We start from the raw sequence: 51,341 nt of genomic DNA on the forward strand, positions 1-51,341 counted from the left end.
AAAACACTCGGCTGGCGCACTCCCGCAGAAGCCTTTATTGAGAACTGCGCCAAGCACGGAATCGTCATTGACCCCGCTGTTGCACTTGGAGCTTGAAACCGCCCTTACTTTCTTTGGGCAAGACCAAAGAAAGTGAGTCAGCCCCGGCAGGGGATGAAACAAGGGATGCACCACAAAAAACAAAAAAGCACGAATCCGCCCACAACCAACAACGAAACCCTTACCCAACCCCCACCCCTTAAGATTGCAACACACCCCATCAAGCCAACACAAAAGCCCAAAACCCCAAAAACCATGCAGATCTACCACAACCCCCGCTGCTCCAAATCCCGCACGGCCCTCGAACAAGCCCAATCGTTCGTCGCAAAAAACGGCGAACAACTCGAGGTCATCGAATACCTGACCACGCCACCCACGCTGGCCGACCTCAAACAGCTCGCAGCGCAACTCGACACTCCGCTGCGCAGCCTGGTCCGCGAAAACGAAGACGAATACGCGCAGCTCAATCTGGCCGATGCATCGGACGACGCGCTGCTCAAGGCCATCGCGGCCCACCCGAAGCTGCTGCAGCGCCCGGTGCTCGTGCGCGACGGCCGCGCCATCATCGGCCGCACGCCTGAAGCGCTCGACGCGTTCCTGAAGTAATTCACCGCGCCCCACAAAGTTGAACGGCCTGCCGATTTCCATCGGACAGGCCGTTCAGGGGTGGCCGTATCTCGCTCTGCGCGAGGGCCGGGGCTGCGTCCGTCAAGACGCGCAAGGGCACCGGTTTATTCCAGGCCCATCCATCGGGCCATTTCTGACCCGAAACCAACAGCCAGCAGGGCGGCAAGCACCACTGCCAGCGCCGCCGCGGTCGAGACCATGGCGACTTTCATGACTTCTGCGTCGTGGTGCGCGCTGCTGTGCGTGTGATGCAAGTGCTGCAGATGCTGCGCACGCATGCTCAGCGGGACCGCTTTCGCAGAGGATTTGCGATGCCAATGCAAGCGCTCCGTCATCGCTCGCAAGTGTTGCGTGTCAAACGCGTCACGGGAAAATCGCACCGCGGTACCTCCCGTTGTTGGCTGATAGCCGACGCCGGCACGCACCGGCGTCGGGGGCACGTGCGGCCCGAAAACGATACGGCAAGCAAATGGCGTATGCGAGTGGCTTTGCTTGTCGGCGCCGGGTGGCGCAGTCGTCTGGTCGCTCGCACAAGCCCAGCGTAGACGCGGGTTTGCGAGCCCGCAAGTTGCGTTGCGGCATGGTGTGCGCATCACGCGGGCAAAAGGCAAACCGCGTGCGGGTCTTCGTGAAATGCGTGACGCGTCCGGCGCTCAATCCTGAGCAGATTGCTGGGGCACTTGTGCGGCGGCGCGTTCGCCCTCGCGTTTGCGCAACTCGGCGAGCATGTTGCAGAAGAGGGCGCCTTGCTCTTTCGCGTCATCCAGCGCGATATGCGTGTGCGGCAGCGGGTCGTGCCAGTGCTCGGGAAAGGCCGCTTTGACGTTGCGCCGATACGGCATGCCAGTGAGCGCAAAGGCCAGCGTCTTGATGTCGAGCGCCGCCCAGCCAAACGGCGAGCGCCCGGCAAAACGCATCATGTACCAGAACATGAACGTGAAATCGAAGCCCGCCGGAAACGCCACGAACACCGGCTTGCCGGGCAGACTCTCGACCCACACCACGTAACGCGGCAGGGCCACCTCGGGCGCCTCAAGGTTGGCGCGGCATGCGGCCCACGCCTCGGGCTGCGTCTTCCACCATTGCATCTGGACCGGATGGCCCTCGGCGCCGGGCAGCGTTTCCAGGTTGGCTTCAAACGTGCCGACGAGCGTCTTGTCGGCCAGGTACGCCGCGCTGGCAAAGCTCAGCATCGAGTGCGGCCCGGGGATGGGGCCGTCGGCCTCGATGTCGGTGCTGACGTAGATTTCGGGCCGCGTGTCGGGCGGCTGGTTGCCGCGCTTGCGGCGTGGTTTGTCGGCGGGTGCGACAGGTGCGGCCGGCGCGGTGTCGGCGAAGGTGTCGTCGCTTTCGTTGGCGCTGTCGTTGGTGTTTGCGCTCATGCCGAGCCTTCGTTGGCAAACAGGCGATCAGCGACGTACGGGTTGCTGGCCCGCTCATCGCCAAAGGTCGAGACCGGTCCATGGCCCGGCACAAAGGTGACGTCGTCGCCCAGCGGCCACAGCTTCGTGCGGATGGCGTTGATCAGGTCGGCATGGTTGCCGCGCGGGAAATCCGTGCGGCCGATCGACCCTGCAAACAGCACATCGCCGACGATGGCGACGCGGTCTTCGGCGCTGAAGAACACCACGTGGCCGGGCGTGTGGCCCGGGCAGTGGAACACCTGCAGCGTGCGGCCGGCGGCTTCCACGGTGTCGCCGTCTTCCAGCCAACGATCCGGCACGAACGCCTTGGCCGGCGGAAATCCAAAGCGCTGGCTCTGCATCGGCAACTGGTCGATCCAGAACGCCTCGTCCTTCTGCGGCCCTTCGATGGGCACGCCAAGCTGCGTGCGCAGGGCATCGGCGGCGGCGCAGTGGTCGACGTGGCCGTGCGTGAGCAGGATCTTTTCGATGCGGGCGCCGTGCTGCTCGGCGGCGGCCAGGATGCGGTCGATATCGCCGCCCGGGTCGGTCACGGCGGCCGCGCCATCGTCGCCAATCAGCAGCGTGCAGTTCTGTTCAAACGGCGTAACGGGGACGACAACGACTTTCATGTGATCTTTGGTGCGCATTTGCACGTGGCAGGGATAACCCGATTGTATCGGGCCGAGCCCGCGCCAGCACTGGGCTCGCGGGGTGTGCTGTTACATCGGAAAGAAAATATTACAAAATTGGTGCGAGATGACAGCATGATGTGATCGTTTTAATAGGAAATGTAAATAAACGATCGAAGCATGCATGTTAGACTCGCGGCCATGCTCAAGTTGACCCATCCGATTTCCTGCCTTCCGGCCGGCCGCACGCTGCGTGCCTGGCTGACGCACGGCACCGCGCTGCTGGTGCTGGCGGGCTGTGCCGCCGTTCCCGGCGAACCGCCCGCGGGTGGGCAATCCGGCCTCCAGGCCAGCAAGCCCACCGCACCCGCGTTGAAGGTGGCCGACCCGCGCGACAACCCCGATGCCTGGGGCACGCTGTCGTTCCGCGGGGTGCCCGATTCGAGCAGCCTCAAGCTCGACGAGAACACCGATACGAGCCCCGGCCTGCGCGCCGACCTCGGCACGTTCGAGCAGCGCGGCCTCGCCTCGTGGTACGGCCGCGGCTTCCACGGCCGCCGCACTGCCAGCGGCGAGCGCTTCGATATGAATGCCTTCACGGTGGCGCATCCGTCGCTGCCGCTGCAAAGCTGGGTGCTGGTGCGCAACCTGTCCAACGACCGCGTGGTCGTGGCCAAGGTGACGGATCGCGGCCCGTACCACGGCAAACGCATCCTCGATATGTCGTTCGCAGCAGCCAAGCGGCTCGACTTCGTCAAGCGCGGTTCGACGCAGGTGGAAATCCGCCGACTGTCGCGCGCGGAAGTTGAAGCGCTGCGCCCTGAGCTGACGCAGACCGATGTCGCCAGCAACGATGGCGATGCCGATGTGGGTGCCGATGAACCCGCACCGGTCAAGAAGAAGGCGACCAAGCGTCGCGCCAAGCGCCGTTGATCTGCTGATCCGGCCGCCTTCCTGCTGCCTCAGTCCTTCCCTTCGTTTTTCAGCGCCAGCGCGCTTTGATACAGCGCGTCCACCGAAGCGCCCGTAATCGCGCCGGCCAGCTTGGCCGCACGCTTGGCGGGCAGCTCAGCCAACAGCAGACGCAAGACCTGGTCCGCCGCCATCGCGGTCGGTGCCGCGTCTTGTGCGCCAGCGCCTTCCACCACCAGAACGAATTCGCCCTTGCCATGCGAGGCATCGGCCGCAAGCCACGCCGGTGCGTCCGCAGCGGGCAGCACGACGATCTGCTCGAACAGCTTGGTCAGTTCGCGGCCGATGAGAATGCGTCGCGCCGGCAGGTGTTCCGCCAATGCAGCGAGCGTGGCCTCGATGCGATGCGGTGCCTCGTACAGAACCCACGCCGGCCCGTGCGCGGCCCATTGGCGGATGGCCGCGTCGCGTTGTCCGGCCTTGGGCGGCAGGAAGCCGACAAAGGTGAACTGCCCACCAGACGTGTCGAGCAATTCCCCGGCGGCAGAAAGCGCCGTCACCACCGCGCTCGCGCCCGGCAGCGGGATCACGCGCTGGCCGGCCGCACGCACCGCCTCCACAATCCGCGATCCCGGGTCCGACACGCCCGGCGTGCCTGCATCGGACACATACGCGATGCGCTCGCCCTGCGCGAGCCGCGCGACGATGCGCGCCGCTGCCTCGCGCTCGTTGTGTTCGTGCGCCGCGAGCATCGGCCGCGACAGCCCGAGCCGATTGAGCAGTTGCCCGGTATTGCGCGTGTCTTCACAGGCCACCGCGTCGACGATGCCTAGCACGTAGCGCGCCCGCAGCGACACGTCGGCCGCGTTCCCGATGGGAGTAGCCACCACATATAATGCGCCGGCGGGATAGTGCTGGTCGTGCGCCAGCAGGGTCCAGTCAGGATCACTCACGAGAACTTCTCTCAGTCACTTGGTTCAAACCGCGAATGCATGCGCCGCAGCCCATCACAGCCGCCACCGGTGAGGCCGGTGAAGACCGCGCGCTGCGCTACTTGCAGGCGCGCGGGTTGGCCGTGGTCAGCCGCAATTATCGCTGCAAGGGCGGTGAAATCGATCTGGTGATGCGCGATGCGGCCGACGCGCTGGTGTTCGTTGAGGTGCGTGCCCGCGTGGCGCGTTCCACGCAGCGCTTCGGTGGCGCGGCCGCGAGTGTCACGCCCGCCAAGCAGCGTCGCCTGATTGCCGCGGCTGAAGATTTTCTCGCGCGGCAGGTTGAAGATGTGCCGGCCTGCCGCTTTGACGTCATTGCCATCGACGGTGCGCGTATCGAATGGATGCGCGACGCCTTTGGCGTTGATGCGTAAATCCGCATCAGCCTCGCTCTTCTTTCTTCTGCACTTCATTCAAGGACAGCATGAAACTCTCGTCGCCTACGTTTGCCCGTTTCCGTCGCACGGTCACGCGCACCGCCGTGCTGGCCGCCCTGGCCGGCGTTACCGCAACGCAGTTGACCGCCTGCTTCCCGCTGTTTGCGGGCGCCGTGGCCGGCGGCGTGGCACTTGCCACCGACCGTCGCCCGACCGCCACCCAGACCATCGACCGCGGCCTGCAGATGGAAGCCGAGAACACGCTGATCTCGCGCTACGACGGCCGTGCCCACGTCAACGTGACGGTCTACAACCGCAAGGTCCTGCTGACCGGCGAAGCCGGCACCGAGCAGACCAAGCAGGAGATCGGCCAATACGCGCAGAAGCTGCAAAACGCGCGCGAGGTGGTCAACGAGATCGTCGTGACGCCGGAGTCGAGCACCTTCGGCTCGCGCACCAATGACACGTACATCACCACCAAGGTGAAGAGCGTGCTGGCCGGCACGGAAGGCGTGCCCTGGAACTCCATCAAGGTGACGACCGAAGCGCAGACCGTCTTCCTGCTCGGCGTGGTGACCGAGGCCGAGGGCAACAAGGCCACCGAAGCCGTGCGCACCGTGGGCGGCGTCAACAAGGTCGTGAAGGTGTTCGACTACGTGACCGAAGACGAGCGCAAGCGCCTGGATGCGAATGCCACGTCGACCAACCCGTCGGTGGCGCCCGACGCGTCGCAAGGCACGCCAACGCGTGCGCAGGGTACGCCGACGGCCACGCAGGCACCGGCACCCGTCACTTCGGCCTCGCCGGGCGTGACCGTGTCGCCCACCACCTCGCCCGCGCTGCCGCCGGGCAAGCAGCTGCCGTAAGCGGCCTCGGCCACATCGCACCCGCAATATCGCACCGCAAGAAACGCAGCCACCGCGCTGCGTTTTTTGTTGGCTGCGCGCATCACAAGGCCCACGGTGCGCCGTGCGTGTTAGCGTATGACGCTTCCGCGACTTCGCAGCCCCCCGATGCCCGTCGTCCACCGCCTTGCCGCCGCAGCGTCGCTTGCGGCGCTGCTGACGGCCCCCGCGCCCACTGTGGCCCATGCGGCCGATCTTCCCGCCACCAATCTGCAGGCTCGCACCTGGGCTGCCACGTGCGCCAGCTGCCATCACGCCGATACCGCGCCCGGCGCCAAGCTGGCCGCGCAGACGCTGCCGCCGCTGGCCGGTCGCTCGCAGGCCGAGTTGATCGATGCAATGCAGGCCTTCCGCAGCGGCGCGCGCCCCTCCACGGTGATGGGCCAGATCGCCCGCGGTTATGACGATGCGCAGATCGCCGCCATTGCCGGCTGGCTGTCACGCCAACCCCAGGAGGCGCCATGAGCGAATGGCTGCGCAAGGATCGGCGCGCTCTCTTGCGCGCACTCGGAGCGACCGCGCTGGCCGGGCCGCTGGCCGCGTGTGCATCGCTGTCGGGCGTGCGCAATGCGCGCGTGGTGGTCGTGGGCGGCGGCTATGGCGGCGCAACGGCGGCCAAGTACGTGCGCGTGTTTTCCGGTGGCCGTGTCGATGTCACGTTGGTCGAGCCGAACGCCGCGTTCGTCTCGTGCCCGCTGTCGAACCTCGTCCTGTCGGGCGACCGTGACCTGGCGTCGATCACCGTGCCTTATGACGCGCTGGTCGAGCGCCACGGCGTGCGCTGGGTGCGCGACCGTGCCTCGGCCATCGATGCCGGCGCCAAACAGGTGCGGCTGGCCGGTGGCGGCACGCTGGATTACGACCGGCTGATCCTCTCGCCCGGCATCGACTTCGTGCCGGGGGCGATTCCCGGTCTCGCCAATGCGGCCACCGCCGCGCAAGCGCCGCACGCCTGGAAAGCCGGCACGCAGACGCTGGCGCTGCGCCATCGGCTCGAAGCCATGCCCAACGGCGGCACGGTGGCGATCAGCATTCCGCTCGCGCCATACCGCTGCCCGCCCGCGCCGTACGAGCGTGCGTGCCTGATCGCCAACTGGCTGCAGCGCGCCAAGCCCGATTCCCGCGTGCTCATCCTCGATGCCAACGACGACATCACCTCCAAGGGCGCGCTGTTCAAGCGCGTCTGGGCCGAGCGCTATCCGCAGCACATCGAATATCGCCCGCAATACAACGCCGTCGACATCGATGCCAAGGGCCGCGTGCTCAAGTTCGATGTGCAGGACGACGTGCAAGCCGATGTCGTCAACCTGATCCCGCCGCAGCGCGCCGGAGCGATTGCCGTGCAGGCCGGCCTGGCGACGGCCAATGGGCGCTGGTGCGAAGTGGATTTCCTGTCGTTCGAATCGAAGGTGGCGCCGGGCGTGCATGTGATTGGCGATGCCATCCAGACCGCGCCGCTGATGCCCAAGTCGGGCCACATGGCCAACCAGCACGGCAAGGTGGCCGCCGCCGCCGTGGTGGCGATGCTCGCCGGCCACGCGCCTGATGCGTCCCCGCTGTATACGAACACCTGCTACAGCTTTGCCACGCCCGACGAGGCGATGCACGTGGCAACCGTCCACCGCTACGACGCGGCCGAGCACACCATGGTGACGGTGCCCGGCGCCGGTGGGCTTTCCGATGCACCTTCGGCCGCCGAGGGCAAGCTGGCGCAAGGCTGGAGCCGCGCCATCTGGTCGGACATGCTGGGCTAAGCAAGGGAAGGCCGAGGCGTCCGGCACAAACAATGCGCAAGATTGTGCAAGTCGCCTAAGGTGCCGGCGCCTACAGTGCGTCATGTGGCCGCACGGGCGGCCGTCCGAACCTTCCGATCATCATGTCTCCCAAGGATCTGCTGCTGGCCCTGACCGTTGTGCTGGTGTGGGGCGTCAACTTTGTCGTCATCAAGGTGGGCCTGCACGGCGTGCCGCCCATGCTGCTGGGTGCGCTGCGCTTTGCGCTGGTCGCGTTCCCGGCCGTGCTGTTCGTGCCGCGCCCCAAGATTGCGCTCAAGTGGCTGGTGGCTTACGGCGCCACCATCAGCTTCGGGCAGTTCGCGTTCCTGTTCTCGGCCATGTACGTGGGCATGCCGGCGGGGCTGGCCTCGCTGGTGCTGCAGTCGCAGGCGTTCTTTACGTTGGCGATTGCCGCCATCGTGCTGCGCGAGCCGATCCGCTGGTTCCACCTGGCCGGCATGGCGGTGGCCGCGGGCGGGCTGGCCGTCATTGGCATGGCGGGCGGCGGCTCGGTCACGGGCATGACCACCGCCGGCTTCTTGCTGACGCTGTGCGCGGCGTTTTCGTGGGCCAGCGGCAACATCGTCACCAAGCGCGTCGGGCCGGTGAATGTGGTGAGCCTGGTGGTGTGGGGCGCCGTCATTCCGCCGGTTCCGTTCTTCCTGCTGTCGTACTGGCTGGAGGGGCCGGAGCAGATTGCGCATAGCCTGGCGAACATCAGCGCGTCGAGCATCGGCGCGATCGTCTACCTGTCCTTTGGCGCCACCATCTTCGGCTACAGCCTGTGGAGCCGGTTGCTGGCGCGCTACGCAGCCAGCCAGGTTGCGCCGCTCACGCTGCTGGTGCCGGTGGTGGGGCTGGTATCGGCGGCCGTGCTGCTGGGCGAGCGCCTGGTGGCCGCCCAATGGCTGGGCGGCGCGGTGGTGATGGCCGGGCTGCTGCTCAACGTGTTTGGCGGCCGGCTGGCCGCGCGGCGGGCGATGGCCTGATCGCCGCATCCCCAAAACAAGCGCCCGGGCCGAAAGGTACCGGGCGTTTTGCTTTGCTGGCGACATTTGCGGGCGACATAGGATTTGGCCCGTTTCGGGCACAATACCGGGTCCGATTCCCGCCATTTCGCCCGCACACGCATGCGGGCAGCCTCGTCTTCTGGAGACCACATGAAGTTCGCCCCCACGCTCGCCGCTGCGGCGGTGCTGGCCGGCCTGGCGCTGTCCGCCACGCCCGCGCTGGCCGCCGTTGATGCTGCCCGCGCCTTGTCCATCGCCAACCAGAACGCCTGCATGGGCTGCCACGCCGTCGACCGCAAGCTCGTCGGCCCGGCCTACCAGGACGTTGCCGCCAAGTACAAGGGCGATGCCGGCGCACAAGCCAAGCTCATCAAGAAGGTGCGCGAGGGCGGCATGGGCAACTGGGGCCAGATCCCGATGCCGGCCAATCCGAAGATTGCCGATGCCGATCTGAAAACCGTGATCGACTGGGTGCTTGCGGGCGCCCCGGCCAAGTGAGGAACGGACGATGAACGACGCAATCAACCTGAGCCGCCGTGACGTGCTGCGCGCCGGCGCCATGATGGCGCTGCTGGTGTCTGCCGGCATTGCCACGCCGGCTCAGGCCGCCGAGTGGAACAAGGCCGCCTTTGCCGTGAAGGGCGTGAACGACGTGCTCAAGCAACTGGGCGGCGGCGCGGTCGACAAGGGCGGCGCCGGCATCCAGCTCACCGCACCGGACATTGCCGAGAACGGCGCCGTGGTGCCCCTGGTCGTGACGAGCACGCTGCCGGGCACCGACCTCATCGCCATCCTGGTCGAAAAGAACCCGAACACGCTGGCCGCCACGTTCGCCATTCCGCCCGGCACCGACCCGTTTGTCAGCACGCGCGTGAAGATGGGCGAGACGTCAACGGTCTATGCCGCCGTCCGCGCCAACGGCAAATGGGTGCTGGCGAGCAAGGAAGTGAAGGTCACCCTCGGTGGCTGCGGCGGTTAAACCTCAGGAGAACACACCATGGCAGACCCGATGCGCATTCGCGCGATGGAAAACGGCGGCACCACCGACGTGAAGATCCTGATGAAGCACGACATGGAAACCGGCCAGCGCAAAGACGCGTCCGGCAAGGTCGTGCCCGCCTGGCACATCACCAACGTGACGGTGCAGCACAGCGGCAAGACCGTGCTCGACGCGCAGTTCGGCCCGGCCGTGTCCAAAGATCCGTTCCTCAACTTCAAGTTCAAGGGCGGCGCCAAGGGCGACAAGGTGACGGTCACGTGGGTCGACAACCACGGCGACAAGCGCACTGACGAAACGTCCATTCAGTAAACAGCAAAGGCCCGGAGGCCCACATGCGACGCAGCTTCTTTCGTGTGACCGCCGCGCTGGCGGCCTTGGGTGTGGCCGGTAAGGCCGCTGCCCAGAACGCCCCGCGCGCTGGCGGCGCCGGTGCCCGCTACAAGGTGGTCTACCAGCTGAGCGAAGGCATCGACCAGGCCGTGCGCGCCATCGGCAACCTGCGCAACCACCTGAACGGCGCACCCGGCACGAAGATCGTGGTGGTGGCGCTGGGCCACGGCATCGACTTCCTCGTTGAAGGCGCCAAGGATGCGCAGGGCCGCCCGTTTGATGCACCGGTGGCGGCACTGGCCAGCATGGGCGTGGAGTTTCGCGTGTGCCACAACTCGCTGATGGCCTTCAAGGTGCCGGAAGACAAGCTGCTGCTCGAAGCCAAGGTGGTGCCGGCCGGCGTGGTGGAAATCACCCGCTTGCAGCAGGAAGAAGGTTTCGCCTATATCAAACCGTAGGCGACCCACGGAGGGGACCGTGAAACACAAGACATGGACGATGGTGCTGGCTGCGGCGTGCGTTGCCGGCAGCGCCGTCATGGCATCCGCGCAGGACGCCAAGGACAGCACCGCCGCCGGCATCGCGCAGTACCGCGAGATGCTGGCCGACGGCAACCCGGCCGAACTCTGGGAAGCCGCCGGCGAAGAACTCTGGAAGAAGCCCGCCGGCCCCAAGCAGGCCTCGCTTGAAGCATGCGACCTGGGCCTTGGCCCCGGCGTGGTGAAGGGCGCCTACGCCAAGCTGCCGCGCTACTTCAAAGACACCGGCCGCGTGATGGACGCCGAACAGCGCCTCATGCATTGCCGCATGACGCTGCAAGGGCTGACCAAGGAAGAGGCATCGGCCCGCCCGTTCTCGTCGCCCGGCAAGGCGTCGGACATTGAACGGCTGATGGCGTACGTGGCTTCGGAATCGCGCGGCGCGGCCATCGACATTCCGCTCGCCCACCCCGAAGAAAAGCGCGTGTACGAACTCGGCCGCCGCATGTTCTTCTACCGCGGCGGCGCCTATGACTTTGCCTGCGCCACGTGCCATGCCCAGCCGGGTTTGCGCATCCGTCTGCAGGAACTGCCTGACTTGCTGACCGCCGACGGCGCGCGCTTTGCGTATTCCACATGGCCGGGTTATCGCGTCTCGCAGGGCGAGGTCCGCACGATGCAGCACCGCCTGTACGACTGCCTGCGCCAGCAGCGCTTTCCGGAACCGCTCTACGGCAGCGAGGTGATTACCGCGCTGGAGATGTTCCTCGCCCGCAATGCCAACGGCGGCAAGATGGACGCGCCGTCCATCAAACGATGACACGATGAGGCCACGCATGACCCGACTGACCCCCATCGTTCTGACGGCACTCACATTGGCCCTGGCTGCCGGCACCGCCCACGCAGCCGACGCCGCCGCCAAGGCCGTCACCCCGCCCAAGCCGGAAGCCAAGGCCGACGCGGCACTCGCCAAGGTCATCCAGGAGAGCTTTGTCTCCAAGGGCCCGGCCACCGTGGAAGGCGTGACCGACCGCGACGACGTGCAGAAGGTCTGCAGCCAGTTTGCCGACCGCAACGCCGTGCCCGCTGCGGTTGCCAAGAAGCTGGAAGACGCGCAATTCAAGACCATCCATTACCCGGCAGACAACACCTGGCTGGGCGACTGGAAGGAAGGCGAGAAGACCGCGCAGAGCGGCCGCGGCATGCAGTTCTCCGACCCGGCCGGCGGCGCGAACGGCGCCAACTGCTACGCGTGCCACCGCTTGTCGAAAGACGAACTGTCTTACGGCACCATCGGCCCCTCGCTGTACCAGTACGGCAAGCTGCGCGGCGATTCGGAAGCGATCCTGCGCTACACGTGGGGCAAGATCTACAACTCCAACGCGTATGCGGCGTGCTCCAACATGCCGCGCTTCGGGCACAAGGGCATCCTGACCGAGCAGCAGATCCGCGATGTGATGGCGCTGTTGTTCGACCCGGCCTCGCCCGTGAACCAGTGAACCAATAACGCCATGCACACGCTTCGACGGTTCGTGATGTGGACGGCAGCGGCGATGGTGTTTGCCGCCACGCAGTTTGCCAATCATGCGCAGGCCGTCGAAGTGGGCGATGTGGTGGCGCTGCCCGACGTGCAGTTGCTCGACGGCACGCGCGTGCCGGGCGATGCATGGCGCGGGCACCCCGCCATCATCGCCACGTGGGCATCGTGGTGCCCGTTCTGCGCGCTGCAGAACCCGCGCCTTCAAAAGCTCTACGACGCCACGCGCGGCACTGACCTGCGCATCCTCACCATCAGCATCGACGCCAACCCGCAGCTCGCGAAAGACTACGTCGCCAAGCGCGGCTTCACCTTCCCGGTGACGATGGAAACCGACGCCCTGTGCGCCGCCACCGGCCCGCGCAAGGGCCTGCCCGAACTGCTCGTGCTCGACGCCAAGGGCCGCGTGGTGCGCAAGGAAGTCGGCGAGATGCTGGAAGACGACGTGGCCGACTTGGCACGCTACGCACACAGCTCCAAATAATGAACCGTCGCGAATTCGTTCAAGCCCTGGCGATTGCCGCAGCCGCCGGCCTGCGCCTGACCGACGCGCACGCCGATACGTTCAGCTATGACGTGCCGCGCTTCGGCAACGTCCACCTGCTGCACTTCACCGACTGCCACGCGCAGTTGCTGCCCATTGAATACCGCGAGCCCAGCGTCAACCTGGGCGTGGCGCAATGGGCCGGGCAGCCGCCGCATCTGGTCGGGCACGCGCTGCTCAAGCGTTACGGCATTGCGCCGGGCTCGCGTGCCGCCCATGCCTTCACCGCGCTCGACTTTACCGAGGCCGCCCGCCGCTACGGCCGCATGGGCGGCTTCGCACACCTGGCCACGCTCATCAAGCGACTGCGCGCCACGCGCCCGAATGCGCTGCTGCTGGATGGCGGCGACACCTGGCAGGGCTCCGCCACCGCGTTGTGGACCAACGGCCAGGACATGGTCGACGCGGCCCTTGCGCTGGGCGTGGACGTCATGACCCCGCACTGGGAGATGACCTACGGCGCTGACCGCGTGCGCCACGTGGTCGATCACGATTTCAAGAACAAGGTCGCCTTTGTTGCGCAGAACATCCAGACCGCCGACTTTGGTGATCCGGTGTTCGACCCATATGTGCTGCGCGAGCTGAACGGCGTGCCGGTCGCCATCATCGGGCAGGCGTTTCCGTACACGCCGATCGCGCACCCGGCGGATTTCACGCCAGACTGGACGTTCGGCATTCAGGAAGAACGGCTGCAGAAGATGATTGACGAGGCGCGCGGCAAGGGCGCCAAGGTGGTCGTGCTGCTGTCGCACAACGGCATGGATGTCGACCTGAAGCTCGCCTCGCGCGTGCGCGGGCTGGACGCCATCCTGGGTGGGCATACGCACGACGCGGTGCCCGCACCCGTCAAGGTCAGCAACGCGGGCGGCGTGACGCTCGTCACCAACGCGGGCGCCAACGGCAAGTTTGTCGGCGTGCTCGATCTGGATGTGCGCGGCGGCACCGTGCGCGACATCCGCTATACGTTGCTGCCCGTGTTTGCCGACCTGCTGCCGGCCGACCCCGCCATGACGGCGCTGATTGACCGCGTGCGCGCGCCGTACAAAGACAAGCTGGGCGAAACGCTGGCCACCAATCGCGGGCTGCTGTACCGGCGCGGCAACTTCAACGGCACGTTCGATCAGCTCATCGTCGACGGCCTGATGCACGCGCAGGGCGCCGAGATTGCCTTCTCGCCCGGCTTCCGCTGGGGCACCACGCTGCTGCCCGGCGACGCCTTGACCATGGAAGCGCTGATGGCCCAGACCGCCATCACCTACCCGGCCACCACGCTCACCGAGATGACCGGCGCCACCATCAAGACCGTGCTGGAAGACGTGGCCGACAACCTGTTCAACCCAGACCCGTACTACCAGCAGGGCGGCGACATGGTACGCACCGGCGGCCTGCGCTACACCATCGACCCGATGAAGCCCATGGGCCAGCGCATTACCGACATGCGCCTGGGGCCGGGCGACGGCAAGCCCATCGACGCCGACCGCCGCTACAAGGTGGCCGGCTGGGCCGCCGTGTCGCCCGAAGCCCGCAAGGCCGGCGGCCGCCCCGTGTGGGACGTACTGGCCGACTGGCTGCGCGACCAGCGCGAAGTGACCGCCAGGCCGCTGAACACGCCGCGCATTGTCGGCATGGAAGGCAATCCGGGCATGGAAAACGCGGGTTAAACCCCCGATTGAAAGGGCCCGGGGAGTTCGGGTAGACTCATTTTCCACGGGCCGATAGCTCAGCTGGGAGAGCGCCGCGTTCGCAATGCGGAGGTCGGGAGTTCGATCCTCCTTCGGTCCACCACTATTCAGCGCCCAACCGTTCTCGGTTGGGCGTTTTCATTTGCGGATTCCGCACACCACGCGGGCTTCCGGGCCGTTCTGCGTGTGCCGCCAGTCGTCTGGCCAAGGGCGACACCGCGCCCAGTTTGCCCCTGTTCCGCCCTATCTTCTCTCGAAACCTGCGCCAACTTCTTCGCCGTGGCACACGCATGCGGTCGAGTCTGGCCGTGATTTACGCGCGTGCCGCCGCCATCGGTTGTCCAGCGAACTTGGAGCAGCAATCCATCACGCCAACGCACCCGCCGCGCAGGGCATCGAGTACAACCCTGCGCGTTGCTGCGTGACCACGAGGGCAACGTAGGCCGCGTGCTGCGCCGCAGGTTCCGGCTTGCCCTTGTCCTTCGCCTTGATCTTGAACAGGTCGCTCGGCTTGGCGCTGTCCAGGCCCGCGCGCTGCATGATCCGATCCGCTGTCGTGGCCTCGCCCTTGAACGACCACAACGCCTCGAACACCTTGGCCTGACCGTCTGTGAACCGGATCGGTGTGCTGCTGATATCAGGCAGCGTCGCCCATTTGAAGTCCGCCGAGAATGGCCCATTCACCGGCGCGGCCGGATTGGCGACTGCTGGTGTCGCGGCTGGCGTCGAGGGGATGAACGTGATCCCGCCGCCGTAGAACATGAAGCGTTCCTCCAGCACCAACCACTCGACGCCCGCACCGAAAGGCGAGCCGCGAGTCGTGCTCGGCCTCGGCGTGATCACGCGGATGTGGCCGCCCGCCACGCGCACGCGATCCAGCAGCGCGGGTTCGTGCAACACCCGCGCCAGGTCGCGGGCCAGCAGCACGGGCGACCGTCGAGCATCGCCGAGCCGCCACACCTCGCCGCCCAGATCATCGATGCCGTCGCGGCTTTCGATGCCGAGCGCGAGACGCATCTTCTGGTGCAGCCAGTCTTCGTCCAAGGCCAACGCCGCGCCGTCTGCTGCTTCGACGGCCACTGGCCCGCAGTCCGGGCAGCGGCACATCCGCCCACCACGACCATCGCCCCAGACCTGAGCTCGGTGCTGCTGGCAGTGCGGGCACAGCACGAAGGACTGATCCACAACCGTCGGCCTGACCGCCTTGCCGAGGACTGACAGGGCTGCCACCTCGCGCGGCGACAGCATGGCGCGGAGCACGGGCGTGCCGCCCGCGAAGAGACGGCAGACCAAGGCCCATGCATCGTGCGCCGCCATCGATCAGTCCTCGAACGCCGAGGAGGAACTGATCGCGTTCGCTTCCGGCGGAAGCTCCTGCGCGCTCAGGGTCTGGCCCTTCTGCAAGATGCCCACCGAGACCAGATAGCCTTCCAGCTGCGCCTGCATCTTGGCATCGAACTTGTGCAGGTTCAGCCGCCCCTTGCTGGTCACCTCGATGGTGACCACCTTGGCACGCGTGCGGCCCGGCTCGGGGGGATAGTAGAGATTGACCTGCGCCGCCGTCACCACCCACTGGCCCTCCAGCGGGCCGGGCAGCTTCTCCTTCAACAGATCATGCACCGAGCGTTGCTGGCTGGACTGCATCGCAGTGCATTCGATCTTCAGCGCAGCGTCCGGGCTGAGGAGCGTGAGCGCCTTCAGTTGTACCATCGAGAAACCGTCCTCGAACGCCTCCGGCACGTCGAAGCCGGTGCGCAGCATCGACAAATCCAGGGTCGGCGACTTGATCCGGTGCGCGCTCGCCTTGACGCCCAGCACGTGCTCGGCGAAGGCCTCGACCAGCATCTGCTGGTATTTCTGGCCGCCGCGCACCAGCGTGCGCACCACGCCGGTGGACTTGGCGTACTCCAGCACCATGTGGATGTTGGGATTGCCGACGCGACGCTTCAGGGTCGAACCCTCGAACTCCAGCCGCAGCATGGCCATGTCCTTGACGTGGACGGTGAGCAGGAACACGCCGGGGCTGCGCTCGACCAAGTGCGCCACGCTGCTGTCGCCACACTGCATCTCGCGCTTGTAGAACGCCGAGATGGCGTGGCGCAGCGCGGCCAGGTTGGTGTCCGAACCGTTCGGCTGGCGCTTGACGCCCAGATCGTATTGCTGGGTCTGCGGCCCGTGGTGCTCCCAGAAGCTGAAGTCGTAGGCGCGCTCGAACAGCGCCGGGTGGTTGACGTACAGCCAGAACGAGCGGTGGACGTCGCTGCGGCACAGCGTCAGGCCTGCCAGCGCTGCGCCGTCCGCCACCACGGCCTCGAACATCGCCTGCTTGCCCGCCGCGTCGCCCAGTTGGACGGCGGCCATGAGGTTGGCGATCATCTGGTCGCGGGCGGCGGTGTCGGGCCAGACCTTGACCGCCTCCACCAGAAACTGGCTGGTCTCCGGCGTGTCGTCCCACGCGAACCCGTCGGGTACCGGCAGGCCATGTGAGGTCAGGAAGTCGCGCAGCGTGGCGTCCACCGGCAGCTCGAGCATCACGTCGACAAAGGTTTTCTTCATCTTCTCGGTCCTTTCCGAAGAGGCGTCGGAGGTCTGCGGACCGATGGGCGGGCACGCGAGCCGGCGACAGGGTTGCTGAACGCGAATCTCGTGTAAGTAAAGCCACGAGATACATGGGCGATTCTGAACCGCGGATTTCCGCTTGTCAATCAAAGGGGCACAGCTAGACATTTTGCGTATCTCGCTGCTATACTGATAGTCTTGATTCATTCACCGGCTGTTTAGCTGCGACAGGAGCATCGCCATGGCTTCGGCGTTTGGAGCACGCCTGCGGCGCTTGCGCGAGGCGAAGAAGTTGACCCTGCAACAGGTCGCCGACGCGGTCGGCTGCACCAAGGCCTACATCTGGGAATTGGAGATGAAGGAGGGACAGCGCCCGACGGCCGAGCGCGTGCAGGCGCTGGCCAAGGTGCTGGGCGTGACCATGGAGGACATCATGGGCGAGCCCATGCCCTCTGTTCCCGACGCCAGTCCCGAAGACGTGGTCTTCTTCCGCACCTATGCCGGCATGACGGAAGACGAAAAAGACCGGGTCCGTAAAGCGCTCAAGATCATTTTCCCCGACAAGGACCTGCCGGAGTCGAAGGGATGAGTTCCCCGCAGGCCCTCACCGGTTCCATCGCCGCCAGCCATGTCATCAAATGGCTGCGAGCGTGGTACCGCGACGAGGGCATGCCCGAGGCCATCGACCTCGATGTCGTGCGGCAGATGCTGCCGGGCACGCCCTATGGCACGGGCGTGCGGGAGATCAGGCCGCCAGTGCCATTCGACGACGATGCCTTCGAAGGGATGCTGGCGCGCAATCCCGATGACCAGGAAGTCTGGGGCATCGCCTACAACGGCAAGACCAGACCCGAGCGCCAGCGCTTCACCATCGCCCACGAACTGGGCCACTTCATCCTGCATCGCGGCCAACAGCAACGCTTCAACTGCGACAAGCAAAGCGTCCATACTGGCATCGCCACGCTGCGCGACATTGAACGGCAGGCCGACGATTTCGCCAGCAACCTGCTGATGCCCGGCGATCTGCTGCGCGACTGGATTTCGAGCCAGCGCATCGACCTGCACGTCCTCAGCGCCATCGCCAAGCGGTTTCAGGTTTCGTTCGAGGCGCTGTGCATCCGCTTCATCAAGTTCACCACGCAGCGCGCGATCCTCGTCTATTGGGACAACGGCTACGTGAAGTACGAATGGCGCAGCAGCAGCGCCGTCAAGACGCGGGCGCGCATCCGGCGCAACGCCGATCCGCAGGAACCGCTGCCGGGCACGCTGGCCGCCGACGCCAGCGTCGATCAGGAATGGGATGGCACGGAGATGTCCGCCGCGATCTGGTGCCCGGAGGAGGCGCCACACATGAAGCTGCGCGAGTTCAAGCACAGCTACGGTGCCCGTGATCGCGTCCTTACCTTGCTGCTGCTCGAAAGCGCAGAGCCGCGCTCATGGGATCGGTCGTGGCGGGACAGCGAGAGCTTCGACAGTTATGACCAGTTCGTCTCGAATGGGCAATTGCCGGTACGGTAGCGGAGTCAAGTCCAAAATCTGCTGTAAATTCTCTTCGCTTCGGCTGTCGTTTTTTTCTATGAATCGCTCTTCAGGCAGCGTGAGAGAGCCGCCGCGCGGCTGACGGTTTTTTGTCCTGCTCGGCTTTCCATTCGTGGAACTGGCTCATGTCGAAGTAGCGCCGTTCTTGCCAGACCTCGTTCTGTTCGGCGAGCAACGCGCCGATCAGACGCAAGGCCGAGGCGTCGTTCGGGAAGATGCGAATCACGCGCTCGCGCCGCCGGATCTCTTCGTTCACCTGCGCCTGCAAAACCTGGTTCAAAACCGTCTCCACCAGCTTCGCCAATTCGTCCTGACCGCCCAGCGACCTTGGCGAAAATAGCCGTCAGCGCGGCAAACACAGCCGATAGCATCGCCCAATAGAACCAGCTAGTTGAAGTAACCATTTCGCCCCTCTCCATGTTTCTCAAGTCGTTACCTCCTGGGAACGATAACGGCAACACTTAAGCCGGTCTTCTGAGTTTCGTCCACGAAGTCGAGGCGGATTTCTGCACCAATGCGATGGGCAATTGCTTGGACAATGGATAGCCCCAGGCCCGAACCGATCTGCTCGCTGCCCAGCGTGCGGTAGAAGGGATCAAAAACCCGGTCCCGTTCGGCCAGCGGGATGCCAGGCCCGCTGTCCTGAACACGCAGCTCGGCTTTCCCTTCCGATACACCCACGGAAAGATCGACCCTCCCGCCCTCCGGCGTGTAGCGGATGGCGTTATCGACCAGATTCTTGACCACGGCGATCATGTCTATCTCGCTCGCCCACACTTCGGCGTCTTGCGTGCCTTCGACCCCGATGTCGATGTGCTTGGCCTCGGCCAACGGCATGAGGTCTTCCAGCACACGGCGGTAGATGCCTTGAACGGATACCGGCGACGCCGGCGTATCAGTGGTCGACTGCGCCTTGGCCAAGGTCAGAAGTTGATCCAACAGGCTTCGGCCGCGCTCGATTCCTTGGCGCAAGACCGTCAATCGTTCGCGCGCCAGGCCGGACATTTCCGCCTCCGCCAGTCGTTCGGCTTGCAGCGAAAGGGCGGTCAACGGCGAGCGCAGCTCGTGCGCGGCATCCGCAACAAAGCGTCGCTGAGAGTCCATCGACTGGCCGACGCGGGCGAGCAACCGGTTGATCGCCACGGCGAATGGGCGCACCTCGACCGGAAGGTGGCGGTCTTCGACGGGGTGCAGTTCCTGCTCTGCCCGCTGGTCGATTTCCTTGGAAAGTGCCGCAATGGGCCGGAACATCTTGCGCACCAGGTCGGCGACGATCAGCAGCAGCACTGGCACGAGGATCAGGAAGGGCATCACTGAGCGCAGCGCTCCATCGCGGGCGATTTCATTGCGGAAGCCCGCTTCCTGCGCCACGGCGATGCGTTCACCGGCGGCCGTGGTCTTGACCAGTACACGGAATGTCTCGCCGCCGACCTCCAGCGTATGCAGCCCATCAGCCAGTGTCGTCGGCAGAGAAAGCGTGCCGCCTGCATCCACGCTGGCCTCAGATGGATTGGCCTCGTCCAAGCGCTGAACGATCACGCGCGATTCTTCATCGACATCTTTGGGGTGCACATCGGTCGTCGGCGGGGCCGGTGACAAGCGCTGCCGATCCATGAGTTGCGCCACCTGGCGCAGCACATCGTCCTGTAGCTCATGGGCTTCGTCGAAGGCGGACAGGAACGAGAACCCACCTGCCACGATGGCCACCACGAGGATGGCCAGCGACAGGGTGAAGGACAGCTTGAGCTGAACCGATTCGTTCAAGCGCCTTTTGAAACCATCCATCCCACCCCCCTGACGTTCTTGATGACCTCGCTGCCCAACTTGCGCCGCAGTGCATGGATCAGAAACTCGACGGCGTTGCTTTCGACCTCTTCCCCCCAGCCGTAGATGCGATCCTCCAGTTCACTGCGCGAGAGGATGGCTCCGGGCCGAACCAGCAAGGCTTGCAGCAGCGAGAATTCCCGGTTGGATAGTTGCACCGAGGAACCACCATTGACGCTGGCCTCTTTCGTGGCTGGATCAAGCGACACCACGCCATTGCTGAGAACGGGCGCTGCGGTGCCGCCCTTGCGCCGCAGAACGGCACGCATCCGGGCCAACAGCTCCGCCATCTGAAAGGGCTTGGACACGTAGTCGTCGGCCCCGCCGTCCAAGCCGCGCAGACGATCATCCAGGCCATCACGCGCCGTGATGATGAGCAGGGGAATCGGGTTGTTCTTGGCGCGGATGTTGGTCAGCACCTCTAGCCCATCCTTGCCTGGCAGACCCAGGTCGAGCAGAACCAAGTCATAGTGCTGGCAACCCAGTGTCGTGAGGGCGGTTGGTCCGTCTTTTACCCAGTCAGTCGCGTAGGACGCATCCTTCAACGCGCCCTGAATGGCTTCACCGATCATGGGATCGTCTTCGACCAGCAATACCCGCATTCCCCCTCCTTTCAATCCTTGTTCAATGCGCCGTCCGGGCTGCCCGCTGTTTGAATAGCAGGATCGCGGTCAGCATGAAGGCCAGCAACGCGGCCGACGCCGAATAGCGGCTTAGCGCCAGCCCCCCTGCGCTCAACGGCTTGTCCAGAAAGTCACCGACCACGGCACCCAGCGGACGGGTCAGGATGAACGCCGCCCAGAAAAGCAGCGTGCGGGACACGCTGGTCCAGTAGTAGGCCGCCACGATCAAAGCAAGCAACCCGCTGAACACGACCGCCGCGCCCGTGTAGCCGAGGCCCGCCGTATCCGCCGTCCAGTCACCCAGCGCCGTGCCCAGCGTCTGGGAGAACATGATCGTCAGCCAGTAGAAGGCTTCCGCCTTGGGTGAGCTGACGGAGCTCACCGATACGGAGCCGAGGGTGCGATGCCAGACGAAGAGCGAGCCGAGCAACAAGGCCAGCAGCAAGCTCGAGCCGCCAGCGTACCCGATTCCGAGCGAACGATCCGCAAAGTCGGCCAACGTCGTGCCGACCGTGGTGGTGGCGATGATGGTGATCCAGTACAGGAAGGGGTGGAAGCCCTTGGCTTTGACCTGTGCGACGACGGCAGCCAGGAAGATCACCGCGAAGATGCCGGTGCCGACCAAGTAGCCCAAATTCATGGACATCGAGACGGCATCGCCGCCGGTCTCGCCAAGCGTGGTGGCTGCAATCTTGATGAGCCAAAAGCCCAGCGTGACTTCGGGTACCTTGGCCAGGGCGTGTTCAGTGGATGTTTTCATGGAGCACTCTCACGAATCAGGCTTTGCCTTCGAGCGCGTCGAAGGTTTTCAGCAGAGCACCCATCGCAGCCTTGCAGTCAGCTTGGCTTGGCGTATCGGCACGCAACGCAGACAACGATTTGTCGATGGCCTTATCGAGCACATGCCAGTCGTCGGCAGCGCGCGGTTTCAGTCCGGCCTCGGCCGAATCCCAGGCCACCTCCAAATCCTTGATGCGGGTCTTGGCGGCGGGCAAATCGCCTTTGTCCACAATGGCGGCTACGTCTGCGGCGATGGTGCGAAATGCAGTCAGGTCGCCCAGTTTGGAGACAGCCTTGCCCTGCGCTGCCGAGCTGGCGTTGGCAAACGGTACAGGGGCGGTGCCCGCGCTGCCTTGGTCGGCAGGCTTGGAGCAGCCAGTGGCCAGGGCCACGAGCGCCACCGCCGACACGGCGGTGACAAGGCGGGCGATAGAGTGCTGATCGGGCATGATTTCTCCTTGGGAATTGGGAATTGGGAAGAGGGTTACTCGGCGGCTTGGGCGGAGCGGCCTGCGTTCATGCCTATCTGCGCAACGGCCACCAGCATGACGATGACTGAGAGGAACAGGGCGCTGGTCCACATGGCCCCCATGCCGAGGCCACCGTAAGTCTTGGCTTGCGTCAGCAAGTCGCCGAGCGCAGCGCCGAAGGGACGGGTCAGGATGTAGCCGATCCAGAAGGTCAGCACGGCGTTGCCACCCGTGCGCCAGGCGGCATAGGTAATGCCGATCAGCGCGCCGAAGGCGACAGCCCCCCAGGTAAAGCCCAAGCCCAGCGCTTCGGTCGCCAGATCACCGGCAGCGGTGCCCAGCGCAAACGTGCAGAGGATGGCTGACCAATAGAACAGCTCCCGGCTGCGCGTCACGATGTCGTGGATGGACAAGGTGCGTTCGACCCGATACCAGACAAAGAAGATCGCGGCGAGCGCCACGGCGAACGCCGATGTGCTGATGTACAAGCTGACGCCCAAGCCATCGGTCAACAGGTCGGTGATCTGGGTACCAACCACGCTGACCAACACGACCGTTAGCCAGTAAATCCAAGGGGTGTAGCGGCGGGTGCGCAGTTGCGTGAACAGGGCTACAGCCAGCAACGCACCCATGACGGTGCGCGTCAAGCCTTGGCCAAATCCCGCGTTGACCGCCAGGAAGTCGGCCCCTGTCTCGCCCACCGTCGTGGACATGATCTTGATGATCCAGAACGACAGCGTGACTTCAGGGACTTTGTTGAGCCAGTCGCTTGCTCTGACCGTGGGCAAATTGTTCATGGTGTTCTCCTGCCGAGGTGAAAGGGATTGCCGCCAGTCTGACCAGGCAAACTTAGCCCATCCATAGGCTCACTCGCGCACCCATCCCAGCGCGATCAGCCTGCCGAACAACAAGGAATGGATACGGGTCGCCAGTCGGTAGATCGGCCCCAAATACCAGCGTGCTTCGTGCAACGTCAGCACGGCGCTGAACGCTGCGACCGCAATGGCACCAAGCATGTCCAGTGGAAAGTGAACCCCCAGGTAGATGCGTGACCAGGCGATGGGGAGGCCAAACAGCGCCAAAGCGACGCCCACACTTCGCAGTCCTCGCTGTAGCACAAAGCTGATGGCAACCGACCACCATAGCGTCAGGTGATCGCTGGGGAATGACGAGTCGGCAACATGGGGAATGAGGGTATGACCCAGCCCTACCATGAAAGGCCGGGGATGCGACCAAGCCATGCCGATGATTTGGTTGGTCAGCAACCCAAGCAGGCCGGATGCGGTAGCGACCAGCAGCACTTTGCGAGTGTTTTCGTTGCCGCGCAGCCAGCCGATGCCGATCAGAATCGGGACGGCCCAGATGAGCCATTCCGCAAAGAAGGTGGCCAGCGTCACCACCAGAGCATTCGGGTGTTCAGGCGCGTTGAGCCACAGAAAGAATGTTTTGTTGAGATGTTCCATGAAGTCTCCGGACCGGATCACGACGTCATGCGCAATCCGGCCACACTGGCAGGCGGTCAGTCTTGCTTGTCGTGGTCGTCATCGTGATCCGCCTTGTCCTCGGCAGACGAGATGACGGTGCCCTTGTCGGCATCGACCCGGACATCGAAGACTTTGGCCCCGCTGACGACTTCCACGTCATAGACCCAGCCTTGCTTCGAGTTTTCATACTCGGCGCGCGATGCCTTGCCATTGGCGTGCTGCTCGGCAACGGTGACAGCCTGGGTGAGCGGAATCTTGGCCTTGGTGATCGCCAGGGCGTCGTTTTCCATGCCACCCTTGGCGGCGTAGGCAACAGCGCCAGTCGTAGCAATGGCGATGGCCAGAAGGGAAAGTTTGGTATAGCGGTACATGATTCTTCTCCAGAAGAGTGCAGGGATTTGCACGATGGAGAAGATGCGGCCCCAGACTTAGCTGGCACTGAGCCGGATCACTTCCGGAATTAAGCTGGTAGGTAGAGTCCTTCGATCTGACTGATGGGATGACAGCCGCAGCATCCTGCTCTGCATTCATCCCTCATTTCCGCCAAAACACGTTACGCGAAGTGCCCTCGGTTTCTAGCATGAGCAGCGTTTTCCATCGGAACGCCTGCCATGACAGAACTCGAACCCATCTCCATTTCCCCGCCGTCTGACCGTCCCCGGCACGCGCATCAGGAAATCGCCGACCTGCTGGCCGGGGCGCTGTTGCGCCTGCGCGCGCGTCCGTCACGCGACACCACCGAAAACAGCAAGTGCGTTCGCCTTGGCTTCGCCGGCCAACAGCGCGTGAATGCGAACCCCGATCACCCCCACGGAGTTCGCCCATGACAGCACACGCACCATCCACCACCACCTCGGTCGCCGCCCAGGTCGCCGGGCTTCCCCATCTCTCGATGGACGATCTCTGGAAACTGTGGGACGAGCATTTCGACGAGCGGCCCGGCCACCATCATCGCGGGTGGCTCGAGAGCCGACTGGCCTACCGGATTCAGGAGCGCGCATTCGGCGGCCTGAAGCCCTCGCTGCGCAAGAAGCTCGAGGAAGTTGGCGAAACCGGCATCCTGCCCAAGCAACTGCGCGGCGACACCCAGCGCTTGCTGCCTGGAACCATCCTCACGCGCATCTACGACGACGTCGAGCATCGCGTGCTGGTGCGCGGCTCGGACGACTTCGAATATCAGGGGCGACGCTTCAAGAGCCTGTCCGCGATTGCGGGCCACATCACCGGCAGCCACTGGTCCGGCCCGGTGTTCTTCGGCCTCAAATCGCCCGCAGCGAAAAAGGTGACGGCATGAGTTCGCCGCGCGCCAACCCACTGCCGACGGTCACGCCGAAGAAGCGTTGCGCCGTCTACACCCGCAAATCCACCGACGAAGGGCTGGATCAGGAATACAACAGTCTCGAAGCGCAGCGCGACGCAGGCCTCGCCTTCATCGCCAGCCAGCGGCACGAAGGCTGGATCGCCGTCGGCGACGGCTACGACGACGGCGGCTACTCCGGCGGCAACATGGATCGTCCCGCGCTGCGCCGCCTGATGGCCGACATCGAGGCCGGGAAGATCGACACCGTCGTCGTCTACAAGATCGACCGCCTCACCCGCAGCCTGCCGGACTTCGCCAAGCTGGTCGAGGTGTTCGAGCGCAACGGCGTGTCCTTCGTTTCGGTCACCCAGCAATTCAACACCACGACCTCGATGGGGCGGCTGACGCTCAACATCCTGCTGTCCTTCGCGCAGTTCGAGCGCGAAGTGACCGGCGAGCGCATCCGCGACAAGATCGCCGCCAGCAAGGCCAAGGGCATGTGGATGGGTGGCGTCCCGCCCTTGGGCTACGACGTGGTCGAGCGCAAGCTCGTCGTCAACGAACGCGAGGCGGCTCTGGTGCGCGACATCTTCCGGCGCTACGCCGAGCATGGCTCGGCGGCGCGGCTGGTGCGCGAACTGGACATCGAAGGCCATACCACCAAGGCCTGGGTGACGCAGGCCGGGCGCGAACGCTCGGGGCGCACCATCGACCAGCAGTACCTCTTCTCGATGCTGCGCAACCGCATCTACCTGGGGGAAATCCGCAACCACGGCACCTGGTATCCCGCCCAGCACGAAGCGATCGTGTCGCCGGCTTTGTGGGACGCGGCGCACGCCTTCATCGAACGGCGCAAGCAAGCGCCGCGCGAGCACGCCGCCAAGCATCCGGCGCTGCTGGCGGGCCTGCTGTTCGCGCCCGACGGGCAGCGCATGCTGCACTCCTTCGTCAAGAAGAAGAACGGACGGCAGTACCGCTACTACGTTCCCTACCTGCACAAGCGGCGCAATGCGGGTGCGAGCCTGTCGCCGGGTGCGCCGGACGTGGGTCATCTGCCCGCCGCCGAAATCGAGAACGCGGTGCTGGCGCAAATCCAAGCGGCCCTGTCGGCTCCGCAGATGCTGATCGCGGTCTGGCGCGCCTGCCAGCGCCATCCCGCAGGGAGCTCGCTCGACGAAGCGCAGGTGGTGGTGGCGATGCAGCGCATCGGCGACGTGTGGGCGCAGTTGTTCCCCGCCGAGCAGCAGCGCATCACGCGGCTGCTGATCGAGCGGGTGCAACTGCACGGGCACGGGCTGGACATCGTCTGGCGCGAGGACGGCTGGATCGGATTCGGTGCCGACATCGGCGCGCATCCGCTGGTCGAGGAATCCAGCGAACAGGCCGAGGAAACACTGGCATGAGCACCACGACGGACCCGCGCAAGCGCGCCATCCGCGTCGAGGTCGGAACCGATGCCCGCAGCTACGTCAGCGACGGCCAGCGCGTCACGCTGGTGCCGCTGACGATCAAGCGCCGCCAGAACCGCAAACTGCTGATCCCGCCCGCGCCCGATGCCGCCACGGCGGTGGGCGGCTTCGACGTGCCGATGATCAAGACGCTCGGCAAGGCGTTCTACTGGAAGCGGCTGATCGACGAAGGCGTCTATCCGACGACCGCCGATCTGGCGCGCGCGCTGAAACTGGAGCCAGGCTGGGCGGCCGAGGTGCTGCGCATGACCCTGCTGGCCCCGGACATCGTCGAGGCGATCTTCGAGGGCCGCCAGCCGCGGCATCTGAACCTGCACACGCTGCGCGGGCGCCAAGACCTGCTGCCGCGCGACTGGGCCGAGCAGCGCAAGGCGCTGGGGTTCTCGCCACCCGAAAACTGACGTCAGCCAGTGCAACAGCCCGCCTTGCCCCGTTCTTGAACGGGCGGGCAAGGCACGGTGCCATAGGAGCAATAGACGCAGCAATCGCCGTGCTTGGGCTTGAGCACGGTGTGGCAGGCCTCGCACTCATAGAACCACTGGCAGGCGTCGGTGGGCATGAGCTCGGTCTTCGCGTGCCCGCACGCCGGACAGCGCAGGGTCGATTCCAGCACGAGGGCGTTCACTTCGCGCTCCCGGTCACGGTCGAAGGGTAGCCCGCGTCCTGGGCGGCCCGCATCAGCGCCTCGACGTTGGTCCTCGCGTCGTCGAAGGTCACCGTCGCCTCGCGCTTGTCGAGGTTCACGTCCGTCTTCGCCACGCCCGGCACTTTGCCGAGGGCTTTCTTGACCGTGATGGGACAGGCGGCGCAGTTCATGCCCGGCACTGAAAGCGTGACGGTCTTGGGGGCCGCCATCGCCGGCCCGCTCAGTGCGAGCGCGAGGCAGGCCCATGCCAGCAGACTTTTCATGACAACCTCCGTTCTTCAATAGAACCAGGGCGCGACCAGCGGAAAGCCCAGCGCCACGATCACCAGGGCGACCACGATCCCGAATAGCAGCTTGTAGCCGCGCCGTACCGACGGCACCGCGCAGGCCTGTCCGGGTTCGCACGCCGGGACCTTCGCCCAGATGCGCCGTCCGCCGAGAAACAACGCGACGAGGGCCGCGCCGATGAAGATCGGGCGGTAGGGTTCGAGGGCCGTCAGGTTGCCGATCCAAGCACCCGAGAAGCCGAGGGTCATCAGCACCAGCGGCCCGAGGCAACAGGTCGAGGCCAGGATCGCGGAGACGAACCCGGTCGCCAGCGCCATTCGACCGCTACCTGTATCGGCATGCGCGGTTGGGGAATCTGGTTTCATGGCGTAAGCTTACTTCCGTACTTAAGTACGTAGTCAAGACCATGAACGATATTTCTGATCGCGAGCCGATGACGATCGGCGCCCTGGCGCGCGCGGCCGGCGTCAATGTCGAAACCATCCGCTTCTACCAGCGCAAGGGGTTGATGCCCGAACCGGATCGCCCCCTGGGCAGCATCCGCCGCTACGGCGCCGATGAGCTGGGCCGTATCCGCTTCATCAAGTCGGCGCAGCGACTGGGCTTCAGTCTCGACGAAGTGGCCGATCTGCTCGAGCTCGAGGACGGCACACAGTGCCAACAAGCACGCGAGCAGGGGCGCAAGAAACTCGACGACGTCCGCGTCCGAATCGCCGACCTCAAACGCATCGAAGCCGCGCTCACGGACTTGGTCTCGCGGTGCTCGGCGACACGCGGCCGTGTGCGCTGCCCGCTCATCGACGCGCTCCACGACGCGTAGGCCGCCGCCCGCATCTAGTCTGATTCCCTTCGATGAGGCGAGCCACCGGCTCGCCCTTTTTGCGCCCTGTGGGCAGGGATTGGCGAACCCGAAGTTTCCGCGTGGTTCGCCATTGCGTCCCTTAAAGGTTCGCCGCCCGACGTCTGGAATGACACCTGTTCCTCAACAACGCAACAGGAGCGTTCCATGCAGACACCAGTCGGCACCATTCCCCGGTCGCCACAGCAGGCGATCAACAGCCTCTCACCCGGCGACCGCCGGGTGCTCAACGAAAACGAACTGGCCCAGCGGTGGGGCGTCAGCCCCAAGACCCTGCAGCGCTGGCGCAGCGAAGGTCGCGGCCCGCGCTACCTGAAGCTGTCCAAACGCGTCGGCTACCCCGTGGACGCGGTCATCGAGTTCGAGCGCCAGGCGCTGCACGACTCGACGTCCGAGCGCGCGGCGGTCTGAGGAGCGATGCTATGAACGACATCACCCTCTTTCCCGCCGACATCGCCGCGATGTCCGTCAGCCAGTTGGCGGCGCTGCCCGCCGCGCAGAAGGCCGAGATCGACAAGAACCTCGACGAGGCCCTCGACTGGCTCAAGAAGGCCCGCACCAAGTTCGACGCGGCGCTCGATGCCGCCTACGGCGAGCAGGCCCGCACGGCACTGCGCGATTCGGGCCGCGACTTCGGCACCGTGCACCTCGACGACGGCCAGCTGCGCATCAAGTTTGAGCTGCCCAAGAAGGTCAGTTGGGATCAGAAGCAACTGGCAGAAATCGCCGAGCGCATCGTGGCCTCGGGCGAGAAGGTCGAGGGCTACCTCGACATCAAGTTGTCCGTCTCCGAATCCCGCTTCACGAACTGGCCTCCGGCGCTCCAGCAGCAGTTCGCCGCCGCTCGCACCGTGGATTCCGGCAAGCCGTCCTTCACCCTTTCTCTCGATTCGGAGCACTGATCATGAGCACCAGCTTCATCGCTTCGCTGCGCAAGCAGCTGCCGTCCATGTACGGCGAACACCTTCCCGACGACATCCGCTATCGCGATGTCGACGGCCATGACGTGGTCGTCGCGCTCGACGCGGCCACGGTGGACGAACTGGCCTTCGCCATCCAGACCGCCAACGCCGAAGCCCTGGCGCTCGGCCGCCGCCGCACCGCGCTGGAGGAACTCCACACGGAGGTGCGCAAACGCGCCGCGCGTGGGGCCGACCGCATCGCCGACTTCGCGTGGGAGGAGTGATCATGAGCGCGATCATTCCCTTCCAGTTCGAAGCGCACGCCGTGCGCGTGCAGGTCGATGATGCTGGCCTGCCGTGGTTCAACGCCAGCGACGTCTGCGACGCATTGGAGATGGGCAACCCGTCTCAGGCGATCAAGTCGCACGTCGATGCCGATGACCTCCAGAAATTGGAGGTCATCGACAACCTCGGCCGCACGCAGCGCGCCAACCACGTCAACGAATCGGGCCTCTACGCCCTGATCCTCGGCAGCACCAAGGACGCCGCGAAACGCTTCAAACGCTGGGTGACCGGCGAGGTGCTGCCCGCGATCCGCAAGACCGGCGCGTACTCCGCCCCCGGCGCGCTGGCTTCCTTGCCCGCGCCGACCCACGACCGCGTGAGCGCGATCCTGCTGATCGGAGAGGCGGTCGCCAAGGTGCCGGGCGTCAAGACCGGCATTGCGATGGCGGCGACGCTGACCTGCATTCAGGAGAACACTGGCCTCACCACAGAGGTGCTGCGCCGCGCCCTTCCAGCCAAAAGCGCTGCCGCCAACGAGCCGATCTGTTCGCTCAATGCCACCCAGCTCGGCAAGCTGATGAACCGCTCGGCCAAGGCCACGAACCAGTTGCTGGCATCGCACGGCTTCCAGTTCCGCAACGACCGCGACGAGTGGGAACTGACCGAAGCCGGTGAAGCCTGGGCCGAGGCCATGCCGTACTCGCGCAATGGCCACAGCGGCTACCAGATCCTCTGGAACCCCGCCGTCGCCGAAGAGTTGAAGGAGGTGGCGTGATGTCCCTCCCGATCATCTCCGCGCAGCAGCGCATGGCCGAGCGCAAGGGCGTCAAGCTGCTGATGCTCGGCAAGTCCGGCATCGGCAAGACCACCCGGCTCAAAGATCTCGACCCGGCCACCACGCTGTTCCTCGACATCGAGGCGGGCGACCTGGCCGTGGCCGACTGGCCCGGCGACACCATCCGTCCGGCCTCGTGGCCGGAGTCGCGCGACTTCTTCGTGTTCCTCGCCGGGCCCGACAGGTCGCTGCCGCCGGAGGCCGCGTTCTCGCAGGCGCACTACGACCACGTCGTCGAGAAGTTCGGCGATCCGGCGCAGCTCGACCGCTACCACACCTTATTCCTCGACTCCATCACGCAGCTCTCGCGCCAGTGCTTCGCGTGGTGCAAGACGCAACCGGGGGCGGTCAGCGACCGAACCGGCAAGCCCGACATGCGCGGCGCTTACGGCCTGCTCGGTCAGGAGTTGGTCAGCGCCTTGACCCACCTGCAACACGCGCGCGGCAAGAACGTGGTGTTCGTCGCCATCCTCGACGAACGACTCGACGACTACAACCGCAAGGTGTTCGTTCCGCAGATCGAGGGCAGCAAGACCAGTCTCGAACTGCCCGGCATCGTCGACGAGGTCGTGACGCTGGCTGAAGTTCGCGCCGAGGACGGCAGCGCCTACCGCGCCTTCGTCACCCACACCGTCAACCCCTACGGCTACCCGGCCAAAGACCGCAGCGGTCGCCTCGACCTGCTCGAACCGCCGAACTTGAACGCGCTGATCGCCAAGTGCGCAGGCCTGTCGCCAGCACACATGCCCGCCAACACCACCACCCCCGCACCTATCGAATCTCAGGAGTAATCGCCATGACCAGCAACTGGAACGACTTCAACGACGCCGATGCCCAGCAATCCGGCTTCGACCTGATCCCCAAGGGCACCATCGCCCCGGTGCGCATGACCCTCAAGCCCGGTGGCTACGACGATCCGGCGCAGGGCTGGACGGGCGGCTACGCCACCGAATCCTTCGAGACCGGCGCGATCTACCTCGCCGCCGAGTTCGTCGTCACCGCCGGGGAGCACGCCAAACGCAAGATGTGGTCGAACATCGGCCTGCATTCCAAGAAAGGCCCGACCTGGGGCCAGATGGGACGCAGCTTCATCCGCGCCGCGCTCAACAGCGCGCGCAACGTCCATCCGCAGGACAACAGCCCGCAGGCCGCCGCCGCGCGCCGCATCCAGGGCTTCCACGAACTGGATGGCCTCGAATTCCTCGCCCGCGTGGACATCGAGAAGGACGCCAAGGGCCAAGACCGCAACGTCATCAAGCTCGCGGTCGAACCCGACCACCCCGAATACGCCAAGCTCATGGGCGTGCCGCCCAAGACCAAGACCGGCGGCGGCACCTCGGGCGCCCCGGCCACGGTGAGCGCATCGGCACCGTATGCCGCACCCGCCGCGCCGCAGCGTGCGCCGGTGACCGGCAAGCCCGCCTGGGCGCAGTGAGGGAGGCCGATGCAATGCTGGGTCTGCAAACGACAGGCGCGCGGCTACGGCCACACCGATGGCCGATTCAAGACCGCCGATCCGCGCCGCTACCCCATCGACTGGGTGTTCTGCTCGCGCCGCTGTCAGAACGCCTTTCACATGCTCTACGGCAACTGGATGCGCGCGAAGGAAGGCCGCATCGACAAGACGGAGGTCGCCATGATCGATCCGTCTGATATCGAACTGGCCGCGATGCGAAAGTGCCTGAAGGCCTTCGGCGAGGCTGCGGGCGAGATCGGCTTCGGCAAGCCCTTGGGCGACTACGCCGAAGCCGAAGCCATGCGCGTCATCGACGCCATCGTCACCTGCTACACGGAAGCGATGGTCGAGCACCACGAGGCAACCAAGTACCCGCCCGTGCGCGGCATGGCTGCGACCCCCGATCCGCTGGCGAACCCGTTCGCCGATCTGGAGGACGACCTGCCTTGGGATGAACCGAAGGGGAAGAAGCCATGATCGACTACAACTCCTCATCGAGCATTTCGGGCCAGATCACGGCGCTGGTCGATCTCGGCATGCAACGCGTCCGCGCGCAACAGCCCGCGCGCGACTACCTCGGTGCGTCGCGCCTGGGCGCGGCCTGCGAGCGCGCCTTGCAGTTCGAGTACGCCAAGGCTCCGGTCGATCACGGGCGCGCGACCTGCGGACGGATGCTGCGCATCTTCGAGCGCGGCCACGTCATGGAGGACTGCATGGTGGCGTGGCTGCGCGACGCGGGCTTCGACCTGCGCACGCGCAAGCCCGACGGCGGGCAGTTCGGCTTCTCCGACGCGCAGGGTCGGCTGCGCGGTCACGTCGATGGCGTGATCGTCGGCGGGCCGGAAGGCTTCCGCTATCCCGCGCTGTGGGAGAACAAAGCCTTGAGCGCGAAGTCGTGGCGCGAGCTGGAGGCGAAAGGCCTCGCGGTGGCCAAGCCGGTGTACGCGGCGCAGGTCGCGCTCTATCAGGCGCACCTGCAACTGCACGAGCACCCGGCGCTCTTCACCGCGATCAACGCCGACTCGATGGAGATCTACGTCGAGCTGGTGCCCTTCGACGCCGCGCTCGCGCAGCGCATGACCGACCGCGCGGTCAAGGTCATTTCTGCGACCGAGGCCGGTGAGCTGCTTCCGCGAAGCTTCAACGATCCCACCCATTTCGAGTGCCGCATGTGCGCGTGGCAAGACCGCTGCTGGAGGACGCCGACATGAACCATACGCCCTTGAATCAAGTGCTTGGCGAGCAACTGATCGACGTGCGCCAGGCCGCGCTGATGTTCAACCTGCCGTCGTACTGGCTCTCCCAAGCCAAAGAACGCAAGGAACGCCGCATCCCGCACTACCGCGTCGGCAAGCTCGTCCGCTTCAAGCCCAATGAACTTGAAGCGTGGATCGTCGCGCAGCAGTCCTCCGGCGAGGAGGCTGCGGATGCTTGATTTCAACGACACGCAGACCCCTGTTCCTCGTGACCTCGATGCCGAACGCGAAGCCATCCGCGCCGAACTGCGCGCGCGTCTGGAGCCGGTGCTGGCCGCGCTGTTCCCGGCAGGCAAGAAGCGTGGTGGCAAGTTCCTCGTCGGCGACGTCCTCGGTAGCCCCGGCGACAGCCTGGAGATCGTGCTTACCGGCGGCAAGGCGGGCTTGTGGACGGATCGCGCCACGGGCGACGGCGGCGACATCTTCACGTTGATCGCCGCGCACCTCGGCATCGATGCCCACGCCGATTTCCCACGCGTGCTCGACGCGGCGACCGAATTGCTCGGACGCGCTCCGGCGATACCGGCGCGCAAATCAAAGAAGGAAGCACCCGTCGACGACCTCGGCCCGGCCACCGCGAAGTGGGACTACCTCGACGCTTCCGGCAAGCTGATCGCGGTCGTCTATCGCTACGACCCGCCCGGCCGCAAAAAGGAGTTCCGCCCGTGGGACGCGCGCCGTCGCAAGATGGCCCCGCCCGATCCGCGCCCGCTCTACAACCAGCCGGGCATGACCAGCGCCACGCAGGTGGTGTTGGTCGAAGGCGAGAAATGCGCGCAGGCGCTGATCGACGCAGGCATCGTCGCCACCACGGCGATGCACGGGGCGAACGCGCCGGTCGAGAAAACCGACTGGTCGCCGCTGGCGGGAAAGGCCGTGCTGATCTGGCCCGACCGTGACAAACCGGGCTGGGAGTACGCGACGCAGGCGGCTCAGGCCATGCTGTCGGCCGGCGCGAAGACCTGCCACATCCTGTACCCGCCCGAGGAAGCGGCGGACGGCTGGGACGCGGCGGACGCCGTGATGGAGGGCTTCGACGTCGCGGCCTTCCTCACCCACGGCCCGCGTCTCCAGATGCACGACGTCGCCGACGACGCCGAGCCGGTCGTCAGCACCGACGAATCGGTTTGGGGCACGGAGGATGCGCTGGCGCTGGCCTTCACCCGGCGCTACCACCGCGACTGGCGCTACGTCGCTGCGTGGGGCCGCTGGCTGGTGTGGGACGGGCACCGCTGGCGCACCGAGGACACGCTGGCGGCCACCGACCTGATCCGCAGCGTCTGCCGTCATGCCGCCGTCCACGCCGACAACCCGAAGATCGCCGCCAAGCTGGCGAGCTCGGGCACGGTGGGCGGCGTCGAACGGCTGGCGCGTGCGGATCGCAGGCATGCGGCCACCACCGCCGAATGGGACGCCGATCCGTGGCTGCTCAACACGCCCGGCGGCGTGGTCGACCTCAAGACCGGCCGGCAGCGTCCGCACGACCGCGCTGACCGGATGACCAAGATCACCACGGCCACGCCGGGTGGCGACTGCCCGATCTGGAGGCAGTTCCTGGTGGAGATCACCGGCGGCGATGCCGAGCTGCAAGCCTACCTGCAACGGATGGCGGGCTACACGCTCACCGGATCGACGCAGGAGCACGCGCTGTTCTTCCTGTACGGCACGGGCGCGAACGGCAAGTCGGTGTTCGTCAACACGCTGGCCACGATCCTCGGCGACTACGCGACCAACGCGCCGATGGACACCTTCATGGAGACGCGCACCGACCGGCATCCGACCGACATGGCGGGCCTGCGAGGCGCGCGCTTCGTGTCTGCCATCGAAACCGAGCAAGGGCGGCGCTGGGCGGAATCGAAGGTCAAGAACCTCACCGGCGGCGACAAGATCTCCGCGCGCTTCATGCGGCAGGACTTCTTCGAGTTCTTCCCGCAGTTCAAGCTGGTCGTGGCGGGCAACCACAAGCCCGCCATCCGCAACATCGACGAAGCGATGAAGCGTCGGCTGCATCTGATCCCGTTCACGATCACCGTGCCGCCCGAGCGCCGCGACAAGCATCTCCAGCAGAAGCTCTTGGCCGAGCGCGACGGCATCCTGGCGTGGGCGGTTCAGGGCTGTCTCGAGTGGCAGCGTCTGGGTCGGCTCGATCCGCCGCAGCAGGTGCTCGAAGCGACCGAGGAGTATTTCGAGGCCGAGGACGCGCTGGGCCGCTGGCTCGACGAACGCTGCGTGCGCGAGGTCAACGCCAAGTCGCTGACCGCCGAGCTGTTCAACGACTGGAAGCAGTGGGCCGATTCCGCTGGCGAGTTCATCGGCTCGCAGAAGCGGTTCTCCGATCTGCTCATCACCCGTGGTGTCGAGAAGTGGCGCAACACGGCGGGTCTGCGCGGCTTCCGTGGTGTCGGCCTCAAGCATCCGCCCACGGCCGCTTACACCACTTACGCCGGCAACTGACCGCCATGCCGACACACCCGACTGACGGATTTGACGGACTACGTCGTAACTCCTACGCGCGCGTGCGCGTGCGCGCACCTCATGGGGAGTTTCGATGTGATCCGTCCGATCCGTCAGTCCGAACAGAAACAAGGACTGCAACCATGACCACGACCATCCTCGCCCTCGACTTGGGCGCCATCACGGGCTGGGCGCTGCGCGGCAGCGACGGCCTCATCACCAGCGGCAGCGAGACCTTCCGCCCGCAACGCTTCGAAGGCGGCGGCATGCGCTTCCTGCGCTTCAAGCGTTGGCTCACGGAACTGAAGGGCGTGACCGGCGGCATCGACGCGCTGCATTTCGAGGAGGTACGCCGCCACGTCTCGACCGACGCGGCGCACGCCTACGGCGGCTTCCTCGCCACGCTCACCGCGTGGTGCGAGCACCACCAGATTCCCTACCAGGGCGTACCGGTCGGCACGATCAAGAAGCACGCCACCGGCAAGGGCAACGCGGGCAAGGACGAGGTGATTGCCTCCGTCACCGCTCGCGGCCACGCGCCCGGCGACGACAACGAAGCCGACGCGCTGGCGCTGCTGCACTGGGCCATCGCACAGCACGATCTCGAACAGGAGGCGTGAGATGAAGATTCCGACGCCCCCCTATCGCTGCCCCTTGGGCCGCCTCCAGCCCGAGACCACCGACCTCGAGGCGATGAAGCAACGTGGCTGGCGCGACCAGCATATCCTCGTCGTCAACGCCGCCGACGAACGCTTGGACTTCATCGAGCGCGAGTTCGTCCGGCGCATCGGCGAACGTCTCTACGGACAGGGAGGCGCACGCCATGGCTGACCGCCGCGCTGCTTGGACAATCGAAGACGTGGCCGCGCGCTTCGAGGAGGCGGCCAGCACCGGACGACGCCTGCCGCCCGTGCGTGTGCGGGGCTACTTCAACACCTGGCCGATCATCGTGCGCAAGGAGTGGGAAGCCTTCGCGGCCGACGAGACGGTCTATCGACCGTTCCCGCCCAGCCCGGACGCCATCGAGCGGATGCTGGAGACGATGAAGTGGGTGCAGTGGTTGGAGGTCGAGCAGCGCCACCTCGTGTGGATGCGCGCCAAGCGTTACGGCTGGCGCGACATCACCATCCGCTTCGCCTGCGACCGCACGACGGCCTGGCGGCGCTGGCAGCGTGCCTTGCAGACGGTCGCCGACCAGCTCAATGGCGTCGTCACGGCGTAGGGTTTTGGCGTGATTTGGCGCGCATGGTCGGCAATGTACGGGCATCGGCGGCAGTGAGCGGTTTTTGACCCTGCAACAGATTCGCCGATCGGGGGGTAGTATTTCAGCTATCTTCTGGACAGCGGTGACGGCGCGGCGAGCGGCCCGAGGCAAAAGGGGTCCTTCCTTCCCGAATCGCAATGCGGGGGGCGCGAGCGCGGCGCTTTTCTAGCGTCAGAGTGCGAACCGAGGTTCGCACGGTTCGCAGGTTCGCACCCCGTCCAGTTCGCACTTCACACTCCAACCCGCCCACGGCATCGTCCGTCGGCGGGTTTCGCTTTTGGCTGCGCCGAAACGGCGCTGCGCTTGTTTTCTGGAACCGAAACCTTTGAACCCTCTGAACGTCGAGTACCGCAAGGTCGAGACGCTGATCCCCTACGCCCGCAATCCGCGCACGCACACCGAGGCGCAGATCGCCAAGATCGCAGCCAGCATCGTCGAGTTCGGCTGGACGAACCCGATCCTGGTCGATGGCAGCAACGGCGTCATTGCGGGCCACGGGCGTCTTGCCGCCGCGCACAAGCTCGGCTTGGCCGAGGTGCCGGTGATCGAACTGGCGCACCTGAGCACGGCGCAAAAGCGCGCCTACGTCATCGCCGACAACCGGCTGGCGCTGGATGCGGGCTGGGACGAGGAAATGCTGGCGCTGGAGCTGGCCGAGTTGTCCGAGGCCGGACACGAGCTGGCGCTCACCGGCTTCGAGGACGCCGAGCTGCGAGACCTGCTGGCAAGCGCCGAAGTCTCGGACGCGGGCGAACAACAGGACGACGCGGCGGACGACGCCGACGACGTGCCGGAAGCTCCGGCCACGCCGGTGTCCCGCGTGGGCGACGTCTGGGCCATCGGTGCGCATCGCCTGATCTGCGGCGACGCCGCCGATGCCGACGTGGTCGCTACGCTGATGGCGGGCGAGCAAGCAGCGCTGTGCTTCACTTCGCCGCCCTACGGCAACCAGCGCGACTACACCACCGGCGGCATCGCCGATTGGGATGCGTTGATGCGCGGCGTGTTCGCTCAGTTGCCGATGGCGGGCGACGGCCAGGTGCTGATCAACCTCGGCCTGATTCACCGCGACAACGAGTTCGTCCCGTATTGGGAAGCGTGGCTCGGTTGGATGCGGACGAAGGGTTGGCGGCGCTTCGGCTGGTATGTCTGGGATCAGGGGCCGGGAATGCCCGGCGACTGGCAGGGCCGCTTCGCGCCCAGCTTCGAGTTCGTGTTCCATTTCAATCGCGCCAGCCGCAAGCCCAACAAGATCGTGCCCTGCAAGTTCGCCGGGCAGGAAACGCACCTGCGCGCCGATGGCTCATCCACCGCGATGCGCGGCAAGGATGGCGAAGTCAACGGCTGGACGCACACGGGCCAGCCGACGCAGGACATGCGCATCCCCGATTCGGTGATCCGCGTGATGCGCCACAAGGGCAAGATCGGCGAAGGCATCGACCATCCCGCCGTGTTCCCGGTCGCACTGCCGCAGTTCGTTATCGAGGCCTACAGCGACACGGGCGATCTGGTGTTCGAGCCGTTCGGCGGCAGCGGCAGCACGATGCTGGCCGCGCAGCGCACAGGGCGCGTCTGCCGCTCGGTCGAGATCGCGCCGCAGTACGTCGATGTCGCCATCCGGCGCTTCCGGCAGAACCATCCCGAAGTCGCCGTCACGCTGCTGGCCACGGGTCAGACCTTCGACGAGGTCGAGGGCGAGCGCATCGAGGAGCTTGCGGCATGACCAGCTCGTGGCTCGCCGACAAGATCGAGCAGTGGCCGACCGCCAAGCTCGTGCCCTATGCCCGCAATGCGCGCACGCACAGCGACGCGCAGGTGGCGCAGATCGCCGCCAGCATCGCCGAGTTCGGCTTCACCAATCCTATCCTCGCGGGCAGCGACGGCGTGATCGTCGCCGGTCATGGACGGCTCGCCGCCGCGCAGAAACTCGGCCTCGAGATGGTGCCGGTGGTCGTGCTCGACCATCTGACGCCGACGCAGCGCCGCGCGCTGGTGATCGCGGACAACCGCATCGCCGAGAACGCCGGGTGGGACGACGAACTGCTACGCATTGAGCTGGAAGCCTTGCAGGACGAAGGCTTCGACTTCGATCTGACCGGCTTCGACGCCGATGCGCTGGCCGAATTGCTGGCGGGCGATGAACCGGATGGCGAAGGCGAAACCGATGACGATGCGGTGCCCGAGGTCAGCGAGACGCCGGTCTCGCGCCCGGGCGACGTCTGGCTACTCGGCGGCCATCGACTGCTGTGCGGCGACGCCACCGTGGCCGCCAGCTACCGCACCTTGCTCGACGGCGAGCCGGTGGACATGGTGTTCACCGATCCGCCGTACAACGTGAACTACGCCAACTCTGCCCGCGACAAGCTGCGCGGCAAGGATCGCGCGATCCTGAACGACAACCTGGGCGATGGCTTCTACGACTTTCTGCTGGCGGCGCTGACGCCGACCATCGCCCACTGTCGTGGCGCGATCTACGTGGCGATGTCATCCAGCGAACTGGACACGCTGCAATCGGCCTTCCGCGCGGCGGGCGGCCACTGGTCGACCTTCATCATCTGGGCGAAGAACACCTTCACGCTCGGTCGCGCCGACTACCAGCGCCAGTACGAGCCGATCCTGTACGGATGGCCCGAGGGCGGCGAACGCCACTGGTGTGGCGACCGCGACCAGGGCGACGTGTGGCAGATCAAAAAGCCGCAGAAGAACGACCTGCACCCGACGATGAAGCCGGTGGAACTGGTCGAGCGCGCGATCCGAAATTCGAGCCGCCCCGGCAACGTGGTGCTCGATCCCTTCGGCGGCTCCGGCACGACGCTGATCGCCGCCGAGAAATCGGGACGGCTGGCGCGGCTGATCGAACTCGACCCGAAGTACGTCGATGTGATCGTGCGCCGCTGGCAGGACTGGACTGGGAAACGTGCCACCCGCGAGGCGGATGGCATGGCGTTCGATCAGGCGGCCAGGGACTCGTCGGTGATCTCGCAGTGAATCACGAAGCCCGTCAGGTAGGGCAGACCGCGCGGGATGCCGTATTGCTTGCAGGTCTGGCGCCCAATCGTCCAGCCCATCCACTGCCGGGTGGCGGCGTTGATCGCGTCCGCCAAGGTCTGGCCCCGGTACAGCCCGTTCTGAACCTCGTCGGCAAAGTGGCGGCCGTGTCGGCTGTCGAGGAAGATCCGCACCGATTCGAGGGGCTGGCCGGTGGCGTCCGAAATGGCGTTCAAGGCCAAGGGCCATGCGGCGCTGGCGTGTTCGTTCATCGTGCCCCAAAAGCCCCAGGCGTCATTCTGGGTGGCGGGGATTTGCTGCTTGCGGGTCATCTTCGGCTCCGGCGGGTTGATCGTGGCGACGCGCGTAGTAACGCGCTGTTCGATTGAGAAGCCAAGCGCCGCTTGGCTTCGCTTTCGATCTTTCTGATCAGGCGATCCGGTAGATTCGCTCACCACCTTCCGGCTTGTCCGAGACGATGGCCAGGCCCAGCTTCTTCTTGAAGGCCCCGGCGAAGGTGCCGCGCACCGTGTGCGCCTGCCAGCCGGTGGTATCGCAGATCTGGCGGATGGTCGCGCCCTCGGGGCGCTTGAGCATCCGGATGACCTCGGCCTGCTTGCTGTTCTCGCGGGTGCGCGGCGTGGCCTTGGCCTCCTGCTTCCACGTGGCTTCGGCGGCGATGACGTCCTGCTCCAGTTCGGCATCGAACTCGGGCGTCGGCTGCTGGACGCCGGGCCGCGGCATGCCCAGCGCGTCGTAACCCTCGGCGGCAATGCGCCAACCCTCGCCGTCGGGCGTGATGAGGGCGCGGTTGAACATGCTCTCCAGCACTTTCTTGCGCGCGCCCCCTTTGACGTTGTCGGGGAACCAATCGATCTTGCCGTCGCCGGAGTGGATGGCCTTGGCGAGGATGGCGTGCTGGGCCGGGGTCAGTTGGATGGTGCTCATGGTCAGTTCCTTTGCAGTGGTTGATCGGGATCGTGATGAACGCGCTGTTCGCCGGTGAAGCCAAGCTCTTCCTGCTTCAACGCCTGCGCAGTGACGCGATGCCCGCTTCGGCCAGTTCAAGGGCTGCGGCATGGAACGCGGCTTCCGCGATCCAGGGTGCGTTCCGAGCGTCATCCAGCAGTTGATTGACGACCGACTTGGCTCGCGTGCGCATCGAAGCGCATGCGGCTTCGAGTTCGGCATTGCTGGCGGTGGCCACCTCGTTGCGGCAGGCGCGCACCAAGACCGTCATGGCGGCTTCGGCGAGCTTGACTGCAAGGGTGTCGGGGGCTGGGTTGTTCATCGTTTGTCCTTTCGACGTGGTTGATGGCGTGACGTGATGAACGCGCTGTTCCCGATGGAAGCCAAGCTCTTTCTCGACGAAGGACGAACACATGATTGAAGGTGCCGATGGGAATCTCGATTCGCGCCTACGCGCGTCACCGTGGCGTTTCCGACGCGGCGGTGCGCAAGGCCATCGCTGCCGGGCGCATCACGCCGGAGGCGGACGGAACCCTTGACCCGCAGCGCGCCGACGCCGAGTGGGCGCGCAACACCGAAGCGCCGCGCACCGGCACGCGCGCTCGCGCCGTCAAGGCTGCGGTGCCGCCGGAAACCGCCACCGCCGCGCCCGTCGGCGACGGCCAAGCTGCCTTGCCTACCGGCGGCGCGTCGCTGTTGCAGGCACGCACAGTCAACGAGGTGGTCAAGGCGCAGACGAACAAGGTGCGGCTGGCCCGCCTGAAGGGCGAACTGGTGGATCGGCCGCAGGCCATCGCCCACGTCTTCAAGCTGGCGCGCGCCGAGCGCGATGCGTGGCTGAACTGGCCCGCGCGCATCTCGGCGCAGATGGCGGCCAAGCTCGGTGTCGATCCGCACACGATGCACATCGCCCTTGAGGCGGCGGTGCGTGAGCACCTGCAGGAACTGGGCGAGATGCGTCCCCGGGTGGATTGACGATGGACATGGACTACGAAGGCGCGGCCGAGATCGAGCGCGCATGGCGCGAAGGGCTGACGCCCGATCCTCTGCTCACGGTGTCCGAATGGTCGGATCGCCACCGGATGCTCTCCAGCAAGGCATCCGCCGAGCCGGGGCGCTGGCGTACCAGCCGCACGCCATACCTGAAGGCGATCATGGACTGCTTGTCGCCGACCTCGCCGGTCGAACGTGTGGTGTTCATGAAGGCCGCCCAGCTCGGCGCGACCGAGATGGGATCGAACTGGATCGGCTACGTGATCCACCACGCGCCGGGGCCGATGATGGCGGTCTGGCCGACGGTGGAGATGGCCAAGCGCAACTCCAAGCAGCGGATCGACCCGCTGATCGAGGAGTCGGCGGCGCTAGCGGAACTGATCGCGCCGGCGCGTTCGCGCGACTCGGGCAACACGATCCTCGCCAAGGAGTTCCGCGGCGGCGTGCTGGTGATGACCGGCGCGAACAGCGCGGTGGGTCTGCGCTCGATGCCGGTGCGGTATCTGTTCCTCGACGAGGTCGACGGCTACCCGCTCGACGTCGAGGGTGAAGGCGATGCGATCTCGCTGGCCGAAGCCCGCACGCGCACCTTCGCGCGGCGCAAGATCTTCATCGTCTCGACGCCGACGATCTCGGGCGCGTCAGCCATCGAGCGTGAGTACGAAGCCAGCGACCAGCGTCGCTACTTCGTGCCGTGCCCGCATTGCTCGCACCGGCAGTGGCTGCGCTTCGAGCAGTTGCGCTGGGACAAGGGTGCGCCGGAGACGGCGGCCTACATCTGTGAGTCCTGCGACACCGCGATTGCCGAGCACCACAAGACGTGGATGCTCGAACACGGCGAGTGGCGCGCGATGATCAGCGACGGCTCGGGCAAGACGGCGGGGTTCCACCTGTCGTCGCTGTACAGCCCGGTGGGCTGGCGCAGTTGGCGCGACATCGCCGCTGCATGGGAGAGCGCCGTCAACAAGGAATCGGGATCGGCGGCGGCCATCAAGACCTTCAAGAACACCGAACTGGGTGAGACCTGGGTCGAGGAAGGCGAAGCACCCGACTGGCAACGGCTGGTCGAGCGCCGCGAGGACTACCGCATCGGCACCGTGCCGCAGGGCGGACTGCTTCTGGTGGGCGCGGCCGACGTGCAGAAGGATCGCATCGAGGCGTCCATCTGGGCCTTTGGGCGCGGCAAGGAGTCCTGGTTGGTCGAGCATCGCGTGCTGATGGGCGACACCGCCCGCGACGCGGTGTGGAAGCGCCTCGCCGAGTTGATTGCGGAGAACTGGACGCACGCCTCGGGCGCGGCGATGCCGCTGGCCCGGTTCGCGCTCGACACCGGCTTTGCGACGCAGGAGGCCTACGCTTTCGTGCGCGCCTGCCGCGATTCGCGCGTGATGGCCGTCAAAGGTGTGCCGCGCGGCGCGGCCTTGATCGGTACCCCGACGGCCATCGATGTCTCGCAGGGCGGCAAGAAGCTGCGCCGGGGCATCAAGGTGTACACGGTGGCGGTCGGCATCGCCAAGCTGGAGTTCTACAACAACCTGCGCAAGAGCGCGGACGTCAGCGAGGACGGCGTGACCACGGTCTACCCGACCGGCTTCGTCCACCTGCCCAAGATCGATGCGGAGTTCATCCAGCAGCTCTGCGCCGAGCAACTGATCACCCGCCGCGACCGCAATGGCTTCCCGGTGCGCGAGTGGCAAAAGATGCGCGAGCGCAATGAGGCGCTCGACTGCTACGTGTACGCCCGCGCGGCCGCGTCAAGCGCGGGACTGGATCGCTTCGAGGAGCGCCACTGGCGGGAACTGGAGCGCCAACTCGGGATGGAGCGGCCACCGGATGAGCCGCCCCCGATTCAAACATTTGACCCAGACGAGGCCACCCAACGCGGTGGCCTCGCTGTTTCTGCAACCCCATCACGCCGGCGCGTCATCCGAAGCCGATGGCTTCGCTGATCCCCGCTGGTTGTCCTGATCTGCAAAGGAGTTTTCATGAGTCTTGCCACGCGCATCGAGAGCCTGGTCATCCGGGTCGCCCAGGAGTTCAACGACGTTCGGGCGACGGCAGGCAATCTCGCCAGCCTGTCCACCACCGACAAGTCGAGTCTGGTCGCGGCGATCAACGAGTTGAAGGCGGCGGTGCTGTCCGCGACGGCCATCGACGACAACCAGATCGCCACTGCCACCACCTATTCGTCGAACAAGATCGTGTCGCTGCTCGATGCGCTCAAGGCCGACATTTTGGGTGGAGCGGATGCCGCCTACGACACCCTGGTCGAGATCCAACAGTTGCTGCAGAACGGCACCAGCGGTCTGGATGCGCTCCTGGCCGCAGTCAACCTGCGCGTGCGCTTCGACGCGGCGCAGACCCTGACGGTGGCCGAGCAGCTGCAGGCGCGCACCAACATTGGTGCGGTAGCTGCCGCCGATGTCGGCAACACCGACACCGACTTCGTCGTCATCTTCGACGGGGCGCTGGCCTGATGAGTCTCGCGTCCAGCATCGCCGCACTGGCGGCGCGCATCGGCTTCGAGGTGAAGACCAAGATCGACGCCACGCACCCCGGCCTCGCCCGGGTGTGGGTCAGCTTCGGCTACGTCAATGGTCAGGTCGTTGTCGCCAGCGCGCACAACGTCGCCAGTGTCGTGCGCACGGCGGCGGGCCGCTACCGCGTGCGTTTCGCCGTGGCGATGCCCGACGCGAATTACTGCTGGTTGGCGCTCGCCCGCAGCAGCACGAACAGCGGCCAGCAGCGCGTGGCCATCGTGCGCGCCAGTTCCGATCTGAAGACCCCTCAGTACGTCGACGTCTCCTGCGCGACGACGGCCGCGTCGTTCGACGACTCCTCCGAAATCAACCTCGTGGTGTACCGCTGATGGCCTACGCAGAAGCCCAACTCCAGGCCTTGGAGACGGCGCTCGCCAAGGGCGAACGCCGCGTCTCTTTCGGCGACAAGACGGTCGAGTACCGCTCGGTCGATGAACTGATGGCCGCGATCCGCGAGGTCAAGCGCGGACTGCTGCAGCAGGCAGCCGAAACAGGCCTGTTGCCGGGCGCGCCGCGCCAGATCCGGGTCACGACCCACAAAGGTTTTTGACGGGGGTTCTGATGGCCTGGTATTCGAAACTCCGAAGCCTGTTCGGCCAGCCTCCCGTTCACGAAGCGGCGGGCCGTGGCCGTCGCTCGCTCGCCTGGATGCCCGGCAACCCCGGCGCGGTCGCGGCGATGCTGGCGACCAACACGGAACTGCGTGGCAAGAGCCGTGACCTCGTTCGCCGCAATGCATGGGCGCAGGCCGGGATCGAAGCCTTCGTTGCCAACGCCGTCGGCACCGGCATCAAGCCGCAGAGCCTGTCGCCCGACGACTCCTTCAAGGCCGAGGTGCAGGCGCTGTGGCGCGACTGGACGGCGGAAGCCGACGCGGCCGGGCAGACCGACTTCTATGGCCTGCAGGCGCTGGCCTGCCGCGCGATGCTCGAAGGCGGCGAATGCCTGATCCGCTTGCGGCCGCGCCGCCCGGAAGACGGGCTGGTGGTGCCCCTACAGCTCCAGTTGCTGGAGCCCGAGCACCTGCCGATCCATCTGAACACCGATCTGCCCTCGGGCAACGTCGTGCGCTCCGGCATCGAGTTCGACAGCCTGGGGCGGCGCGTCGCCTACCACCTGTACCGCTCGCATCCGGAGGACGGTCGGCTGGCCCCGATGTCGGGCCAGGGCGGGATGGACACGGTGCGCATCGATGCCAGGGAGATCATTCACTTGTTCCGTGTTCTGCGTCCCGGCCAGATCCGGGGCGAACCGTGGCTGTCGCGGGCGCTGGTCAAGCTCAATGAGCTCGACCAGTACGACGACGCCGAGCTGGTGCGCAAGAAGACTGCCGCGATGTTCGCGGGCTTCGTCACGCGCCAGAACCCCGAAGACAACCTGATGGGCGAAGGGGCGGCCGATGGCGACGGCATCGCACTCGCCGGGCTGGAGCCCGGAACGCTGCAGATTCTGGAACCGGGTGAGGACATCAAGTTCTCCGATCCGGCCGACGTCGGCGGCTCGTATTCCGAGTTCCTGCGCACCCAGTTCCGCGCGGTCGCCGCCGCCATCGGCATCACCTACGAGCAACTCACCGGCGACTTGACCGGCGTGAACTACTCGTCCATCCGCGCCGGGATGCTGGAGTTCCGCCGCCGCTGCGAGATGGTGCAGCACGGCGTGCTGGTGCATCAGATGTGCCGCCCAGTGTGGGCCGCGTGGATGAAGCAGGCCGTGCTCGCCGGTGCGCTCGAAGCGCCGGGCTTCGCGCGTGGCGGGCCGGCGCGTCGCCGCCAGTACCTGCAGGTGAAGTGGATTCCGCAGGGCTGGCAGTGGGTCGATCCCGAGAAGGAATTCAAGGCGATGTTGCTCGCCATCCGCGCGGGCCTGATGAGCCGCTCGGAAGCGATCTCGGCCAACGGCTACGACGCCGAAGACGTCGACCGCGAGATCGCCGCCGACAACCAGCGCGCCGACGACCTCGGCCTGATCTTCGATTCCGACCCTCGCCATACGTCGAAGGACGGCGCGAATGTACGTGATGGGGCGGAACCCAACCGCACCGCCGTCTCACCCGACGCCACCGGCGGCGACTCCATCGCCTGACCGCTTTCCCCGAAGGATTCCCATGACCGTGCTGCCTCATCTGGCGGCGCGCCTGTTCGGCGTGCCGCTGGCGATCCATCGCCCGAAACTCGACGTCATCCTCTCCGTGCTCGGCGCACGCATCGGCCTCGCCGATCTCGCCGCGCCTGTGGGCTACACGCCAGCGGCGCGCGCGCCGGCGCCCGCCAGCGGCAAGGTCGCCGTCATCCCGATCCACGGCACGCTGGTGCGCCGCACCTCGGGTCTCGAGGCCGAATCGGGTCTCGCCAGCTACACCGGCATCGCCGCGCAACTGGAGGCCGCTCTGGCCAGCCCCGAGGTCGCTGCGATCCTGCTCGACATCGATTCACCGGGCGGCGAGTCGGGCGGCGTGTTCGATCTGGCCGACCGCATCCGCGCGGCGTCGCAGGTGAAGCCCGTCTGGGCCATGGCCAACGACATGGCGTTCTCGGCGGCCTACGCGCTGGCGTCCGCCGCCACCCGCGTGTTCGTCGCGCGTACCGGCGGTGTCGGTTCGATTGGCGTCATCGCCATGCACGTCGATCAGTCCGTCAAGGACGCCAAAGACGGCGTTCGCTACACCGCCGTGTTCGCGGGCGAGCGCAAGAACGACCTCAACCCGCACGAGCCGATCTCCGACGAGGCCCACGCCGTCCTCGAGGCCGAGGTGGATCGCGTCTATGACCTGTTCGTCGAGACGGTCGCGCGCCATCGCGGCATCGACGCGGACGCCGTTCGCGCCACCGAAGCGGGCCTCTTCTTTGGCCCGGATGCCGTCACCGCTGGTCTCGCCGACGCCGTCGGCGGTTTCGACGACGCGCTCGCCCAGCTCACGCAATCGCTTTCCCCACTCCCGACTCAGGTGGCTCCGGCCAGCCAAGCGGGCTTACGCGCCGCCGGGCCGTCCCAAGGCAAGTGCGCCCCCTCGGGGGGCAGCGAGCCGCAGGCGCAGCTTGGGGGCCATTTTTGCAACCACCAGATGGAGTCTTCCATGAATGATCGAACCGACCCCGCTGCTGCTGATCGGCCTCTTGCTGATCCTGCTGGCAGTCCTTCTCAATCGGCCACCACCACGGCAATGACCGTGGCCGACGCCATCGAAATCGCTCAGACCTGCACCTTGGCCGGGCGCACCGACCTGATCGCGGGCTTCCTCGAAGCCAACGACTCGCCCGCGAAAGTGCGCAGCCAACTGCTCGCGGCGCAGGCCGAGGCCAGTCCCGAAATCACCAGCCGCATCGCGCCCGACGCCGCGCGTCCTGCGGCCAGCAACCCGCTGATCGACGCGGCCAAGCACCTGGCCGCGCAGGCGGCCAGACCCTCTGGCTTTGCGGCGCAGTCCCCCGCCTTCAAGAAGGAGATCTGAAATGTCCGTTCTCGCCGAACCGCTGAACCTGGGCGACCTGCTGAAGTACGAAGCGCCCAACCTGTACTCGCGCGACCGCGTCACCGTGGCCGCAGGCCAGAACCTGCCGCTGGGTACGGTGCTCGGCATCGTTACCGCCACCGGCAAGTACAAGCAGCTCGATCCGTCCGCCGAGGACGGCACGCAGGTCGCCGCAGGCGTTCTGCTGCAAGCCTGCGACGCCGCATTGATCGACCGTGATGACGGCCTCGTCGTCGCACGCCACGCCATCGTCGCCCACCACGCACTCGCCTGGCCCGACGCCATCACCACTGCCGAACAATTCGCCGCCATCGCGCAACTGAAGGCGCTGGGCGTGCTCGTTCGTCAAGGAGCCTGACCATGAACAACCCCTTCAGCAATCCCGCCTTCTCGATGGCCGCGCTGACCGCCGCCATCAACATCCTTCCCAACCGCTACGGGCGTCTGGAAGAACTGAACCTGATGCCGGCGAAGCCCGTGCGTCAGCGCCAGATCGTCGTCGAGGAAATGAACGGCGTGCTCAACCTGCTGCCCACGCTGCCGCCGGGTTCGCCCGGCACGGTCGGCGTGCGTGGCAAGCGCAAGCTGCGCTCCTTCGTCGTGCCGCACATCCCGCACGACGACGTGGTGCTGCCCGAAGAGGTGCAAGGCATCCGCGCCTTCGGTTCGGAAACCGAAACCGAGACGGTCGCAGGCGTGATTGCACGCCATCTGGAGACGATGCGCAACAAACATGCGATCACGCTGGAGCACCTGCGCATGGGTGCGCTCAAGGGCGTGATCCTCGATGCGGACGGCTCGGTCCTCTACGACCTGTTCGACGCCTTCGAGATCACGCAGCAAACGGTAGCCTTCGAGCTGGGCACGGCGGGCACCAACGTCAAAGCCAAATGCACCACGGTGCTCGCGACCATCGAGGAGAACCTCAAAGGCGAGTTCATGAACGGCGTCCATTGCCTGTGCTCGCCGGAGTTCTTCGCCGCGCTCACCGGTCACGCCAAGGTCGAGAAGGCGTTCGAGAACTGGCAGAACGGGGCCATCCTCATCAACGACGTGCGTCGCGGCTTCACCTACGGCGGCATCACCTTCGAGGAGTACCGGGGCCAGGCCACCGATGCCAGTGGCACCGCGCGCCGCTTCATCGCCGCCGGCGAAGCTCACGCTTTCCCGCTGGGCACCATCGACACCTTCGGCACCTACTTCGCGCCGGCGGATTTCAACGAGACCGTCAACACGGTCGGCCAGCCGCTGTACGCCAAGCAGGAGCCGCGCAAGTTCGACCGTGGTACCGATCTGCACACGCAGTCCAACCCGCTGCCGATGTGCCACCGCCCCGGCGTGCTGGTGAAGTTGACGGTGGCGTGATGGGCATCGTCGAGCAGATCTACGCGTCGGCCGCCAACGCCGGGCTCCTGAAGGACTGCCAGTGGCGTCCTTCGGACGGCACGACAGCGCAGCGCCACCCGGTCGGCTTCGCCGCGCCGGACGACACGGTGCTCGACGGCCTGACGCTGAGCACCGAGTACGTGGTGACCTATCCCGCGTCCATCTTCGTTGGGCTCGCACAGCGCGAGCCGGTCGAAATCGATGGCGTGACCTTCGTGGTGCGTGACATCCGGGCCGTGGGCGATGGTTCCGAGATGCGCGCGACCCTGACGAGGGTCTGAGCGATGGCAGGCAATTCGATCCGCGAACAGATCCTGCTCGCGGCGCTGGCGGCTGTCCGTCCGCATGCGGAAGGCTTAGGGGCAACGCTGCACCGCTCGCCCACGGTGGCCATCAGCCGGGAGCAATGTCCGGCGCTGGCACTGTTCCCCGAATCCGAGTCCATCACCGAACGTGCCAACGACCGCGTCACGCGCGAACTGACCGTCCGCGTCGTGGCGCTGGCCCGCGCCGTTCCGCCCGCCGTCCCGGAAACCGAAGCCGACCGGCTGCTCACCGCCGCCCACGCCGCCTTGATGGCGGACGGGAATCTCGGCGGGCTGTGCTTAAGCATCCGCGAGCAGGAATGCGAGTGGGAGGTGGAGGACGCCGACGCGGTCGCCGTGGCGCTCCCGGCGCGCTACCGCATCACGTACCGGACGCTGGCCAATGACCTCTCAACCCCTGGATGACCACCCATGACCCCACAACCGACACGTCTCGTTCTGACCCGCCCGCATACCCACGCGGGCAAGTCCTACGGGATTGGCGCCCGCATCGAGGTCGACGACGACACCGCCGAATGGCTGCTGGCGCACGACATCGCCACGCGCGACACCACGACGCCAGCCAAGCCCGCCCGGACTGAAACCGACCTTCCTCCCATTCAACGCAAGGAACCCAAGCCATGAGCACCTACGCCAGTTTCCAAGGGCGCGTCTTCCTCGGCAAGCGCGACACCGACGGCCTTCCCATCGAAGTGCGCTCGCCCGGCAACGTCGCCGAGCTGAAGCTCTCCCTCAAGACCGATGTGCTGGAGCACTACGAAAGCCAGACCGGCCAGCGTTCGCTCGACCACCGGATGGTCAAACAGAAGTCGGCCACCGTGAACCTCACCATCGAGGAATTCACCAAGGAGAACCTGGCGCTGGCCCTCTACGGCAACCACGTCGTCGGCATGCCGGGCACGGTCACCGCCGAACCGGTGGGCGGTGCGACACCGACCCCGGGCGACCGCTACTTCCTGGCCCACCCGAAGGTGTCGTCCCTCGTCGTGGTGGATTCGGCGGCCACGCCTGCCACCCTGGCCCTGGGCACGAACTACACCGCCGACACCGACTTCGGTGCCCTCCAGTTTCTGGATACCACCGGCTTCACCGCGCCGTTCAAGGCCAGCTATGCCTACGGCGTCGCCACCGAGATCGGCATCTTCACGCAGGCGCTGCCCGAGCGTTACCTGCGCCTCGAGGGCATCAACACCGCGCAAGGCAACGCCAAGGTGCTGGTCGAGCTCTACCGCGTGGCCTTCGATCCGCTGAAGGAAATCTCCTTCATCTCGGACGAGTACAACAAGTTCGAGTTGGAAGGCTCGCTGCTGGCCGACACCACGAAGCCCTATGACGCGGTGCTCGGCCAGTTCGGCCGCATCGTGCAGCTCTGATGGGGGCCGCCATGAGTGACCTGGAAGCCCTGATTCCGCAAAGCATCGAACTGGTCATCGACGGCGAGCCGCTGGCCATCAAACCGTTGAAGGTCGGGCAGATGCCCGCCTTCCTGCGGGCGATCTCGCCGGTGATGCAGCAGCTCACCGCCAGCGAGATCGACTGGCTGGCGCTGTTTGGCGAACGTGGCGACGATCTGCTGTCGGCCATCGCCATCGCGGTCGGCAAGCCCCGCGCGTGGGTCGATGAGCTGGCCGCCGACGAAGCGATCCTGCTGGCGGCCAAGGTGATCGAGGTGAACGCCGATTTTTTTACCCGGACGGTGATCCCCAAGATCGACAGCCTGTTCACGGCGGCGAAGCTGCCGCCCGTGACGGCTGCTGGTTCGACACCGTCCAGCACCTGATCGAACACGGGCACCGCCTGCCCGACATCCTCGACTACACCCTGGCGCAGGTGCGCGGCTTCGTGGCCGCCACAGCACGCACCGACGCGGCCCGCGATGCGCGGCTGCTGTCGCTCGTCGCCATCGGCACGCGCGGCGACGCCCGCCATCTCGACCAGACCCTCGACCAGCTCACCCATCGGGCCACTGACCATGCGCATCTCCGTCCGCATCGATAGCAAGGCTGCGCAGGCGCAACTGCGCCGCTGGGGCGGCGAGTTCCGCGACAAGGTCAAGAAGGCGGTGGCGCGCGCCATTGCCAGCGAGGCGGTCGAACTCAAGCAGGACGTGCGTAGCCACGCCGCGAGCCA

General features: G+C 66.1%; 73 protein-coding genes and 1 tRNA gene (1 of these 74 running past the window's edge). 54 read left to right on the forward strand and 20 right to left on the reverse strand.

All coding sequences use genetic code 11. The features are described 5' to 3' along the window. Nucleotides 1-294: 294 nt before the first annotated feature. Nucleotides 295-645: an arsenate reductase (glutaredoxin) gene (gene arsC / locus R2676_RS21335; RefSeq protein ID WP_206272637.1), complete on the forward strand. Its 351-nt coding sequence runs from the start codon at nucleotides 295-297 to the stop codon at nucleotides 643-645. Nucleotides 646-770: 125 nt separating this feature from the next. Here arsC and R2676_RS21340 read toward each other — a convergent pair whose 3' ends face one another. The 3 genes from R2676_RS21340 to R2676_RS21350 all read right to left on the reverse strand — a co-directional run bounded on the left by R2676_RS21340 (nucleotide 771) and on the right by R2676_RS21350 (nucleotide 2,701). Beyond that, nucleotides 771-1,046, reverse strand: a complete 276-nt coding sequence (locus R2676_RS21340; protein ID WP_009239603.1) for a hypothetical protein — start codon at nucleotides 1,044-1,046, stop codon at nucleotides 771-773. A 273-nt stretch (nucleotides 1,047-1,319) separates the two neighbouring features. Beyond that, nucleotides 1,320-2,048, reverse strand: a complete 729-nt coding sequence (locus R2676_RS21345) for a 3'-5' exonuclease family protein (protein WP_206272635.1) — start codon at nucleotides 2,046-2,048, stop codon at nucleotides 1,320-1,322. Then, nucleotides 2,045-2,701, reverse strand: coding sequence for an MBL fold metallo-hydrolase (locus tag R2676_RS21350; RefSeq protein ID WP_206272633.1), 657 nt, complete (start codon nucleotides 2,699-2,701; stop codon nucleotides 2,045-2,047). Before R2676_RS21350 ends, R2676_RS21345 begins: the two co-directional genes overlap by 4 nt. A 201-nt stretch (nucleotides 2,702-2,902) precedes the next feature. On the opposite strand from R2676_RS21350, the gene R2676_RS21355 reads away from it, so the two are divergent. Continuing rightward, nucleotides 2,903-3,634, forward strand: coding sequence for a septal ring lytic transglycosylase RlpA family protein (locus tag R2676_RS21355; protein WP_206272673.1), 732 nt, complete (start codon nucleotides 2,903-2,905; stop codon nucleotides 3,632-3,634). Nucleotides 3,635-3,663: 29 nt separating this feature from the next. Here R2676_RS21355 and rsmI read toward each other — a convergent pair whose 3' ends face one another. Next, nucleotides 3,664-4,566, reverse strand: a complete 903-nt coding sequence (gene rsmI / locus R2676_RS21360) for a 16S rRNA (cytidine(1402)-2'-O)-methyltransferase (RefSeq protein WP_206272631.1) — start codon at nucleotides 4,564-4,566, stop codon at nucleotides 3,664-3,666. Nucleotides 4,567-4,601: 35 nt separating this feature from the next. On the opposite strand from rsmI, the gene R2676_RS21365 reads away from it, so the two are divergent. From R2676_RS21365 to R2676_RS21430, 14 genes are all read left to right on the forward strand, one after another. Beyond that, complete coding sequence (locus R2676_RS21365; protein ID WP_206272629.1) at nucleotides 4,602-4,979, forward strand: YraN family protein; 378 nt, start codon at nucleotides 4,602-4,604, stop codon at nucleotides 4,977-4,979. A 50-nt stretch (nucleotides 4,980-5,029) separates the two neighbouring features. Further along, nucleotides 5,030-5,848 (forward strand): BON domain-containing protein, encoded by an 819-nt coding sequence (locus R2676_RS21370; RefSeq protein ID WP_206272628.1) that lies wholly within the window; start codon nucleotides 5,030-5,032, stop codon nucleotides 5,846-5,848. A gap of 147 nt (nucleotides 5,849-5,995) precedes the next feature. Continuing rightward, entirely contained in the window at nucleotides 5,996-6,352 is a 357-nt protein-coding gene (locus tag R2676_RS21375; RefSeq protein WP_206272626.1) for a c-type cytochrome, read from the forward strand. Continuing rightward, complete coding sequence (locus R2676_RS21380; protein ID WP_206272624.1) at nucleotides 6,349-7,641, forward strand: NAD(P)/FAD-dependent oxidoreductase; 1,293 nt, start codon at nucleotides 6,349-6,351, stop codon at nucleotides 7,639-7,641. Before R2676_RS21375 ends, R2676_RS21380 begins: the two co-directional genes overlap by 4 nt. 122 nt (nucleotides 7,642-7,763) lie before the next feature. Beyond that, on the forward strand, nucleotides 7,764-8,651 hold the full coding sequence (locus R2676_RS21385) for an EamA family transporter (RefSeq protein ID WP_206272622.1): 888 nt from the start codon (nucleotides 7,764-7,766) through the stop codon (nucleotides 8,649-8,651). Nucleotides 8,652-8,822: 171 nt separating this feature from the next. After that, nucleotides 8,823-9,170 (forward strand): c-type cytochrome, encoded by a 348-nt coding sequence (locus R2676_RS21390; RefSeq protein WP_012436693.1) that lies wholly within the window; start codon nucleotides 8,823-8,825, stop codon nucleotides 9,168-9,170. A 10-nt stretch (nucleotides 9,171-9,180) separates the two neighbouring features. Further along, entirely contained in the window at nucleotides 9,181-9,651 is a 471-nt protein-coding gene (gene soxY, locus R2676_RS21395; protein ID WP_206272621.1) for a thiosulfate oxidation carrier protein SoxY, read from the forward strand. An 18-nt stretch (nucleotides 9,652-9,669) separates the two neighbouring features. Then, nucleotides 9,670-9,981: a thiosulfate oxidation carrier complex protein SoxZ gene (gene soxZ, locus R2676_RS21400; RefSeq protein WP_004628733.1), complete on the forward strand. Its 312-nt coding sequence runs from the start codon at nucleotides 9,670-9,672 to the stop codon at nucleotides 9,979-9,981. Nucleotides 9,982-10,004: 23 nt separating this feature from the next. Then, nucleotides 10,005-10,460, forward strand: a complete 456-nt coding sequence (locus R2676_RS21405) for a DsrE family protein (RefSeq protein WP_004628735.1) — start codon at nucleotides 10,005-10,007, stop codon at nucleotides 10,458-10,460. 40 nt (nucleotides 10,461-10,500) lie between these two features. Continuing rightward, nucleotides 10,501-11,301, forward strand: coding sequence for a sulfur oxidation c-type cytochrome SoxA (soxA, locus tag R2676_RS21410; RefSeq protein WP_206272671.1), 801 nt, complete (start codon nucleotides 10,501-10,503; stop codon nucleotides 11,299-11,301). A 16-nt stretch (nucleotides 11,302-11,317) separates the two neighbouring features. Further along, entirely contained in the window at nucleotides 11,318-11,980 is a 663-nt protein-coding gene (soxX, locus tag R2676_RS21415; RefSeq protein WP_316857524.1) for a sulfur oxidation c-type cytochrome SoxX, read from the forward strand. A gap of 12 nt (nucleotides 11,981-11,992) precedes the next feature. Next, entirely contained in the window at nucleotides 11,993-12,502 is a 510-nt protein-coding gene (locus R2676_RS21420; RefSeq protein ID WP_206272617.1) for a TlpA family protein disulfide reductase, read from the forward strand. Further along, on the forward strand, nucleotides 12,502-14,223 hold the full coding sequence (soxB, locus tag R2676_RS21425; RefSeq protein ID WP_206272616.1) for a thiosulfohydrolase SoxB: 1,722 nt from the start codon (nucleotides 12,502-12,504) through the stop codon (nucleotides 14,221-14,223). The genes R2676_RS21420 and soxB overlap by 1 nt, the downstream gene beginning before the upstream one ends. Before the next feature lie 48 nt (nucleotides 14,224-14,271). Beyond that, nucleotides 14,272-14,347: transfer RNA gene (locus R2676_RS21430), tRNA-Ala, on the forward strand. A gap of 263 nt (nucleotides 14,348-14,610) precedes the next feature. On the opposite strand, the gene R2676_RS21435 is transcribed toward R2676_RS21430, so the two are convergent. Continuing rightward, nucleotides 14,611-15,561: a hypothetical protein gene (locus R2676_RS21435; RefSeq protein WP_316887448.1), complete on the reverse strand. Its 951-nt coding sequence runs from the start codon at nucleotides 15,559-15,561 to the stop codon at nucleotides 14,611-14,613. Between the two features lie 3 nt (nucleotides 15,562-15,564). Continuing rightward, nucleotides 15,565-16,800: a hypothetical protein gene (locus tag R2676_RS21440; protein WP_316887450.1), complete on the reverse strand. Its 1,236-nt coding sequence runs from the start codon at nucleotides 16,798-16,800 to the stop codon at nucleotides 15,565-15,567. 244 nt (nucleotides 16,801-17,044) lie between these two features. Between R2676_RS21440 and R2676_RS21445 the strand changes: the two genes are divergently transcribed. Further along, a complete protein-coding gene (locus R2676_RS21445; protein WP_105793832.1) occupies nucleotides 17,045-17,392 on the forward strand; it encodes a helix-turn-helix domain-containing protein in 348 nt (115 codons plus the stop codon). Next, entirely contained in the window at nucleotides 17,389-18,321 is a 933-nt protein-coding gene (locus R2676_RS21450) for an ImmA/IrrE family metallo-endopeptidase (protein ID WP_316887453.1), read from the forward strand. Before R2676_RS21445 ends, R2676_RS21450 begins: the two co-directional genes overlap by 4 nt. 70 nt (nucleotides 18,322-18,391) lie before the next feature. Here R2676_RS21450 and R2676_RS21455 read toward each other — a convergent pair whose 3' ends face one another. From R2676_RS21455 to R2676_RS21490, 8 genes are all read right to left on the reverse strand, one after another. Next, nucleotides 18,392-18,646, reverse strand: coding sequence for a transposase (locus R2676_RS21455; protein ID WP_458646524.1), 255 nt, complete (start codon nucleotides 18,644-18,646; stop codon nucleotides 18,392-18,394). A gap of 128 nt (nucleotides 18,647-18,774) precedes the next feature. Continuing rightward, nucleotides 18,775-20,127: a sensor histidine kinase gene (locus tag R2676_RS21460; RefSeq protein ID WP_316887455.1), complete on the reverse strand. Its 1,353-nt coding sequence runs from the start codon at nucleotides 20,125-20,127 to the stop codon at nucleotides 18,775-18,777. Further along, a complete protein-coding gene (locus R2676_RS21465; protein WP_316887456.1) occupies nucleotides 20,103-20,768 on the reverse strand; it encodes a response regulator transcription factor in 666 nt (221 codons plus the stop codon). Before R2676_RS21465 ends, R2676_RS21460 begins: the two co-directional genes overlap by 25 nt. Before the next feature lie 22 nt (nucleotides 20,769-20,790). Next, the gene (locus R2676_RS21470; RefSeq protein ID WP_316887457.1) at nucleotides 20,791-21,549 is read right to left on the reverse strand and encodes a COG4705 family protein; all 759 of its coding nucleotides are present in this window, start codon (nucleotides 21,547-21,549) and stop codon (nucleotides 20,791-20,793) included. A 16-nt stretch (nucleotides 21,550-21,565) separates the two neighbouring features. Further along, nucleotides 21,566-22,018, reverse strand: coding sequence for a hypothetical protein (locus tag R2676_RS21475; RefSeq protein ID WP_316887459.1), 453 nt, complete (start codon nucleotides 22,016-22,018; stop codon nucleotides 21,566-21,568). Nucleotides 22,019-22,053: 35 nt separating this feature from the next. Next, nucleotides 22,054-22,836 (reverse strand): COG4705 family protein, encoded by a 783-nt coding sequence (locus tag R2676_RS21480; protein WP_316887461.1) that lies wholly within the window; start codon nucleotides 22,834-22,836, stop codon nucleotides 22,054-22,056. 69 nt (nucleotides 22,837-22,905) lie between these two features. After that, complete coding sequence (locus tag R2676_RS21485) at nucleotides 22,906-23,502, reverse strand: undecaprenyl-diphosphatase (RefSeq protein WP_316887462.1); 597 nt, start codon at nucleotides 23,500-23,502, stop codon at nucleotides 22,906-22,908. Between the two features lie 56 nt (nucleotides 23,503-23,558). After that, the gene (locus R2676_RS21490; RefSeq protein ID WP_074921913.1) at nucleotides 23,559-23,894 is read right to left on the reverse strand and encodes a PepSY domain-containing protein; all 336 of its coding nucleotides are present in this window, start codon (nucleotides 23,892-23,894) and stop codon (nucleotides 23,559-23,561) included. 240 nt (nucleotides 23,895-24,134) lie between these two features. Here R2676_RS21490 and R2676_RS21495 point away from each other — a divergent pair, with 240 nt between their 5' ends. From R2676_RS21495 to R2676_RS21510, 4 genes are read left to right on the forward strand one after another with little or no spacing between them, the layout of a single operon-like run. Next, nucleotides 24,135-24,350, forward strand: coding sequence for a hypothetical protein (locus tag R2676_RS21495; protein WP_316887464.1), 216 nt, complete (start codon nucleotides 24,135-24,137; stop codon nucleotides 24,348-24,350). Beyond that, nucleotides 24,347-24,817, forward strand: a complete 471-nt coding sequence (locus tag R2676_RS21500) for a DUF2924 domain-containing protein (protein ID WP_316887467.1) — start codon at nucleotides 24,347-24,349, stop codon at nucleotides 24,815-24,817. Before R2676_RS21495 ends, R2676_RS21500 begins: the two co-directional genes overlap by 4 nt. After that, complete coding sequence (locus R2676_RS21505; RefSeq protein ID WP_316887469.1) at nucleotides 24,814-26,226, forward strand: recombinase family protein; 1,413 nt, start codon at nucleotides 24,814-24,816, stop codon at nucleotides 26,224-26,226. The genes R2676_RS21500 and R2676_RS21505 overlap by 4 nt, the downstream gene beginning before the upstream one ends. Next, complete coding sequence (locus R2676_RS21510; protein ID WP_316887470.1) at nucleotides 26,223-26,693, forward strand: hypothetical protein; 471 nt, start codon at nucleotides 26,223-26,225, stop codon at nucleotides 26,691-26,693. The genes R2676_RS21505 and R2676_RS21510 overlap by 4 nt, the downstream gene beginning before the upstream one ends. Before the next feature lie 2 nt (nucleotides 26,694-26,695). Here R2676_RS21510 and R2676_RS21515 read toward each other — a convergent pair whose 3' ends face one another. The 3 genes from R2676_RS21515 to merT are packed head-to-tail and all read right to left on the reverse strand — an operon-like array spanning nucleotide 26,696 to nucleotide 27,591. Continuing rightward, nucleotides 26,696-26,917: a GDCCVxC domain-containing (seleno)protein gene (locus R2676_RS21515; protein WP_316887471.1), complete on the reverse strand. Its 222-nt coding sequence runs from the start codon at nucleotides 26,915-26,917 to the stop codon at nucleotides 26,696-26,698. Next, nucleotides 26,914-27,201 (reverse strand): mercury resistance system periplasmic binding protein MerP, encoded by a 288-nt coding sequence (merP, locus tag R2676_RS21520; RefSeq protein ID WP_316887472.1) that lies wholly within the window; start codon nucleotides 27,199-27,201, stop codon nucleotides 26,914-26,916. Before merP ends, R2676_RS21515 begins: the two co-directional genes overlap by 4 nt. Before the next feature lie 15 nt (nucleotides 27,202-27,216). Continuing rightward, on the reverse strand, nucleotides 27,217-27,591 hold the full coding sequence (merT, locus tag R2676_RS21525; protein WP_316887474.1) for a mercuric ion transporter MerT: 375 nt from the start codon (nucleotides 27,589-27,591) through the stop codon (nucleotides 27,217-27,219). Between the two features lie 41 nt (nucleotides 27,592-27,632). On the opposite strand from merT, the gene merR reads away from it, so the two are divergent. From merR to R2676_RS21605, 16 genes are all read left to right on the forward strand, one after another. Continuing rightward, nucleotides 27,633-28,046, forward strand: coding sequence for an Hg(II)-responsive transcriptional regulator (gene merR, locus R2676_RS21530; protein WP_316887476.1), 414 nt, complete (start codon nucleotides 27,633-27,635; stop codon nucleotides 28,044-28,046). 186 nt (nucleotides 28,047-28,232) lie between these two features. After that, entirely contained in the window at nucleotides 28,233-28,496 is a 264-nt protein-coding gene (locus R2676_RS21535; RefSeq protein WP_316887477.1) for a helix-turn-helix transcriptional regulator, read from the forward strand. Between the two features lie 11 nt (nucleotides 28,497-28,507). Beyond that, nucleotides 28,508-28,987 (forward strand): hypothetical protein, encoded by a 480-nt coding sequence (locus R2676_RS21540; RefSeq protein ID WP_316887478.1) that lies wholly within the window; start codon nucleotides 28,508-28,510, stop codon nucleotides 28,985-28,987. Between the two features lie 2 nt (nucleotides 28,988-28,989). After that, nucleotides 28,990-29,271, forward strand: coding sequence for a hypothetical protein (locus tag R2676_RS21545; RefSeq protein WP_316887479.1), 282 nt, complete (start codon nucleotides 28,990-28,992; stop codon nucleotides 29,269-29,271). Nucleotides 29,272-29,273: 2 nt separating this feature from the next. Next, complete coding sequence (locus R2676_RS21550; RefSeq protein ID WP_316887480.1) at nucleotides 29,274-30,047, forward strand: BRO-N domain-containing protein; 774 nt, start codon at nucleotides 29,274-29,276, stop codon at nucleotides 30,045-30,047. Next, nucleotides 30,047-30,898, forward strand: a complete 852-nt coding sequence (locus tag R2676_RS21555) for an ATP-binding protein (RefSeq protein WP_316887481.1) — start codon at nucleotides 30,047-30,049, stop codon at nucleotides 30,896-30,898. The genes R2676_RS21550 and R2676_RS21555 overlap by 1 nt, the downstream gene beginning before the upstream one ends. Before the next feature lie 5 nt (nucleotides 30,899-30,903). Beyond that, nucleotides 30,904-31,542 (forward strand): hypothetical protein, encoded by a 639-nt coding sequence (locus tag R2676_RS21560; protein ID WP_316887482.1) that lies wholly within the window; start codon nucleotides 30,904-30,906, stop codon nucleotides 31,540-31,542. Between the two features lie 9 nt (nucleotides 31,543-31,551). Further along, nucleotides 31,552-32,040: a DUF6511 domain-containing protein gene (locus tag R2676_RS21565; protein WP_316887483.1), complete on the forward strand. Its 489-nt coding sequence runs from the start codon at nucleotides 31,552-31,554 to the stop codon at nucleotides 32,038-32,040. Next, nucleotides 32,037-32,774 (forward strand): PD-(D/E)XK nuclease family protein, encoded by a 738-nt coding sequence (locus tag R2676_RS21570; RefSeq protein ID WP_316887484.1) that lies wholly within the window; start codon nucleotides 32,037-32,039, stop codon nucleotides 32,772-32,774. The genes R2676_RS21565 and R2676_RS21570 overlap by 4 nt, the downstream gene beginning before the upstream one ends. Beyond that, nucleotides 32,771-32,998 carry a helix-turn-helix domain-containing protein gene (locus R2676_RS21575; RefSeq protein ID WP_316887486.1) on the forward strand — a complete coding sequence of 76 codons (228 nt, stop codon included), beginning with the start codon at nucleotides 32,771-32,773 and terminating at the stop codon, nucleotides 32,996-32,998. The genes R2676_RS21570 and R2676_RS21575 overlap by 4 nt, the downstream gene beginning before the upstream one ends. Further along, nucleotides 32,991-35,273: a phage/plasmid primase, P4 family gene (locus R2676_RS21580; RefSeq protein WP_316887488.1), complete on the forward strand. Its 2,283-nt coding sequence runs from the start codon at nucleotides 32,991-32,993 to the stop codon at nucleotides 35,271-35,273. The genes R2676_RS21575 and R2676_RS21580 overlap by 8 nt, the downstream gene beginning before the upstream one ends. A gap of 143 nt (nucleotides 35,274-35,416) precedes the next feature. Continuing rightward, nucleotides 35,417-35,893 carry a crossover junction endodeoxyribonuclease RuvC gene (locus tag R2676_RS21585; RefSeq protein ID WP_316887490.1) on the forward strand — a complete coding sequence of 159 codons (477 nt, stop codon included), beginning with the start codon at nucleotides 35,417-35,419 and terminating at the stop codon, nucleotides 35,891-35,893. Between the two features lies 1 nt (nucleotide 35,894). Beyond that, nucleotides 35,895-36,104 carry a hypothetical protein gene (locus R2676_RS21590; protein WP_115075783.1) on the forward strand — a complete coding sequence of 70 codons (210 nt, stop codon included), beginning with the start codon at nucleotides 35,895-35,897 and terminating at the stop codon, nucleotides 36,102-36,104. Beyond that, nucleotides 36,097-36,495, forward strand: a complete 399-nt coding sequence (locus tag R2676_RS21595) for a DUF6362 family protein (RefSeq protein ID WP_316887492.1) — start codon at nucleotides 36,097-36,099, stop codon at nucleotides 36,493-36,495. The genes R2676_RS21590 and R2676_RS21595 overlap by 8 nt, the downstream gene beginning before the upstream one ends. A 367-nt stretch (nucleotides 36,496-36,862) precedes the next feature. Continuing rightward, nucleotides 36,863-38,260, forward strand: coding sequence for a site-specific DNA-methyltransferase (locus R2676_RS21600; protein WP_316887493.1), 1,398 nt, complete (start codon nucleotides 36,863-36,865; stop codon nucleotides 38,258-38,260). Continuing rightward, nucleotides 38,257-39,525: a site-specific DNA-methyltransferase gene (locus R2676_RS21605; RefSeq protein ID WP_316887494.1), complete on the forward strand. Its 1,269-nt coding sequence runs from the start codon at nucleotides 38,257-38,259 to the stop codon at nucleotides 39,523-39,525. Before R2676_RS21600 ends, R2676_RS21605 begins: the two co-directional genes overlap by 4 nt. Here R2676_RS21605 and R2676_RS21610 read toward each other — a convergent pair. From R2676_RS21610 to R2676_RS21620, 3 genes are all read right to left on the reverse strand, one after another. After that, on the reverse strand, nucleotides 39,489-39,857 hold the full coding sequence (locus tag R2676_RS21610; protein ID WP_316887495.1) for a hypothetical protein: 369 nt from the start codon (nucleotides 39,855-39,857) through the stop codon (nucleotides 39,489-39,491). The two genes, R2676_RS21605 and R2676_RS21610, sit on opposite strands and share 37 nt — an antisense overlap. Before the next feature lie 97 nt (nucleotides 39,858-39,954). Beyond that, nucleotides 39,955-40,473 carry a DUF3489 domain-containing protein gene (locus R2676_RS21615; RefSeq protein ID WP_316887496.1) on the reverse strand — a complete coding sequence of 173 codons (519 nt, stop codon included), beginning with the start codon at nucleotides 40,471-40,473 and terminating at the stop codon, nucleotides 39,955-39,957. 76 nt (nucleotides 40,474-40,549) lie between these two features. Next, the gene (locus tag R2676_RS21620) at nucleotides 40,550-40,909 is read right to left on the reverse strand and encodes a hypothetical protein (protein ID WP_316887497.1); all 360 of its coding nucleotides are present in this window, start codon (nucleotides 40,907-40,909) and stop codon (nucleotides 40,550-40,552) included. Nucleotides 40,910-40,923: 14 nt separating this feature from the next. Here R2676_RS21620 and R2676_RS21625 point away from each other — a divergent pair, with 14 nt between their 5' ends. The 16 genes from R2676_RS21625 to R2676_RS21700 form a co-directional block, all read left to right on the forward strand. Then, the gene (locus R2676_RS21625; RefSeq protein ID WP_316887498.1) at nucleotides 40,924-41,469 is read left to right on the forward strand and encodes an elements of external origin; all 546 of its coding nucleotides are present in this window, start codon (nucleotides 40,924-40,926) and stop codon (nucleotides 41,467-41,469) included. A gap of 2 nt (nucleotides 41,470-41,471) precedes the next feature. After that, the gene (locus R2676_RS21630; protein WP_316887499.1) at nucleotides 41,472-43,436 is read left to right on the forward strand and encodes a phage terminase large subunit family protein; all 1,965 of its coding nucleotides are present in this window, start codon (nucleotides 41,472-41,474) and stop codon (nucleotides 43,434-43,436) included. A gap of 36 nt (nucleotides 43,437-43,472) precedes the next feature. Beyond that, nucleotides 43,473-43,964 carry a hypothetical protein gene (locus R2676_RS21635; protein ID WP_102080562.1) on the forward strand — a complete coding sequence of 164 codons (492 nt, stop codon included), beginning with the start codon at nucleotides 43,473-43,475 and terminating at the stop codon, nucleotides 43,962-43,964. Next, complete coding sequence (locus tag R2676_RS21640; RefSeq protein ID WP_102080561.1) at nucleotides 43,964-44,356, forward strand: hypothetical protein; 393 nt, start codon at nucleotides 43,964-43,966, stop codon at nucleotides 44,354-44,356. The genes R2676_RS21635 and R2676_RS21640 overlap by 1 nt, the downstream gene beginning before the upstream one ends. After that, nucleotides 44,356-44,577 carry a phage head-tail joining protein gene (locus R2676_RS21645; protein WP_316887501.1) on the forward strand — a complete coding sequence of 74 codons (222 nt, stop codon included), beginning with the start codon at nucleotides 44,356-44,358 and terminating at the stop codon, nucleotides 44,575-44,577. Before R2676_RS21640 ends, R2676_RS21645 begins: the two co-directional genes overlap by 1 nt. Nucleotides 44,578-44,588: 11 nt before the next feature. Continuing rightward, the gene (locus R2676_RS21650; RefSeq protein WP_316887503.1) at nucleotides 44,589-46,112 is read left to right on the forward strand and encodes a phage portal protein; all 1,524 of its coding nucleotides are present in this window, start codon (nucleotides 44,589-44,591) and stop codon (nucleotides 46,110-46,112) included. Nucleotides 46,113-46,134: 22 nt separating this feature from the next. After that, the gene (locus R2676_RS21655; protein WP_316887505.1) at nucleotides 46,135-47,478 is read left to right on the forward strand and encodes a S49 family peptidase; all 1,344 of its coding nucleotides are present in this window, start codon (nucleotides 46,135-46,137) and stop codon (nucleotides 47,476-47,478) included. 1 nt (nucleotide 47,479) lies between these two features. Beyond that, nucleotides 47,480-47,857, forward strand: coding sequence for a head decoration protein (locus R2676_RS21660; RefSeq protein ID WP_102080557.1), 378 nt, complete (start codon nucleotides 47,480-47,482; stop codon nucleotides 47,855-47,857). 2 nt (nucleotides 47,858-47,859) lie between these two features. After that, nucleotides 47,860-48,864, forward strand: a complete 1,005-nt coding sequence (locus R2676_RS21665; RefSeq protein WP_316887507.1) for a major capsid protein — start codon at nucleotides 47,860-47,862, stop codon at nucleotides 48,862-48,864. Beyond that, on the forward strand, nucleotides 48,864-49,166 hold the full coding sequence (locus R2676_RS21670; protein ID WP_316887509.1) for a head-tail joining protein: 303 nt from the start codon (nucleotides 48,864-48,866) through the stop codon (nucleotides 49,164-49,166). The genes R2676_RS21665 and R2676_RS21670 overlap by 1 nt, the downstream gene beginning before the upstream one ends. A gap of 3 nt (nucleotides 49,167-49,169) precedes the next feature. Next, nucleotides 49,170-49,616 carry a hypothetical protein gene (locus R2676_RS21675; RefSeq protein ID WP_316887511.1) on the forward strand — a complete coding sequence of 149 codons (447 nt, stop codon included), beginning with the start codon at nucleotides 49,170-49,172 and terminating at the stop codon, nucleotides 49,614-49,616. A 6-nt stretch (nucleotides 49,617-49,622) separates the two neighbouring features. Continuing rightward, on the forward strand, nucleotides 49,623-49,835 hold the full coding sequence (locus tag R2676_RS21680; protein WP_102080553.1) for a DUF7210 family protein: 213 nt from the start codon (nucleotides 49,623-49,625) through the stop codon (nucleotides 49,833-49,835). Next, nucleotides 49,832-50,584, forward strand: a complete 753-nt coding sequence (locus tag R2676_RS21685; RefSeq protein ID WP_316887512.1) for a phage tail tube protein — start codon at nucleotides 49,832-49,834, stop codon at nucleotides 50,582-50,584. The genes R2676_RS21680 and R2676_RS21685 overlap by 4 nt, the downstream gene beginning before the upstream one ends. An 11-nt stretch (nucleotides 50,585-50,595) precedes the next feature. After that, nucleotides 50,596-50,991, forward strand: a complete 396-nt coding sequence (locus R2676_RS21690) for a hypothetical protein (RefSeq protein WP_316887513.1) — start codon at nucleotides 50,596-50,598, stop codon at nucleotides 50,989-50,991. Between the two features lie 62 nt (nucleotides 50,992-51,053). Next, nucleotides 51,054-51,209, forward strand: coding sequence for a hypothetical protein (locus R2676_RS21695; protein WP_316887514.1), 156 nt, complete (start codon nucleotides 51,054-51,056; stop codon nucleotides 51,207-51,209). Next, nucleotides 51,184-51,341, forward strand: the start of a protein-coding gene (locus tag R2676_RS21700; protein ID WP_102080551.1) for a DUF6441 family protein. The gene runs 487 nt beyond the window's last position; only the first 158 of its 645 coding nucleotides appear in the window; it begins with the start codon at nucleotides 51,184-51,186; its stop codon lies beyond the right edge, outside the window. Before R2676_RS21695 ends, R2676_RS21700 begins: the two co-directional genes overlap by 26 nt.

Origin of the sequence: Ralstonia flatus, from assembly GCF_958439105.1 — a bacterium.
GTDB lineage: Bacteria > Pseudomonadota > Gammaproteobacteria > Burkholderiales > Burkholderiaceae > Ralstonia > Ralstonia flatus.

Coding starts and splice junctions, on each gene's coding strand:
- R2676_RS21610 (WP_316887495.1), bottom strand. CDS start 39,857: ATGACCCGCAAGCAGCAAATCCCCGCCACCCAGAATGACGCCTGGGGC.
- R2676_RS21365 (WP_206272629.1), top strand. CDS start 4,602: ATGCATGCGCCGCAGCCCATCACAGCCGCCACCGGTGAGGCCGGTGAA.
- R2676_RS21685 (WP_316887512.1), top strand. CDS start 49,832: ATGAGCACCTACGCCAGTTTCCAAGGGCGCGTCTTCCTCGGCAAGCGC.
- R2676_RS21605 (WP_316887494.1), top strand. CDS start 38,257: ATGACCAGCTCGTGGCTCGCCGACAAGATCGAGCAGTGGCCGACCGCC.
- R2676_RS21655 (WP_316887505.1), top strand. CDS start 46,135: ATGACCGTGCTGCCTCATCTGGCGGCGCGCCTGTTCGGCGTGCCGCTG.
- R2676_RS21570 (WP_316887484.1), top strand. CDS start 32,037: ATGATCGACTACAACTCCTCATCGAGCATTTCGGGCCAGATCACGGCG.
- R2676_RS21505 (WP_316887469.1), top strand. CDS start 24,814: ATGAGTTCGCCGCGCGCCAACCCACTGCCGACGGTCACGCCGAAGAAG.
- R2676_RS21540 (WP_316887478.1), top strand. CDS start 28,508: ATGAACGACATCACCCTCTTTCCCGCCGACATCGCCGCGATGTCCGTC.
- R2676_RS21435 (WP_316887448.1), bottom strand. CDS start 15,561: ATGGCGGCGCACGATGCATGGGCCTTGGTCTGCCGTCTCTTCGCGGGC.
- R2676_RS21560 (WP_316887482.1), top strand. CDS start 30,904: ATGACCAGCAACTGGAACGACTTCAACGACGCCGATGCCCAGCAATCC.
- R2676_RS21440 (WP_316887450.1), bottom strand. CDS start 16,800: ATGAAGAAAACCTTTGTCGACGTGATGCTCGAGCTGCCGGTGGACGCC.
- R2676_RS21645 (WP_316887501.1), top strand. CDS start 44,356: ATGGCCTACGCAGAAGCCCAACTCCAGGCCTTGGAGACGGCGCTCGCC.
- R2676_RS21590 (WP_115075783.1), top strand. CDS start 35,895: ATGAAGATTCCGACGCCCCCCTATCGCTGCCCCTTGGGCCGCCTCCAG.
- R2676_RS21375 (WP_206272626.1), top strand. CDS start 5,996: ATGCCCGTCGTCCACCGCCTTGCCGCCGCAGCGTCGCTTGCGGCGCTG.
- R2676_RS21405 (WP_004628735.1), top strand. CDS start 10,005: ATGCGACGCAGCTTCTTTCGTGTGACCGCCGCGCTGGCGGCCTTGGGT.
- R2676_RS21575 (WP_316887486.1), top strand. CDS start 32,771: ATGAACCATACGCCCTTGAATCAAGTGCTTGGCGAGCAACTGATCGAC.
- R2676_RS21485 (WP_316887462.1), bottom strand. CDS start 23,502: ATGGAACATCTCAACAAAACATTCTTTCTGTGGCTCAACGCGCCTGAA.
- R2676_RS21510 (WP_316887470.1), top strand. CDS start 26,223: ATGAGCACCACGACGGACCCGCGCAAGCGCGCCATCCGCGTCGAGGTC.
- R2676_RS21630 (WP_316887499.1), top strand. CDS start 41,472: ATGGACATGGACTACGAAGGCGCGGCCGAGATCGAGCGCGCATGGCGC.
- R2676_RS21500 (WP_316887467.1), top strand. CDS start 24,347: ATGACAGCACACGCACCATCCACCACCACCTCGGTCGCCGCCCAGGTC.
- R2676_RS21535 (WP_316887477.1), top strand. CDS start 28,233: ATGCAGACACCAGTCGGCACCATTCCCCGGTCGCCACAGCAGGCGATC.
- R2676_RS21675 (WP_316887511.1), top strand. CDS start 49,170: ATGGCAGGCAATTCGATCCGCGAACAGATCCTGCTCGCGGCGCTGGCG.
- merP (WP_316887472.1), bottom strand. CDS start 27,201: ATGAAAAGTCTGCTGGCATGGGCCTGCCTCGCGCTCGCACTGAGCGGG.
- R2676_RS21545 (WP_316887479.1), top strand. CDS start 28,990: ATGAGCACCAGCTTCATCGCTTCGCTGCGCAAGCAGCTGCCGTCCATG.
- R2676_RS21550 (WP_316887480.1), top strand. CDS start 29,274: ATGAGCGCGATCATTCCCTTCCAGTTCGAAGCGCACGCCGTGCGCGTG.
- soxZ (WP_004628733.1), top strand. CDS start 9,670: ATGGCAGACCCGATGCGCATTCGCGCGATGGAAAACGGCGGCACCACC.
- R2676_RS21580 (WP_316887488.1), top strand. CDS start 32,991: ATGCTTGATTTCAACGACACGCAGACCCCTGTTCCTCGTGACCTCGAT.
- R2676_RS21665 (WP_316887507.1), top strand. CDS start 47,860: ATGAACAACCCCTTCAGCAATCCCGCCTTCTCGATGGCCGCGCTGACC.
- R2676_RS21620 (WP_316887497.1), bottom strand. CDS start 40,909: ATGTGTTCGTCCTTCGTCGAGAAAGAGCTTGGCTTCCATCGGGAACAG.
- R2676_RS21450 (WP_316887453.1), top strand. CDS start 17,389: ATGAGTTCCCCGCAGGCCCTCACCGGTTCCATCGCCGCCAGCCATGTC.
- R2676_RS21615 (WP_316887496.1), bottom strand. CDS start 40,473: ATGAGCACCATCCAACTGACCCCGGCCCAGCACGCCATCCTCGCCAAG.
- R2676_RS21635 (WP_102080562.1), top strand. CDS start 43,473: ATGAGTCTTGCCACGCGCATCGAGAGCCTGGTCATCCGGGTCGCCCAG.
- R2676_RS21480 (WP_316887461.1), bottom strand. CDS start 22,836: ATGAACAATTTGCCCACGGTCAGAGCAAGCGACTGGCTCAACAAAGTC.
- R2676_RS21370 (WP_206272628.1), top strand. CDS start 5,030: ATGAAACTCTCGTCGCCTACGTTTGCCCGTTTCCGTCGCACGGTCACG.
- R2676_RS21640 (WP_102080561.1), top strand. CDS start 43,964: ATGAGTCTCGCGTCCAGCATCGCCGCACTGGCGGCGCGCATCGGCTTC.
- soxB (WP_206272616.1), top strand. CDS start 12,502: ATGAACCGTCGCGAATTCGTTCAAGCCCTGGCGATTGCCGCAGCCGCC.
- R2676_RS21495 (WP_316887464.1), top strand. CDS start 24,135: ATGACAGAACTCGAACCCATCTCCATTTCCCCGCCGTCTGACCGTCCC.
- R2676_RS21595 (WP_316887492.1), top strand. CDS start 36,097: ATGGCTGACCGCCGCGCTGCTTGGACAATCGAAGACGTGGCCGCGCGC.
- R2676_RS21565 (WP_316887483.1), top strand. CDS start 31,552: ATGCAATGCTGGGTCTGCAAACGACAGGCGCGCGGCTACGGCCACACC.
- R2676_RS21345 (WP_206272635.1), bottom strand. CDS start 2,048: ATGAGCGCAAACACCAACGACAGCGCCAACGAAAGCGACGACACCTTC.
- R2676_RS21355 (WP_206272673.1), top strand. CDS start 2,903: ATGCTCAAGTTGACCCATCCGATTTCCTGCCTTCCGGCCGGCCGCACG.
- R2676_RS21555 (WP_316887481.1), top strand. CDS start 30,047: ATGTCCCTCCCGATCATCTCCGCGCAGCAGCGCATGGCCGAGCGCAAG.
- R2676_RS21460 (WP_316887455.1), bottom strand. CDS start 20,127: ATGGATGGTTTCAAAAGGCGCTTGAACGAATCGGTTCAGCTCAAGCTG.
- arsC (WP_206272637.1), top strand. CDS start 295: ATGCAGATCTACCACAACCCCCGCTGCTCCAAATCCCGCACGGCCCTC.
- R2676_RS21445 (WP_105793832.1), top strand. CDS start 17,045: ATGGCTTCGGCGTTTGGAGCACGCCTGCGGCGCTTGCGCGAGGCGAAG.
- R2676_RS21680 (WP_102080553.1), top strand. CDS start 49,623: ATGACCCCACAACCGACACGTCTCGTTCTGACCCGCCCGCATACCCAC.
- R2676_RS21660 (WP_102080557.1), top strand. CDS start 47,480: ATGTCCGTTCTCGCCGAACCGCTGAACCTGGGCGACCTGCTGAAGTAC.
- R2676_RS21465 (WP_316887456.1), bottom strand. CDS start 20,768: ATGCGGGTATTGCTGGTCGAAGACGATCCCATGATCGGTGAAGCCATT.
- R2676_RS21475 (WP_316887459.1), bottom strand. CDS start 22,018: ATGCCCGATCAGCACTCTATCGCCCGCCTTGTCACCGCCGTGTCGGCG.
- soxY (WP_206272621.1), top strand. CDS start 9,181: ATGAACGACGCAATCAACCTGAGCCGCCGTGACGTGCTGCGCGCCGGC.
- merT (WP_316887474.1), bottom strand. CDS start 27,591: ATGAAACCAGATTCCCCAACCGCGCATGCCGATACAGGTAGCGGTCGA.
- R2676_RS21650 (WP_316887503.1), top strand. CDS start 44,589: ATGGCCTGGTATTCGAAACTCCGAAGCCTGTTCGGCCAGCCTCCCGTT.
- R2676_RS21670 (WP_316887509.1), top strand. CDS start 48,864: ATGGGCATCGTCGAGCAGATCTACGCGTCGGCCGCCAACGCCGGGCTC.
- soxX (WP_316857524.1), top strand. CDS start 11,318: ATGACCCGACTGACCCCCATCGTTCTGACGGCACTCACATTGGCCCTG.
- R2676_RS21390 (WP_012436693.1), top strand. CDS start 8,823: ATGAAGTTCGCCCCCACGCTCGCCGCTGCGGCGGTGCTGGCCGGCCTG.
- R2676_RS21470 (WP_316887457.1), bottom strand. CDS start 21,549: ATGAAAACATCCACTGAACACGCCCTGGCCAAGGTACCCGAAGTCACG.
- soxA (WP_206272671.1), top strand. CDS start 10,501: ATGGTGCTGGCTGCGGCGTGCGTTGCCGGCAGCGCCGTCATGGCATCC.
- R2676_RS21350 (WP_206272633.1), bottom strand. CDS start 2,701: ATGAAAGTCGTTGTCGTCCCCGTTACGCCGTTTGAACAGAACTGCACG.
- R2676_RS21690 (WP_316887513.1), top strand. CDS start 50,596: ATGAGTGACCTGGAAGCCCTGATTCCGCAAAGCATCGAACTGGTCATC.
- R2676_RS21585 (WP_316887490.1), top strand. CDS start 35,417: ATGACCACGACCATCCTCGCCCTCGACTTGGGCGCCATCACGGGCTGG.
- merR (WP_316887476.1), top strand. CDS start 27,633: ATGAACGATATTTCTGATCGCGAGCCGATGACGATCGGCGCCCTGGCG.
- R2676_RS21380 (WP_206272624.1), top strand. CDS start 6,349: ATGAGCGAATGGCTGCGCAAGGATCGGCGCGCTCTCTTGCGCGCACTC.
- R2676_RS21420 (WP_206272617.1), top strand. CDS start 11,993: ATGCACACGCTTCGACGGTTCGTGATGTGGACGGCAGCGGCGATGGTG.
- R2676_RS21490 (WP_074921913.1), bottom strand. CDS start 23,894: ATGTACCGCTATACCAAACTTTCCCTTCTGGCCATCGCCATTGCTACG.
- R2676_RS21625 (WP_316887498.1), top strand. CDS start 40,924: ATGGGAATCTCGATTCGCGCCTACGCGCGTCACCGTGGCGTTTCCGAC.
- R2676_RS21385 (WP_206272622.1), top strand. CDS start 7,764: ATGTCTCCCAAGGATCTGCTGCTGGCCCTGACCGTTGTGCTGGTGTGG.